Below are 57,671 nucleotides of genomic sequence, written 5' to 3'. Positions count from 1 at the left end.
AGGGAAGCTGAAGTTTTGCTCTCTGCTATTGATTACGATTTCTTTTGAAATCTTCTTACCACCAATATAAATATCAACTTTTAAAGTCAGTGTGAACGTTTGTACATCCGCGGCTTGAGTTTGTTTTATGTTTATTGTTGCATTGCCATCTTTGTAATCATATTTTACATCTAATATCGGGTGCCCACCTGCATAATACCATTGATTAAAATATTGAGACCAATCTTTACCCGTTACGTCTTCAAATGCCAAACGTAATTGTTGTGCCTCTCCATTTTTAAAAGCATTAGTTGTCAAATAACGATTTAGTGATTTATAAAATGCATCATCGCCCATCTGATTTTTTAATGCATACAGAATTACAGCACCTTTTGGATAGCTCACTTGATCAAAAACATCCATTTTATTGTTGTAATTAAAACGAACTAACATTGGACTTTCGCCATTTTCTGTTGTTCCCAAATAAGAATTTAAACTTTCATACCTGTTTCTATCTTCCGCATCCTTACCAGCATCGTGTCCTTTCCAAAGAATTGCGCCTAATGTTGCAAAAGATTCGTTAACAGTTATGTTAGACCAAGATTCTGTAGTTACATAATCGCCAAACCATTGATGAAATAATTCGTGGGCAATGGTACTTTCGCCACTTCCATCTAACAATTCTCTTTCTGTAGCCTGAATACTTTCTCCGTGTAAAGTTGCCGTTGTATTTTCCATAGCGCCAGAAACATAATCACGGGCAACTATTTGCGCATACTTATTCCAAGGATATGCTACTCCAGTAATTTGAGAAAAGTAGTCGAGCATTTTAGGAGTTTTACCAAAAATGGCTTTTGCATAGGGCGCATATTTTTGCTCCAAATAGTAACTAACTTCCTTGCCTCTCCAAAGCTCTTTGGTGATTTTGAAATCCCCAACAGCCATCATAAACAAGTATGGCGAATGAGGCAAATCCATTTTCCAAGTGTCTGTTCTTGTTCCGTTTGTATTTACTTTTTGCGAAACTAGTTTACCATTAGATAAAGTCACATATTTAGATAAAACCGTCATAGAAAGTTCTGATGTTGTTTTTTGGTTAGGTTTATCTATGGTTGGAAACCAAGCCGACGAAGATTCTGCTTCACCCTGAGTCCAAATTTGAATTGGTTTTTCTTTATCAGTACCATCTGGATTAATGAAATACAAACCTTTTTCATCAGTTATCGCAGCACTCCCACTTGCTTTTAATTCGTTTGGTTTAGAAACATAGTCGATGTAAACTGTGTATTTTTCATCCTTTACATATCTTTTATTCAGTTGGATATAGATTTTTTCTTGGTCATAAGTAAACTTTAATGGCGTATTACTTTTTGCGCCTACTAAGGCAACTGTCTTAAGGTCCATTCCTTTTGCATCAAGCGTTAAGGTATCTGTAGTGTAAAAGTGTGGTTTTAAAGTTATCCAAGCTTTTCCGTATAAATAACGCTTTGCGTAATCGAACTTAACATCCAGTTTGGTGTGAACCAAATCGTTAATTTTTGTTGCCGTAGCACGGTAAGTTGGATTTACTTTTGGTGCGGTTTCTTGTTGAGCATATGCCGTAGAAAGCCCACTCAAAATTGCCAGACCAATAAATCCAGCTATTAAATTTTTATTCATTGTTTATGTTTTTTGATGTTTGATAGGATCTAGAAATAAAGTTACAACATTGTAAGCAACAAAAACATCAACTACTTATAATTTGGCAAACCTGCTTAATTTTTTGTTGTTTTGTAACAATCGATTTTATTTAAAAATCAAACCATGGAAAATAATATAAATGCCGTCCTTAAACAATTAGGGATTGAAAACATCAACTCTGCTTATGCTACAGGCAGTAATTGGGGCAAAACAAATAGCGAAAAAATTATAGAAAGCCATTCGCCAGTTGATGGTAAGATAATAGCTTCTGTTCAAGTTGCTTCTGCTGCAGATTACGATTTTGTTATAGAAACAGCACAAAAAGCATTCTTAGAATGGAGAAAAGTTCCTGCTCCAAAACGTGGCGAAATGGTTCGTCAGTTTGGTGAAGCTTTACGTGCAAATAAAGAAGCCTTAGGCACTTTGGTTTCTTATGAAATGGGCAAAAGTTTACAAGAAGGCTTTGGCGAAGTTCAAGAAATGATAGATATCTGTGATTTTGCAGTTGGTTTATCTCGTCAATTATATGGCTTAACCATGCATAGCGAAAGACCAAACCATAGAATGTACGAGCAATGGCATCCGCTAGGAATTGTTGGAATAATCTCTGCATTTAATTTTCCTGTAGCGGTTTGGGCTTGGAACACAGCTTTAGCTTGGGTTTGTGGTAATGTTTGCATTTGGAAACCATCAGAAAAAACACCGCTTACAGCAATTGCTTGTCAGCATATTATTGATAAAGTCTTAATTGCAAATGAAGTTCCTGAAGGTGTTTGTAATTTAATTATTGGTGATAGAGCAATTGGTGAATTGTTAAGTAACGATACCAAAGTTCCTTTGGTTTCTGCAACAGGCTCTACCAGAATGGGTAAAGCCGTTGGTGCTGCAGTTGGTGCCAGATTAGGTAGAAGTTTATTAGAGTTAGGTGGAAACAATGCCATCATTATTTCAAAAGATGCTGATTTAGACATGTCTATTATTGGTGCTGTATTTGGCGCTGTTGGTACGGCTGGACAACGTTGTACTACAACCAGGAGATTAATTATCCACGAGAATGTTTACGATAATTTTGTGGCTAAATTAGTTAAAGCCTATGGGCAACTAAGAATTGGCGATCCTTTAGACCAGCATAATCACGTTGGACCATTAATTGATAAAGATGCCGTTGCCAGTTATTTAGATTCGATAGAAAAGTGTAAAGCCGAAGGTGGAAAGTTCTTAGTTGAAGGTGGCGTTTTAACTGGCGAAAAATATACTTCTGGTTGTTATGTGAAACCATGCATCGCAGAAGTTAAAAACGATTTTAAAATTGTTCAACACGAAACTTTTGCGCCTATTTTATATTTAATCAAATACAAGGAATTGGATGAGGCAATTTCAATACAAAATGGAGTTCCACAGGGATTATCATCCGCAATTATGACTTTAAACCTGAGAGAAGCTGAACAATTTTTATCTGCTGGAGGTTCTGACTGTGGCATTGCAAACGTAAACATAGGTACATCTGGCGCTGAAATTGGCGGTGCATTTGGCGGAGAAAAAGAAACAGGCGGTGGTAGGGAAAGTGGTTCTGACGCTTGGAAAGCTTATATGCGTAGACAAACGAATACTATTAACTATGCAAATACTTTGCCCCTGGCACAAGGAATTAAGTTTGATTTGTAACCCCTAAAGTTTTTTGTCATTCCGAGGTACGAGGAATCTATTTGAAAAATTGATATTATATATTCTTCGCTGGGCCCTGAATGACAAAGCCATAAAAAAAAGAGTGCGGATATAATGTCGGCACTCTTTTTTTAGATATATGATGGAGTTGTAATTTTTTACTAAAGCCACTTTAGAGCCTGCTCCGATTTCATATCGGAGGGTTTGGGGTTCTTATTTTGCTAAATTGATATCATCAATAAGCAAGTTCTCTAAAGTTTGTTTTACAGGTTTTGCCTTTGCAATAACTGTTGCTGTAGAATTTACACTTGAAGTTTCAGCTACAAAAGAACCCATATTTAATTTAGCTTGTGTGCTTAACACTGCGTAATGATCGGTTGTTGAACCAGCTAATTTTAAACTTGCGCTATCTTTTATCGAAGTATATAAACTGATTGTTGATGCATTGATATCCGCAGTTGCATTACCGCTTAATTTAACGGCTAAACTTAAGAAGTTGATTTTGCCATAAGTTTTTACTTGTGCATTATCCCCAGCTTCGATAGATGAAAGGTCACGCACATAAACTACCACAGATAACGTTTCTTTTTGAAAAGAACTGATGCGTAAAACACCATCTTGTTGCTGTACCAAAGCGTTTTTAGAATAGTAGCTATCGTAAACTTTTACGCTTTCAACTGGAGCCTGTACAAGGATAACTTCAACGTTTCCTTTTACCTCAATTTTACTGATATTTTTTACTTGGTTTAATACTGTAACGTTGTTGTTTTTTACATCTGTAGATGCGAATGCAGAACTGGTTAATACTACTAGTGCTAATGCTGCTGCGAATAATGTTTTGATAGAAGTTTTCATAACTTTAATATTTTATGTGATTGTTAATCTATTATTTATAATTTGTTTTTTCTGCAAGCCCTTGCTGGCAGGTTTCGTAAATAAGACTGCGATAAGGATAAAAGGTTGCAGCAGATATTAGCCTTTTAGACAATGAGCAAGTAACTCACGACGAACGGCTGTAATTTTTCGACGAACGGGGGAAGAAAATTTGTTCATTAGTCATTAGTTCATTGGTTTCGATAATTAATCCTCGTTGTTTCCACAATCTGTCTAATGAACAAATGATGTAATGAACCAATAAAAATCCAAAATAATTAGTCCATTCTTTTGATTAGAAATTGAAATACTGTAAGTTTAGAATTTTTTAGATGCTTATCTTTTCTTTCTTTTAGCCCTTGACCAATGTTACGCGTAAATAGTTCCGGCCCCTGCAAAATCGTATATTCCTTATGTAAGCATGAGTTTCTCGGTTATTTAATTGAGCCACATATTGTTCAACTCAATCCTCAGGGCGATTTTTCTTTAACCTACCAACGTTTATTTACGCATACTGCTAAAGAATTTGCTAAACATTTAACAGATGTTGATTTTAAACTCATCAAGATTTTAGATGAAACTGAACAAGACTACATCATTAAAAAGTATCACAAAAAAGCTATTCGACCTTTTGAATTCTTTAGTAAGTTTTACGATGAGAAATTTTACGATAGCGTTCGTCCAAAAATTGAAAAGAAACTAGCTGAAGTTTTAGAAATCCTGAAGGTAAAAGATGACCTATATTTAATGGATAAAGATGGTTGGCCTGCTGAGCGAAAAATAGAATTAGCAACTGAACCTGCAACTGTACTTTTTCATTTTAGAAGAAGTGAAATGGAGACGAGGTATTTTCCAACCATTAAATATCAGGGACTACGCATCGATTTCATGTTTAAAGATGCACAAGTAGTTTGCAATCAGCCTGCTTGGATGCTACTTAATGATGTACTTTACTTTTTTGAAGGTGATATTGAGGGAAAGAAATTTGTTCCATTTTTAAACAAGCGTTATATCGCCATACCAAAAGCTACAGAAGAAACCTATTTCGAAAAATTTGTAGCACCGCTGATAGAAAAACATCACGTGTATGCTGAAGGATTTGAGATTAAAACGGAGAAGCATGAAGCCACACCAGTCATCAAAGTTATTTATGTCGATGGTGGCGTTTCTCAAATCCAGCTTTATTTTAAATATGGGCAATATGCTTTTGCAATGGGAAACGAGAATAAAGTTACTGTTCGTTTAAGTAAAGATGAAGACAATTATACTTTTACCCGTATTAAAAGAAATAGCGATTGGGAAAAAGCAAAATTTACCTTTTTGCAAAGCTTAGGCTTAAAGAAAATTTCTGCACTCTTCCATCATCTTGAGTTACCTAATTTAAGTGAAAATGATAACCCATCTTATGCCATCATAACTTGGGTAAATGAACATATTGAAACTTTGCAAGCACAAGGTTTTGAGATTGAGCAAGCAAGTAGCGGCAAACGTTTTGTATTTGGTGCCAATAAAATTGATTTCGAAATTACAGCAGATAACGATTGGTTCGACATTAATGCGATTGTATATTTTGGTATTCATCCCATTCCATTTATCGCTTTAAAACAACATATCCTCCATAAAAAAAGAGAATTCATTTTGCCAGATGGCGATATTGCAATTATTCCAGAAAAATGGTTTACACAATATAGCAGCATCTTTAGTTTAGCGGATGGCACTAAAAACCTGAAGTTAAAAAAGCATCACATCGGGTTAATTAACGATTTAGCCGATGATAGTTTAGCTAATGTAACGCTTGATAGAAAACTGCAAAGGTTAAACGATTTTGAGGATATTGCTGATACGGCAATGCCCGTTAATTTTAAGGGAGATTTACGCCATTACCAAAAAGCCGGTTATAATTGGTTTAGCTTTTTACGTGAATATAACTTTGGTGGTTGTTTGGCTGATGATATGGGTTTGGGTAAAACCATACAGACTTTGGCAATGTTGCAGAAACTGAAAGAGGAAGATGAGCAAAATGCAACACACAGCACTTCGTTAATTATTATGCCTACTTCATTAATTTACAACTGGCTTAACGAGGCGAAAAAGTTTACACCTAAGCTGAAAATTCATGCTCACACTGGAACTTTCAGAAACAAGGACATTAGCCTTTTCGACAAATATGATTTGGTAATTACCACTTATGGAATTACTCGTGTAGATTCTGAAATCATCAGTAAATTCTATTTCAATTATATCATTCTTGATGAAAGTCAGAATATAAAAAATCCATCTTCTAAATCTTTCAAGGCTGTTAGAATGCTCAAATCAAGGCATAAATTGGTTTTGAGTGGTACACCTGTAGAAAACTCTGTTGGCGATTTATGGACGCAACTAACCTTTTTAAATCCAGGGTTATTGGGCACACAATCTTTCTTTAACGAAGAGTATGTGCAAGCCATAGAGAAACGCAAAGACGAAGAAAAAGCAAAAAAACTACAAGCCATTATCAAACCCTTTGTTTTACGCAGAACGAAAGAACAAGTTGCTGCAGAACTTCCTCCAAAAACAGAGCAAATTTATTATTGTGATATGAGTGAGGACCAAGCTGCAGAATATGAAAAGGTTAAGTCGGCTTACAGAAATGATTTGCTGAAAGATATGGAAACTGGAAGTTTGGCAAAAAAACAAGTTCAGTTATTGCAAGGTTTAACCGCTTTAAGACAGTTGGCAAATCACCCTGTGATGATAGATGAAAACTATACATCAGACTCTGGAAAATTTGAAAACGTGATGCACACTTTGGATAACGTTTTAAAAGGCGGTCACAAGGTTTTGATTTTCTCTCAATTTGTAAAACACTTAAGCATATTTAGAGACTGTTTTGAAAAGCAAGGTATTCCTTTCGCTTATCTAGATGGGGGAACAAAAAATCGAGGAGAAATTGTTGCAGAGTTTCAAGAAAACAAAGATTTAAAAGTATTCTTGATTTCGATAAAAGCTGGTGGAGTTGGTTTAAACTTAACCCAAGCAGATTACGTGTTTATTTTAGACCCTTGGTGGAATCCTGCAGTTGAACAACAAGCCATAGATAGAACCCATAGGATTGGTCAGGATAAAAAAGTTTTCATTTATAAATTCATTTCAAAGGACACTGTTGAAGAAAAGATTTTAGCCCTGCAAAGGCGTAAAAAATCATTGGCAAATTCATTGATTACAACCGAAGAAAGTTTCTTCAAATCATTAAGTAAAGACGATATTAGAGAATTATTGAATTAATATAATAATGTATGTCTCTCAAATTTAATCCGTTTTTGATATGCCTTTTGCTAATAGGCCTATCATCATTCTCACAAACCATCAACTATTCTGAGAAATTAGTGTTTGATGATGTTGCCTATATAACTTCTCCAATAAATGGCAAAAAAGTTATCTCCAAGTGGGCCGGGCCAATACGATATCAGATAAATAATTCCCCTTCAGAGTTTATAACTAAAGAAATAGATACAACTTTTAGTGAAATTAAGAAATTAACTTCTTTAGATATTAAGAAAGCAGTAAGTAATGAAGAAGCTAATTTGATTATTAATCTAGGAAAAGAAGATAAAGCTAAAAACATATCTACTCCAAGTGGAAGCGTTATGAAATATAATGGCAATTTCAACCATAAAACAAATGATAAATTAGAGATTATTAAAGTAGAAAACCTTTTTATTGTAGCTGATAGTGAAACTAAGGCAGATATTAAGTATTCTTTGAAGAGAATGATTCTTAAATCTTTTGGCTTCTTTAGAAAATCTGAAGAGGCACCTTATAGCCTATTTTATGCCCAAAGAAACAATGCAATTAAAATTGATAAGTTTGATGGACATATTATTTCTTTCTTTTACTCAAGTTTCGTAAAAGCAGGAATGGAGAAAGACCAGCTTGATAAGATGTTTGGCTTCTAAATTTGTTATCAAATGACCTTAAAACTAAAATCCATAATACTACTTCTTATCGCAATAGGCACTGATACTTATGCTCAAAAATTAACGTCTGAAGAAAAATTCATTTTTAATGAAGTAGCTTTTACTAGAAAGCAAGCTGGCGATTATGAATTGATACATAAATGGGTAGCGCCAATTAAGTACAAGGTTTATGGTAACGCAGATAACTACATTTTAAAGGAAATCGACAGCACTTTTAGTCAAGTAAAAAGATTAACCAACTTAGATATTTCAAAAACTACAAATGATGATGAAGTAAATTACATTATTGTAGTTGGCAAAAAAGAAGTAGACCAAGCTAGGTTATCTAAAGGATTTCAGAAATATTTGAATGGTTATGGTGCAACTTTATTTAGGTCTAACAACAAATCTGAAATTACTAAAGCAGAGACTTTATTATTAGATGATAACTACACCGATAAAGCTGCTGTAAAATCATCTGTTATTAAGAATATTGTTAAATCCCTGGGCTTTTTTCAAAAAACTAAAATTTTGACAACAAGCGTTTTTTACGAGAAGAACAATAGAATTACAAAGATTGATGCTTTTGATAGTCACATCATTTCTAAACTTTATTCGCCACTTATAAAACCTGGGATGGACAAGGACCAAGTAGCGGAGATTAATCCCTAGGAGTTTAGCATCCTTAAATATTCTTCCCTACTTATCATTCCTGCTCCTAAACTCATTAAGTGGTCGTTTGGTAATTGGCAATCTATCAATTCAAATCCCATCGTTTTTGTTAAGTGAATCAATGCTGTTTTTGAAGCATTACTTACCAAGCTAAACATACTTTCACCACAGAAAACCTTATTGATTTTAACGCCATACAGTCCTCCAACTAATTCATTGTTTTGCCAAACTTCTACACTGTGAGCTAAACCTTTTTCGTGGAGCTTAATGTAGGCTTGTTGCATTTCGTTGGTTATCCAAGTGCCATCTTGACCAACTCTTGGTATTTTAGCGCAATGTTCAATTACTCGTTCAAATGCCTTATTTTCTGTTACTTCAAAAACATTTGACTGTAATATTTTCCGCATACTTTTACTGATTTTAACGCTATCAGGAAAAATCACACATCGCTCATGTGGTGCATACCATAGAATGGGGTCATCTTCACTAAACCAAGGGAAAATACCACTTTGATAAGCTAACAACAATCTTTCGATGCTCAAGTCTCCACCAATGGCAAGTAAACCATCAGGCTCTGCCAATGCAGTATCAGGAAAAATGAGTTCATCATCTAGCAGTCTAAAAACCATGATGCAATTATAGTAAACAAAACAATAGCTAAACCCGAACGTTTAATAATTGTCCGATTAACAAATCTTATTGCCATGGAAAGAAAAGATAACTTCATCTCCGTTAAGCATTTATATAGCAGAGCAGCATTTGGAATCTCCTACCCTAATCTTGAAGCTTTAAGTAAAAAAAACATCAATAAAGTAGTCGACGAACTTTTTAAAAAATCTACAATAGTTGAAGATCTAAAAAGTGTTGATGAAAATGAGATGCGCCAACAAATGGCTTTACAAGTTCTGCTAGGTGGTAAAAAAGAGTTGACGCAGGAAGAGAAAGACCAACGGCAAGAGATCACAAGAATTCAGAACGAGCGAAGCAGAACGTTAAATATTGATTGGTTAATGCGGTTAATTAAAACATCAGCCCCGCTTAGAGAGAAAATGACCTTATTTTGGCATGGGCATTTCGCTTGCCGTTCTAACAACCCAATGTTTGCGCAACAACTTAATAACATTCAAAGGAAATATGCGCTTGGCAGTTTTAGAACGTTGTTGGTTGAGGTATCTAAATCTCCAGCGATGCTACAATACTTAAATAACCAACAAAATAGAAAAGGCAGGCCAAACGAGAATTTTGCCCGTGAGTTGATGGAACTTTTTACTTTGGGAATTGGCAATTATACTGAGCAAGACATAAAGGAATCCGCCCGCTCCTTTACAGGATGGACTTATGATAAGGATGGAAAATTTCAATTAAGACCAACTTATCATGATGAAGGCAACAAAACATTTTTTGGCAAAACAGGGAATTTCGATGGAGAATCCATTATCGATATCATATTAGAAAATCCGAAAACAGCAACATTCATCTCTCGTAAATTATATATTTTCTTCGTTAACGAAACAGCTAATGAAGCTCACGTAAAAGAGTTGGCTAATCACTTTCAGGCTCAGAATTATGATATATCAGCTGTGCTTAAAAAAATGTTTACTGCTGATTGGTTTTATGCAGCACCAAATGTGGGCACAAAGATTAAATCGCCTGCCGAATTCTTAGTGAATTTAAGTAGGGAATTTTATGTGACTTATAACAAGCCACAAGTTCTTATTCAGTTGCAAAGTAGTTTGGGTCAGTATTTATTTAATCCACCAAATGTTGCTGGTTGGCCGGGAGGGAAAAGTTGGATAGATAGTTCTTCGTTAATGTTAAGGATGAAAATTCCATCCCTAGTTTTAAACGATGGACAGATAGATTTTAGTGGTAAAGCCGACCCAGAAGATGAAGCTGTAATTGCCTTGAACAAACCAGCAAATGCCAAACCTAAGCCAAAATCTTACGTTGATGCGCAAAGTGATTGGCCTAAGTTTTTAACTGGATTGCCGAAAGACATTAAACCATTAGACTTAGCGAAGTTTTTATTGCAGCCAAACTTAAACCAGAAAATTGTAGATATGGTGGCTAACAATCAAGGTTTAAAAAGCACAGCGATTGAAGTAACGAGTTTGCCAGAATATCAGCTCTGCTAAACCGTTATTTGTTTTGCATTTCTCGTTTAAACAACGATAAACGAACAACGAAAGACCATTTTTCACTAAAAAGAAAGAAGATGAAAAGAAGAGATTTTTTGAGAAATTCTGCCTTTACAGCCGCCGGGACTTTTTTTGTGCCTGCATTTATGAAACCTTTTGAGGCTTTGGCATTGGATGAATTAAGTCAGTATAAAAACTTAGTGGTTATACAGCTTTCGGGTGGTAATGATGGTTTAAATACCGTTGTGCCTTTTGGAAACGATTTATATTATCAGAAAAGAAAAAACATCGCCATAAAACCAGAAGAAGTAATTAAATTGAACGATATGCAAGGTCTCAACCCAAATTTGGCGGCATTGCGTGAAATTTACGACCAAGGTTGGATGACTTTGATTAACGATGTTGGTTACCCAAACCCAGACCGCTCCCACTTTCGGTCAATGGATATTTGGCAAACAGGAAGTGATAGCAATCAGTATTTGTCTACCGGATGGATTGGAAGATATTTAGATTCGAATTGTGAGACCTGTAAATTTCCTTACACCGCCATTGAGGTTGATGACAGTTTGTCTTTAGCTTTAAAAGGTGGTACTAAAAAAGGAATTGCTTTAAAAGACCCGAACACTTTATTTAGAAATACTAACGAAGCTTTTTTTAAACAAATGATAAATAGTAGCAAAGACCATTTAGATGAAAACAATTTAGGCTATTTATATAAAACGATGATTGAAACATCATCTTCTGCTAATTATATTCAGCAGACTTCTAAAATTTATGAGAGCAAGGCAACTTATCCAAATACTGGCTTTTCTAACCAACTAAAAACAGTTTCTAAATTTATTTCATCAGGTTTAAAAACTAAGGTCTATTATGTTTCGCTTAGCGGATTTGATACGCACGTAAACCAAGTACAACAACAAGGCAATTTACTAAAGCAATATGCAGAAGGTATTTCAGCGTTTTTAAATGACCTTAAAGCGCACAATAAATTAGAAGACACCTTGGTAATAACTTTTAGTGAATTTGGACGGAGAGTTGAGCAAAATGCAAGTAATGGAACAGACCACGGAACGGCAAATAATATGTTCTTATTTGGTGGAAAGTTGAAAAAACAAGGGATTATTAATAATGCTCCTGATTTAGCGAATTTAGAAAATGGCGACCTTAAATATCAGGTTGATTTTAGGGAAGTTTATGGGACTATTTTAGATAAATGGTTGGATGTAAATAACCAACAGATTTTAAATAAGAAGTTTCAAACTATGGACTTTATTTAAGGTTTGTCATTCTGACCAATGCAAAGAATCTATTTAGTAGATTACTCCAAAGTCGGAATGACAAAACTTTATTTTTACTTCTTCTTAAGTATGTAAATCTTTATGGCATTACTTTCTTCATACTTTTGAGTGTAGGCTTGAAAAAGCTCATAACCATAGCTTTTCAGTTTGTTAATACAATCTATTAAAGAATTAAACTCTAAGTCTTTTCCATCATCATCTTTGATAACGGCATCTTTTCTAAAGTCTACAACTTTCTGCCCATACTCTAGCTTAATCAAAATTTTCTCACTTAGGTAACGCTTGAATTCGGAAACTTCAATGTATTCCGAACGAATTTCACTTAATCTAACTCCGTTTACGGTTTGAGCCTTGGCTTCAGAAAAAGCAAGGCATACGGCAATAGCCGAAAAAACAATTAATTTTTTCATTCCTTTAGGTTTTTTGTGTGTACAGCAAATTACGCATTTCCTGTAATTATTAAAACCTAAAATTCTATTTTTATGTAACAATTAAGCAATTTGCCTATCTCAAAACCATGAGTTTTATTGGCAATATTATTTGGGTAATTTTTGGAGGAATATTTATTTTCTTCCAGTATATTTTTGGCGGATTGGTTTTATGCTTAACTATTGTGGGCATTCCATTCGGCATTCAATGCTTTAAATTTGCCATAGTAGGTTTAGCTCCTTTTGGAGTTAAGATAACCGATACGTCATCGAACATAGGATGTCTATCAACCATTATGAATATCATTTGGTTAGTTTTTGGAGGAATTTGGATAGTACTAACTCATCTTATTTTTGGCTTGTTATTTTGCATTACCATTGTGGGAATTCCCTTTGGATTGCAACATTTTAAGCTGATGAATTTAGCTTTCTCTCCTTTTGGGAAATCGATTAGTTAGCGAGGTTCAGAAAAGGTCATTATTCTTATTCCTTTCGCATATAAAAACAATTTTCCACTAAAAATCTTAGCAGAATCAATTTTCTGTAACTCTTTCAGAAACTTACTTTCATACTCACTTAATTCTTCGCAATACATTTTGGTTGAAAAGATTTGATAAAATTTAATCGACAATGGTGTAATATCTACAGATCCTCCATACGAATTACAAAAAGCTTTTCCGCTTATTTTATTATTAGCCTCAAATTTCAAACTTGCTGCCTTTTCAGGTAAAATTTTATTACCAGTCCAAGTCCTCAGAATCCAACGATTTTTTGTGAAAGCATTCACATCGAACCTTGTTAAACAAGACTGAAAAGATAAAAGAATAATAATTCCAAAAAATAGATTTTTCATATCGTACTCCACAAATAGCGCTAGATTATTAATGTTCTGTTTCTGATATACTCTCTTAAGAACTATTTAGCCTTTGTAAAAATCATTACTACTTTTCCATCAATAAGCAACTGCAATTTACCGCCAACAATTTTATAGGAGTTTACAGCTCTCAATCCATCGAGATAAAATTTTTCTGCCTGTCCAACTTCTTCACAAAACATCATGGTACCGAAAATTTGCTCAAATTTGATATTGTTTCCATTGATTACAGCATTACCACCAAAACCATTGCAAAAAGATTTTCCACTTATTTTATTCTCAGTATCAAAACTTAATGAACCTTCTTTTCCAATTGGTAAAGTTTGACCAGGCCATTCACTTAATAACCACTTCGTATTTTTAATAGAGTTAGCTGTCATTTTTTCTGAACAAGACTGCAATGCTAATGCTACAAACAATATCAATATTAACTTTTTCATAATTTTATATTTAAGTAATTAATCCAATTTTTTTTGAATGAGCTATTGCCTCATCACTGTGTGTAAATAAACAAGTTTTTATTTGATGTTGTTCTATTTTTGCCAATAAATTTTCTGTTTCTACTTGCCTTGATTTCCTGACATTTCTAATATATACTGCCACAACATTTTTAGGATGCTTTTCTGCGATGGCTTGATAAATGGCAGGATCTTGTTGAGAGTTATCGCCAAAAAAAACAAACTTCTGATTCGGAAAAGCATCTATGATTCTCATTACCCTTAACAATTTTCCATGATGTCCCGTTTTTCCAGTTTTAAACAAGCTCTTCCATCTTTTTAACTGATTTAACAAAAAAGCACCTTCAGGCAGTTCATTAAACCTGAAATGTTCTACCAAATAATCGTACAAATTCCATTCGCTACTTGATACATAAAAGAATGGATTGGGTTGTGAAATAACTGTATGCGCATTTGCCAATAATTGATAGTGTTTTCTAACTGACGCAAAGGTTTTTCTGGTTCTAGGATTTTTGATAAAAAGCTGTCGCAATCTCCTGTAAATTTTAGCCGAATGGGAAACCATTATCGTATCATCAATATCAGAAATAAAAGCATATTGTGTAATGTGTGGTACAAATATTTTTCCTTCTCCTGTAGAAGTTACTTCATCAGCCTCATTTAAGGCCTCTACTTTTACATCATGCCACCCAGCTGATACATTATTTTCTGCTTTCCATTCAAACTTGAAGAACCCATCATACTCAGTCTTTTGATATACAGTTTGGTCATAAAATAGCAACCTCACTTTAGTAAAAGCTGAAGGTTTTACTACGAAAAGCTTAAAAAGATGAATAATATTTACAAAAAGATTATCACTGAAATTTTGAGTTGTTTTTGCCTTGAATTTAAACACATGACCATAAACAACTAAGTTATGCGTGTGGCCATAGCCGTGATATACTTTTACACTTGTAGCATTATCCATGATATAATTAAAACAGAGTTATGCATCAGTTGTTTGTGAAGTACATATAAATTAATCGGCTGTGAAAGCGAAAACTCAAAAAATACTCTTTATTGTTAACCCAGGTTCTGGAAACAAGGAGGTAGACTATAAGAAAGAAATTAAGGCATTTTTTAAATCGAAAGAAGAAGAATTAGCCATTTATGAATTACCTGAAAACTGTTCTCTCGCTAAAATAAAATCAGCAATTGAAAAAGCTTATGCAGATAGAGTTATTGCCGTTGGTGGCGATGGAACTTTAAAACTAGTTGCCGAATGTTTGTTGAAAACCAAAACACCAATCGGGATTATCCCTGCTGGTTCTGCAAACGGAATGGCTAAAGAATTGGGCATCCCGCTAGAATTAAATGAAGCTTTAGAGTTGGCAGTTAATGGGAAGCCTAAGCAAATCCACGCTGTGTTGATTAATGGCGAATTATGCATTCATTTGGCAGATATCGGCTTTAATGCCTATATCGTTAAAAAATTCGATGAATTGCCAACACGAGGAATGTGGACATATGCCAAAGCTGCATGGCATGCGTTCTGGTATCACCGTAAAATGGATGTGGAGTTTAAGATTGATAAAAAAACAATTAGGCAAAAAGCAGCTATGGTTGTTGTTGCCAATGCAAAAAAGTATGGTACAGGCTTTGAAATTAATCCAGAGGGAGAACTGGACGATGAACTTTTTGAGGTAATAATTGTAAAAAAATATGCCGTATTAGAAATCATTAAAATATGGCTAAGCAAACTGCCTTGGGATCCTAAAAAGATTGAAAGTTTTCAAACTTCCCATTTAAAAATCACAACCAAACACAAGGTGCATTTTCAAGTGGATGGAGAATATTTAGGAAAAGTAGATACTGTTGAAGCTAAAATTATTCCGAAGGCGATAAATGTAATTGTTGGCCCTTCAGCTTAATTTGCGCCCTAATTGTTAAATACAGTCTGATAAATTCTACCATAAAACAAACTTTTAAAAGCGCTGGGAACCATCTATCATCATAATTTTCAAAGGCTTCTGGAAGCAGTGTTATAAATCCAACAGAGAAAATCCAAAGGTATAATCTAAATGGAAATTGGATGTAATATAAAATGAAGCCAAATTTTTTGGTTAATAATAATCCAGCAGCACCAAGAACAATTAGCAAAAACATAGGGAACATTAAGGTAGCTTCTACCTTGTCAGATTGTTTGGTAATCTCATTAAAACGAGGTGCAATTTCCCATAACTGCATACCCAAAAAAACAAGAGATACTAAATCTAAAAGAGCAAAAGAACGTAAGAGAAAGCGCATATTATTTACAGTATTTATCAAGCCAATCGTTGGCTTTATCAGAACCCATGTATTTCACAAAGTTAAAATCTTCACACGCTCCTTTGGTATCTCCTTGTTTATATTTTTTTAATGCAGTTTCAATTTTATCATCTAAATATTCGTCATCTACACCAATCTCTTCCTTTAATTTCAAAATCTTCACTTCATCTTCAGGTTTAGCCACTCCTTTTTCTTTATTGCGGTAGAAGTTCATAATGGCAACCTTTATCTCTTCTTGGTCCTTGTAACTTTTAATAGCCAACGCAATATCTGCTTTTGATTTTCTTTCGCAATAATAGCCATCTAATGCAAAATTTACTGGTACTACAATTAAGGTTGTTGTATCATAAGTAGATGGAACTTCCCATTTTCCACTGCTCATTTTAATTAACCTTAACGCTTCTTCGTCTAAATCGGCACCAATTCCATTGGTTATCTCGGTAAAATAAACATCGCCTTTCGCATTAACCTTAAAGCCAATTTTTACAGTTCCTTGTATACAATTGTGAAGCGAATAAGCTGGGTAAATTGTATTGTTTTTTATAAAAGCAGGCAATCCTCCTTTCACTTCAGGGCGTTGCGCCTTAACAGAAAAGGAAATTAAGATCAGTAACGCTGCTAAAATCCTGTACATAATTAAATTTACGCATTTTAAGGCAAAGCCGATGTAAAAGTGTGTTTTAAAATTAATGCTGGGTCTGGACAATTTTCTAAATAAATACTTCTCTTAGAAAATTGGCAAACACCAGGATAATCTCCAATTTTACCTTCCATATCAAACATCAATTGGAAATGCAGATGTGGCGGCCAATAACCGTTCTCTTCTTTAACGCCAAAGCTTGCAAATTGTTTCCCAGCGGGGATGAATTGTCCTTCCGTTAAACCTATTAATGATGCTAAACTCAAGTGGCCATAAAGTGCATATAAAATCAAATCATCAAATTGATATTTTAGAATAATGGTTGCACCGTAATCTCCAAAGTTATCGTTGAACTTAAAACTATGTACGGTTGCATCGTAGAAATTGTAAACAGGCGTTTCTGCCCGACCCCAGATATCAGTACCTAAATGTAAACGACGAGGTTCTTCTACTGTATCAAAATGTATACTTCTACTGTAAATGGTTCGATGTTCGCCATAACCACCAATACCGTATTTCGCAGCATTTTTAGTTAGCTTTTCATTTACCCAATTAGAAAATAAATCTGTATTAGCTAAAATTTCTGTCGTTAATTCAGTATTGCTCGCTGTAAAATCTAAGGCCAATAATTTATCGGTTGACAGATTAAAATCTACAACTTTACTGAGGCTGTTATTAGCTAAGAAGTTTTGAAGTTTTTGGAGTGGACTCATTCTGAAACATATTAGTTTTTGTTTGTCATTCCGACTTTGGAGAATCTGTTCCGTTAGATCCTTCGCTTCGCTCTGGATGACAAAGACTTATTAAGCATTAAAAACATAAACATAATTATAGATAAAATGCGATAATGCACCGAAATTCACGAAAACGTGCCATAGCTCGTGACTATGAAAAAATCGATTCATCTGTTTATCTTTTGCGTAATAATAAGTTCCACCAACGTAAAACAAACCGCCTAAAAGTAACCAAGCAATAGCGGCCATTGGTAAGGTTTCCAACATCTTTTTTAGAAATGGAATAACCAAACAACCCATCGCAATGTACAAGCCTGTAGAAATCATTTGGTTTTTAAGTCGGTTAAATATTTTAAGCAAACAACCAATTAAGGCGATTAACCAAACCAATCCGAATAATAACCAACGTAACCAGCCGTCAAAAATAAGTAATGCAGTTGGTGTAAAAGATCCTGCAATCATTAAATAAATGCAGCAATGGTCAAATTTTTGCCAAAACCTTATGCCATATTCTGTTTTAGGAACTGAATGATAAGTTGCACTAACACTAAACAAAATCAGAATCCCAATCCCGTAAATGTAGGCTGCTGAATATTCGAAATAAGTACTCGCTTTTAGCAACAAAAGATACAAAGCCGGAATAGCCAACAAAGCAGGAACAAGGTGTGTGATAAAATTTCCTGGTTCTCGAATGTAGCTATTTTTGCTCATTAGTGTCTTCATCTGAATCTTCTCGCATTGGCCTTTCTCTAGCTATCTTATCGAATATTTTATCCATGTGCTCAACATATTCATTCGTATCATCTACAAAAAATGTAAGTGTAGGAATAACCCTCGCTTGATGGCGAATACGTGAACCTAATTTATACCTAATCTCACTAGAGTGTGAGTTTACAGTAGCTAATGATAAACTTGTATTATTAGTGTTTAAAAAACTTAAATATACTTTAGCCACAGCCAAATCTGGCGATACACGAACTTTTGTAATCGTAACCAATGTATTAGGCAAATAAGCAGCCCCTTCGCGTTGAAAAATAGCAGCAAGCTCTTCCTGTAATAACCCTGCAAACTTCTGTTGTCTTTTACTTTCCATAATTATTGTATTGTCATCCTTACTTGTGCCGATTTTGTATCGGTAGCTTGTCGAAGGACAGTTCAAGCTTTTTTTATCTTTTTACTTGGTTCAAAACGAATTGCCAAGTTGGATATTTTGATTTACTATTAATATTTGTCTGATAAAGCGCCAACATTTTATCATCGAAAAAATCTGCCAAGGCAATACTCGTTCTCGCTTCAGTTGGTTTAAAAAGTGTTCCAGCAATATAACCTTTTTCGCCATTGGCTGCTCTCTTCTTGTCAAAAGACGATTTTGAATTAACCCATTCTGCGTGAGTTTTTTCCCCCGTAAAAAAAGGAACCAGCCAATCTACCGAGCCTTTTAACGAACTTCCTTCTGCAGATTTATAACTGTAAGGGTTATCTCCAAATTTCCCATCACGTTTTAAAATTGTTGCTGCAACCATTAAAGGGTCTACATCATAAATATGATAGTGCAAAGCATCTCTTTCATGGAAATCATAACTACTTCCATCGGAATTTAGGTTTTTAGCAATTTGTTTTTTATAAGTTTCAATTACCCAAAGCTTCAGTTTCTCATCCTTAATTGCCCAAGCTACTTCTGCAACTTCTTTTAGGCGATGCGAGTTCCAGTTATTCATATAAGTTAAACTTTTACCACTTGCTGCTTTATCAAAAGATCTAATTTGCTGTGAACCAACTTTCATTAGCCAAGCAATTGTAGCTAAACTAACATCAGTAGATAAATCACTTTTTACTAAATCATAAGCAAAAATAATCCTGTCTAAGTTTGTATCGTTAATTGGGTTTCCTTGCGGCTGATTTCTTGTTGCCCAACCCAATAAAAACTCACTTGTTTTATTTAAGTATTTTTTATCTCCAGTAATCTTGAAAGCAAAAGCCAAGGCATAAACCTTTTGCATATCCTCTATAGATTTCCAAGTTTTCGTTTTGCGTGGGTCGCCTTGCAAAATACCTTCAGTTAAAAGTGTATCTGCCGGATTTGGAGTTGCCAACAGCGCTTCATCAGCGTCTTTTAATAAACTTTCCCAATGCTTTTTAGCATCAATATCTTTTTTAACAATGCTTTTTAATTTCTTCAGCTCCGCTGCATTTAAACTTACAACCTGAGCATTTGCAGAAACAAATAGAAAACAAAATATACCTAACAAGAAAAGCCTTTTCATTACAACAGGGATTTGGTTATTCGCTAATATAACAACTTATCATATGGATACCTCGAAGTATGCAAAGCTTTTATTTTATCGTAAAGCAATTGTTTAAACTCTTCAATATTTTCCTTTTTAGTTGCCGAAATAAAAATAGCAGGCGCATTGTTATGTGCCATCCAGCTTTTTTTGAAATCTCCCAAAGTTAATGGCGCAATTTCTTCCTCTAAATTAAATTCATCAACTTCTGGCGTAACATAAGCATCAATTTTGTTGAAAATCATAATTGTATCCTTATCTCTTGCACCTAAATCGTTCAAAGTTTCGTTAACCGTGTGTATTTGGTCTTCGAAATTTGGATGCGAAACATCCACCACGTGCACCAAAATATCTGCTTCCCTAACTTCATCCAAAGTAGATTTAAAACATTCTACCAAATGGTGAGGTAATTTTCTGATAAATCCAACTGTATCCGACAGTAAAAAAGGAACATTTTCTATCACTACTTTACGAACAGTTGTATCTAAGGTTGCGAACAATTTATTCTCTGCAAACACATCAGATTTAGACAGCATATTCATAATGGTAGATTTACCAACATTGGTATAGCCTACTAATGCTACACGAATTAGCTGTGTTCTATTTTTACGTTGTGTCTCATTCTGGCGATCAATTAGCTTTAACCTTTCCTTTAATAAAGAGATTTTTTCTAAAATCATCCTTCTATCACTCTCAATCTGGGTTTCACCCGGACCACGCATACCAATACCCCCTTTTTGACGCTCCAAGTGAGTCCATAAACGGGTTAATCGGGGTAATAAATATTGTAATTGTGCCAGTTCTACTTGTGTTTTTGCTTGTGCTGTTTGTGCCCTGCCCGCAAAAATATCTAAGATTAAATTACTTCTATCTAAGATTTTTACTTGCAATTCACGCTCAATATTCCGCAGTTGCGATGGTGATAATTCATCATCAAAAACCACCATATCAATTTCTTCAGCTTTTACATAAGCCTGTATTTCTTCCAATTTACCAGTCCCTACAAATGTTGCCCTATCAGGTTTCAACATTTTCTGCGTGAAGTTTTTTTCTACAGCACCGCCAGCCGTATCAACTAAAAAAGCCAACTCGTCTAAATATTCTTTTGTTTGTTCAGGCTTTTCGCCAGGTGTTATTACGCCAACAAGAACAGCTCGTTCTTGCTTAATGGCGGTATCATAAGTTTTTTGCTTTCCCATGTATAATACAAAGATACGAAATCTATTATCGAATGTTTTTGTGCTTACAAAACCTTACGTTGAGATTAATGTTTGCCCAAATACTAAAAAATGCCTAAAAGATTTATTTGAAAAGGAAGGTCTAATTTCGATTGGTTAATTCAGCCCCGCTGTTCGTTTTACTCGCTACGCTCGTGTTCACTACCATCAGGTTTAGAGAAATAAGGTTTGTTCAACTATTGAGGGTTGCAAAGTTTATTAAAAAAACAAACCATATAAACATAGGCTTCATAGAAGCATTACTTATGTTTACTATGTGCCTATGTGGTAAAAAAGACTAAAGTTGTGCTACAAATTCCTTAATCGCCTGCCCAGGATTATCAGTTTTCATAAAGTTTTCTCCAATTAAGAACCCATTAAACCCTGCAGCTTTTAGTTCTTTAATTATTTGCGGATTATCAATTGCACTTTCAGAGATTTTCAAAAATTCATTGGGTATTTTATTCACCAAATCAAATGAAGTTTGGATGTTTACCGTGAAATCTCCTAAGTTTCTGTTGTTAACACCAATGGCATCTAAATGCGGACAAATAGATTTCTCTAGTTCTTCTAAATTATGAACTTCCAACAAAACATTTAGACCTAAACTTTGAGCCAATTTGCCAAAATCTATAATTTGTGGTGGAGTTAAAATAGACGCTATTAATAAAATGATATCTGCTCCCCAAGCTTTCGCTTCTAAGATTTGGTATTCATCTATCATAAAATCCTTACGCAAAATAGGAATTTGATTTACTGCCCTAGCTTGATATAAATCTTCGGCTTTTCCACCAAAAAAGTCTTTATCTGTTAGTACTGAAAGTGCAGAAGCTCCAGCTAAATTGTAAGCTTGAGTTACTTCGGCAACATCGGCTGTGCCATTAATTAATCCTTTAGATGGCGAACGTCTTTTAAATTCAGAAATAATTCCAGTCCGTTTTTCATCCAATAAAAAGTCTTTAAAAACTAATGGATTTCTATTAAAATTCGGATTAGCCTCTAACTCTGCAATCGAAACTTTTTGTTTCGCAGCAGCAACTTCTTCCAGTTTTCGAGTAACTATTTTACCTAAAACCCCTAAATCCCCTATAGGGGACTTTTCCGTTTCAGTTTTCATATCTTTTTGCATAGTATATTTACTTTGGGTTTTCAACTCCCCCTTTAGGGGGCTGGGGGGTTAACCAATTTTTCATCATTTGTTTGCCATCCGGCGTAAGCACACTTTCTGGGTGAAACTGTACGCCGCAAACATCAAATTCTTTATGCCTTAAAGCCATGATTTGTCCATCGCCATCAATTGCGGTTACGGTTAAACTTGCTGGTAAATCTGCTGGGTTAACCACCCAAGAATGATACCGGCCAACTTCAATCGGTTCTATACAACCTTTAAAAGTTAAATCATCTTTATCTAAAACGGTAATTGGTGTGGCAATGCCATGCATCGGTCTGCCTAGGTTTAACAAACTCCCGCCAAAAACTTCGGCAATTGCCTGCTGACCTAAACAAACTCCCATTATACTTTTGGTTGGAGCATAGGTTTTAATAACATCTAACAATAATCCCGCTTCTTCGGGTATGCCTGGCCCAGGTGAAAGCAAAATTTTATCGTATGCTGCCACATCTTCCAGTGCAAATTTATCATTTCTCCAAACTACAGCCTCATAGCCTAATTCATTAATTAAATGGACTAAATTATAGGTAAAACTGTCGTAGTTATCGATTACTAAAATTGGCTTTACCCCTAAATCCCCTAAAGGGGACTTTGAATCTCTATCTTTATTACTCTGACTCATATTTTTATTTTGGTTTTTCAATTCCCCCTTCAGGGGGTTAGGGGGTTATCTCCTCTGCCATTGCAATTGCTTTACGCAATGCCGCTATCTTATTATTCACTTCGTTTAATTCATTTTCTGCAATAGAATCGGCTACAATTCCTGCCCCTGCCCTATAATGCAAATGGTTATTTTTACTCATGAAAGTTCTAATCATAATCGCATGATTAAAATCATCATTGAAACCCATGTAACCAATCGCTCCTGCATAAAAATTACGACCTAATTTTTCATACTGATCTATCAATTGCATAGCTTTATATTTTGGTGCGCCACTTAATGTTCCTGCAGGATAAGTATCGGCAACTACCTTAAAAGCACTCACGCCATCTTGTAAATTTCCACTCACTTTAGAGACCAAGTGAATTAAATGCGAATAGTATTGAACTTCTTTAAACGATTTCACTTCTACTCCGCTACAATGCCTACTTAAATCATTCCTTGCTAAATCTACCAACATCACATGTTCAGCACTTTCTTTAGGATCTGCTTCTAATTTTTTAGCCAATGCCACATCTTCTTCGTCATTCCCTGTACGTTTAAATGTACCTGCAATTGGGAAAATGTTAGCTATGTTATTGTTGATGGTAATTTGCGCTTCGGGTGATGAACCAAACAATTTGAAATTGCCATAATCGAAATAAAATAGATATGGAGACGGGTTAATGGAGCGCAAGCAACGATACACATTAAATTCATCGCCCAAAAACGCCTGGTTAAAAGCTCTCGATGGAACAATCTGAAAAACATCACCGCGATAAATATGTTTCTTCAACTGCTCCACCATATCCATAAAACCTTCGCTAGTTAAATTAGATTGTTCTTCACCATTGGTTTTAAAACTATATTCTGGGAAATTTTTATTTTGAATGATGTATTCGATTTTTGCTAAATCTTCATTCTCATCTTCGTTAAATGAGTTTTTAACTAAAGTTACTTCATTCTTAAAATGGTCTATCGCGATGATATATCTGTAAACGTGATATTGCATCGTAGGTATTTTTTCATCATCTGGCGTAGCTGAAGTAAATTTAATATCTTCAAAATGCTGAACAGCGTTCCAAGTAAAATAACCAAATAACCCAGTAGAAATATGCTTTTCCTTTGTTTGATTAACCGGTTTAAATTGTGCTTTGAAAGCAGCAATTTCTTCGGTTAATAAAAATTCCGTTTTACTTTCTTTTGTTCCATCAGGAAAATACGTGTTCAATACGCCATCTTGCAAAATAATTCCTGCAACTGGTTCAGCACAAACATAACTGGTGGCATTTTCACGACTATGGTAATCAGAACTTTCTAATAAAATGGTATTCGGAAAAACATCACGAAGGCGCAAATAAATACTTACTGGCGTTGTGGTATCTGCTAGTCTCTTTTTGCTATGTGATTGTATATTGTATGTTTTCATTCTTTTTTACTTTACGTCATTTCGACCTTGGGAGAAATCTGCTTTTTTAGATATCACGTCGTTCTTCCTTAGATATGACGAATTTAATTATAACAAAAAACCCGGCGTGTGGTTACGTCGGGTTTTGAAATGTGGTTTAAGTTTAGGTTTAGGTTGATAAACTATAAGGTGCACAAAGCTACGACGAAACTCTCTTCAGAATTACCACGCCATTGCCAAGTGTTTGTTTTATTGCTAATCATTGTGTGACAAAAATATACAAAAAGTTAAGAAATCAAAATATTTTGAATTTTTTATTTGAATGCTAAGAAACTCCAAAAAATGTTTTCGAAGAATCAGCTTTAGTCATCATGTAAATTGCTACAATAATAAACACCAAAGCTAAACCAAAGAAAATGGCAATGTTTTTATGTTTTGCAACCGCATCAGTTACTTTTTTAGACTTAGCATTACCAACTGTGATTAAGATAATAGCTAAAATCATGATGCTGATATGTTCCATTTTCCAGTAACGGCCAATTGCTTCTGAAGAAGGAAGTTTGGTTAATGGGCTTAAAAAATATAGCACTAACCCAAATAATAATTGAATGTGTGCACTAACTAAAGTGAAAACATTAAGCTTTCTATTTCCTTCTGTGTAAGTTTTTTTACCAAACCATCCAGCTAAAGCTTGGATAACAGCAACAACAAGCAAGATAAAAACAATGTATCTCCAACCTGAGTGTGCGCTTTTTAAAATACCGTATAAACTCATATCCTTTTTTATTTCAAAATTACCACTTTTTGTCATTCAGAACGCAGTGAAGAATCTATTTAGAAATTTTCTTGATTGTTCTCGTGCTCCGCAAGCAATTTACAAACTTTCTTAACATAAAGATAATCCAAAAATACACTTTAAGGTATAGTGTTTACAATTTCTTAACCACATAGTGGAAATCACTTAATTTTTGAATTAGAGTTTTGTGAAAAATTAATTAACAAATCATCATGAAGAGAAAATTACTCTTATTATCTTTTTTAATGCTTGGTTTGCTGTGGAATGTCAAAACTTTCGCACAAACAACACAAGCATCCATTTCAGGTGTAATTACAGACGAACAGAAAAAACCAATACCCGGTGCTTCTGTGGTTGTTAAAAATGAATCTACTGGTTTTACAACCAAAACTAGCACAAATGCTAAAGGTGATTACACTTTTAAAGAACTTCCATTAGGTGGCCCTTACACTATTAAAGTTTCTTACGTGGGCTTAGGGGAGCAAACATTAGCCGGTTATATGCTTAACCAAGGCGATTTAGTTAAAGCAAACATCGCTATGCAAAATACTGCTCAAACCTTACAAGCTGTACAAATTAATGGCAATGGATTAAAAAACAAGGTGCAACAGTTTGGCGCATCTACAGAAATTTCGGCAAAAGCAATTACGCAATTGCCTGTAAACGGTCGTAACTTTTCTTCGCTAATGGATTTATCTCCATTGAGTCGTGGAGGTGGTATTTCTGGCCAATTAGGTTCATCAACTAATTACACCATTGATGGTATGAATGCTAAAAACCCTACATCTGCTGGAAGTACAACAAGTAGAAGTGGTGCTCCATACTCTATCTCAATTGAAGCAGTTAGAGAGTTCAAAGTTGTTACCAATCAATATGATGTAACTTTTGGTCGTGCTGGTGGTGGTACCATTAGCGCAGTTACTAAATCAGGTACTAACCAAATTAGTGGTAGTGCGTTTTCTTATGGTCGTGCAGATTGGTTGGCAAGTCCGTATGATATTAGAGGTGTAAAACGTGATAATGACTTCTCAACTTATCAATATGGATTTACTTTAGGCGGTCCAATTATTAAAGATAAGTTACATTATTTTGTGGCTTGGGACCATCAAAGAGATGCTCGTCCGTTAATTATTGCAGACATCAATGGCCCTGCAGATGAAGCTAGATTTAATATCACTAATGCAACATTAAACAGCTTTCAAGCAGTTGCACAAAGTAAATATGGCGTAGCAAACTCAGATCAATTTGGTTCATTTGCTAAAAAGCGTGGCTCTGATGCAGCTTTTGCACGTTTAGATTGGCAGATTAACGATAAAAATTTATTAACTATTCGCGATAACTATACAAATGATAGAAATCCTTTAGGCTTAGCTGACAATACTGCTATCAACTTTTTTGAAAGTTATGGTAATGATAAAAACGTAGACAACAGTTTATTGGCAACCTTACGTACAACTGTTAATAGTAAAATAACCAACGAATTAAAAGTTCAACATTTATATACTTACCAAGCAAGTACACAAAACGACCAGTTAGGATTTGCTATTCCAAGAGCAATTGTAGGTAACTTAACTTCAGTTTTATCTGACGGAACCACAAAGTCTACTTCAGTTCAAATTGGCGGTCATCGTTTCGGACAAGAAGGTTTTACTAACAATGTTTTCCAATTAGTAGATAACTTTTATTACAATACCGATAAATTCAAATTTACTTTTGGAGCTGATTTAATGTACACTGACGCTACTTCATTATATGGCAGTGAAGTAAACGGACGTTTTGAATATACAAACAGTGGAAGCGGTGCAACAGCTCAAACTTCTCTTCAAAACTTCACTAATTTAATTCCTAACCGCTTTTACCGTGAAGTACCATTGGTTGCAGACCCAACCGTAACTGCTGGCATTTGGAACGCGGCCATATATGGTCAAGTTCAAACCAAATTAGGTTTAGGTCTTGATTTTACAGGTGGTTTACGTTTAGATTACAGCAAATATCCAACATCTCCTTTAAATCAAACTTTGTTTGATGCATTGAACGTTAGAACAGACCACGAGCTTTCTCAATTATTATTACAACCTCGTATCCAGTTAAACTGGGATATCAATGAAAAACATACTGATTATGTTCGCTTTGGAGCAGGTATCTTTGGTTCTGATGTAAATAACTATGTAACCATTAACAACCTTACTTTTGATGGTAAACATTTAGCAACAGTTGATGTTTTTGGAGTTGATGTACCAACGCCAAATTTCCCTGGCTATAGAGATGGTTCAGTTTCAACACCTTCGTTAACTGCTTTCCAAGTGCCTACCATTAATACTTATGCAGAAGATGCCCAAGTACCAGTAGTTTACAAAGCCAATTTATCATACACTAAATTACTAACTGATAAGTTGAAGATTGGAATAACGGGTTATGCAACCTTAGGTCGTCATAATTACATGTATGTAGATAGAAATATGGTTGCCAATCCATTCTTTAGTTTAACCAATGAGGATAACAGGGGTGTATTTGTACCATCAATTCCAGCAAGTGGTGCGGCAGATTGGAAAACTGGACGTTTAAACACTCAATTTGGTAGAGTATTAGAATTAAATAGCAAAGGAAAAGTAAATCAATTTGCTGCTGTAATTGATGCAACTTGGCAGTACTTTAAAGATGGTGAAATTACAGCAAGTTACACTTTAAATGATACTAGGGATAATACATCATTTAATGGTAACGTAGCCAATTCAGCAACTTTATCACTTGCCGTAAAAGATGACCCAAGGGATTTGAGCAATATGACTTATTCAGACAATCATTTCCGTAATAAAGTGGTGATTTATGGTACATTACCAACATTCTACGGTATAAAAATTGGTGTCCGTTATTCGGGTATTGGTGGAACTCGTTATAGCTTGCTCTCTGGTGCAAACAACAATGGAGACTTTGTGGCAACAAATGATTTGGCCTATATTTTTGATAGAAATAACCCTAGTACACCTGCTAATGTTAAAGCAGGCTTGCAAACTTTATTAGACAACCCATTGGCAAGTCAGAGCTTAAAAGACTATATCTTAAAATATGAAGGGAAAATAGCAGAGAGAAATGGTGGGGTTAATGATTTCTTTGGTCTAGTAGATTTAAGAATTAGCAAAAAAATTAAACTTTATAAAACTCATAATATTGAAATTTCTGGAGATATTTTCAATCTAGGTAACTTATTGAACAAGAAATGGGGTGTAACTGAAACGTTAGGTTCACAAGCACTTTATGCATTAGGCATACCAGAAGTAAAAAATAGCGCTGGTGTAGTTACTTCTCCAGCCGTACCAAATTACAATACCACAACTAAAGCATTTACCTATCGTGTAAACAATTCTGGTGTTGTAAACCCTTCTGGTAATCCATATCAGTTCCAATTAGGTTTCCGTTACGGATTTTAAGAACTATAACCTGCTAAAAAAAGCTATCCACTTAAAAATGGGTAGCTTTTTTAGTTTAATTGTTTTTTTTTTCTAAAAATCTTTATACTCAGCTCCACTAAGTATAATAATGCAATTGAAAATTTTATAAATTCTCTGCATTTTTCTAATAAAGGCCATTAACAATACCCCTTTCATTTTAATGAAGCCAATTATTGAATTTTTTGCCCCAAAAATTGTAAAATATAGGATAGAATTTATTTAAATCTTTATTTATCAATAGATTTAAGGACTTAACAAACTAAACATTATGAAGAAAATTTTACTAGCGCTAGCGTTGGTGTTTTCTACTGCATTTTTGTTTGCTCAGCAAACTTATCCCGTAAATGGCTCTTATGACATTAGACAGGGATTGTATGCTTTTACAAATGCAAACATTGTAGTTAACGCCAACCAAACTATTAGCAACGGCGTGTTGCTAATCAAAGACAAAATTATTCAATCTGTGGGAACAGGAACGGCTATCCCAAAAGGTTATGTAGTAATTGATTTAAAAGGAAAATATATTTATCCTTCTTTAATTGATGCTTTTACTTCTTACGGAATTCCAGAGGCACAACGTGCCGCCGCCGCAGGTGGTTTTGGAGGTTTTGGAGGAAGACAATCTATTTTTACCTCGACAAAAAAAGGTGCTTACAGCTGGAACGAGAGTATTCGTCCAGAAACTGAAGTAAGAAGCATCTTTACAATCGACGCTAAAAAGGCAGACGATTTACGTAAAGCTGGTTTTGGTAGCGTAAACGCAATTAACCGTGATGGTATTGCTCGTGGAACTTCTGCTGCCGTTACTTTAATTGATGGCAAAGAGAATGATGCGATGCTTAACGACCAAACCGCAGCAAACTATTCGTTTAACAGAGGTACTTCTAGCAATGATTATCCTTCTTCATTAATGGGTTCTATCGCATTGTTACGCCAAACTTATTTAGATGCCGCTTGGTATAAAAACCAAAAAGAAGAATACAATATCTCTTTAGAACAGTTTAACAAACAACAAGCTTTACCTCAAATTTTTGAGGCTGATGGTTGGGCAAATATCTTACGAGTTGATAAAATTGCAAAAGAGTTTGGCAAAACCTTCATCATCAAATCAACAGGAGACGAATACCAAAGAATTGATGCCGTTAAAGCAACTGGCGCAACTTTAATCATCCCTATTAACTTCCCTAAAGCGTTTGATGTAGAAGACCCTACTGAAGCTAGAAATTTAAGCTTAGCTCAATTAAAAGGCTGGGAATTAGCACCAACAAACCCTGGTGTTTTAGAAAAAGCTGGAGTTAAGTTCGCTTTAACAACCACTGGCTTAGATGCACCAAGTGCATTTTGGGCAAGTGTTCAACAAGCCATCACCGCTGGTTTAACAGAAAAACAAGCTTTAATGTCGGTTACAGAAATACCCGCAGCAATGCTAGGTATTAGTGATAAAGTTGGTTCAATTGAAAAAGGTAAATTGGCCAATTTCTTAATTACTTCTGATAACATTTTTAAAGCTGGAAACATCATTTATGAAAATTGGGTGCAAGGTAAACGCTTTGTAGTTAGCAAAATGGATGTTACCGACTTACGTGGTACTTATAATTTAAATATTGACGGAATTGGTTCTACTGTATTAAGAGTAACTGGCACCGCTGCTGCACCAATGGCCGCAATTGAGCGTTTAGGTGCAGACAGTGTTAAAACTAATGCAACTTTTACCCGTAGCGGAGATTGGGTAACCATTACTTTCAATTTAAAGAAAAATCCAGTTGGCGATGTTCGTTTAAGCGGCTTTTTAACTAGTGCAAGTCCTGTTGCTTTTAGTGGCGATGTAATTGTAAATTCAATTGCTGCCGGTCATTGGAGTGGAACTTTTAAAGAAGCGGCTAGAGAAATGCCAAAACGCGACGAACCTGTTAAAGCCCCTGCAACATTAGGCTCGTTAATTTTCCCTTTCATCGCTTTTGGAACGGATAAGTTACCAGCTCAAGAATCAGTTTTACTCAAAAATGCAACGGTTTGGACCAACGAAAAAGAAGGCATTTTACAAAATGCAGATGTACTTTTAGAAGGTGGAAAAATTAAGGCAGTTGGTAAAAATTTATCGGCTGGTTCTGCTAAAGTAATTGATGCGACTGGCAAACACATCACTGCTGGTATAATTGACGAACACTCACATATTGCCGGAAGTGGTGGTATAAATGAAGGTGCACAATCAGTATCTTCAGAGGTTCGTATAGGAGATATCTTAACGTCAGAAGATGTGAATATATATCGCCAGCTGGCTGGTGGTGTTACTACCTCTCAAATCTTACATGGTTCAGCAAACCCTATTGGGGGCCAATCACAACTGATTAAATTACGTTGGGGTAAATTGCCAGAAGAGTTAAAATTTGCAGGTGCTGATGGATTTATCAAATTTGCATTGGGAGAGAATGTTAAACAAAGTTCTTCTCAAAATAACCAACGATTCCCTGCTACACGTATGGGTGTTGAGCAAACATTTGTTGATGCATTTAGTCGTGCAAAAGACTACGAAAAAGCTTTATCGGTTAAAGGTAATAACGTTCGTAGAGATTTAGAATTAGATGCTTTAGTAGAGATCTTAAATAACAAACGTTTCATCACTTGTCACTCTTACGTACAAAGTGAAATTAATATGTTGATTCACGTTGCTGATAGTTTAGGTTTTAAAATCAACACTTTCACTCACATTTTAGAAGGTTATAAAGTTGCTGATAAAATGAAAGCTCACGGTATTGCTGCTTCAACATTCTCAGATTGGTGGGCTTACAAAATGGAGGTTCAAGAAGCTATCCCATATAATGGAAAAATTATGCACAATGTTGGTATTACCACTGCATTTAACTCTGATGATGCTGAAATGGCTCGTCACTTAAATCAAGAAGCTGGTAAATCGGTATTATACGGTGGTGTGCCAGAAGAAGAAGCATTGAAATTAGTTACTTTAAATCCTGCCAAAATGTTGCACATAGACAACAAAGTTGGAAGTTTAAAAGTTGGTAAAGATGCTGATGTTGTAATCTGGTCTGCCAATCCACTTTCTATTTACGCTAGAGCCGAAAAAACTTATGTTGATGGCATTGCTTATTGGGATATGGACCGTGATGCACAAGTTCAAGTTGCTCAAAAAGCAGAAAAAGCTCGCATCATCCAAAAATTATTAGAAAGCAAAAATGCTGGTGCTCGCACACAACGTCCAATGGGCGAAAGAACACCAAGACTTTATCACTGTGAATCTCAGGAAGATTATTGGGCAGAATTAAATCAAATGGAAGGAGAACACAATCATGAATAAGTATTTAAGTACAGCCATCGCTTTGTTTGCATCGGTAAGTTTAACTTATGGCCAAGCAAATATCTCTCCTGCTAAACCTCAATCTCAAAAAACCGTTGTAATGGGTGCAATCATCCACACTGGAGATGGAAAAGTGATTGATAATGGCTATTTAATTTTCGATAAGGGTAAAATTATTGGTATTGGAGATGCTACAGTAGTTAAGTTAGCTTTAACAGATGCCAAGATAATTACTGCAAATGGAAAACACATTTATCCCGGCTTTATCTCGCCAATAACTAATTTAGGTTTATTAGAAATAGAATCTGTTAAAGCTACAAAAGACGATTCGGAGCTTGGAGAAAACAATGCTCACATTCGTGCCCTAATTGCTTATAATACAGATTCGAAAGTGCCTGCAACATTACGCAGCAACGGTATCTTAATGGCTCAAATTACACCTGCTGGCGGCACCATTTCTGGAAGCTCATCTGTAGTGCAGCTTGATGCTTGGAACTGGGAAGATGCGGCTATTAAAAAGGATGATGCAATGCACATGACTTGGCCAGTTGCCCCAAGAGGCAGAGGTTTTGGTGGTGGCGGCGGTGGTAGATTTGGCGCAGCAGCTGGTCCAGCTGTAGACCCTAACGAACGTATCAATGCCGTAATTGCAGAATTAAACAAGTTTTTTACTGAAGCTAAGTTATATACCGAAACTACGCCAACGGTTACGAATACTCGTTTAGCGGCGATGAAAGGCTTGTTTAATGGTTCACAGAAACTGTTTATCACAGCAGATGGTCAGAAAGAGATTGTTGGCGCTGTTAATTTTGCAAAGAAATTTGGCATTACCCCAGTAATTGTTGGTGGAGATGATGCTTATTTGTTAACCGATTTCTTAAAAAGCAACAATGTAACGGTTATAGTTAAACAGCCCCACGCTTTACCAAACAATGCTGATGATGATGTAAACATGCCATACAAAAACGTTGCTGTGTTAAGTAAAGCAGGTGTAAATGTTGTAATCAGTATCGATGGTTTTTGGCAACAACGAAACTTACCTTTTATGGCAGGAACAGCTTCTGCTTGGGGAATGAGTAAAGAAGATGCACTTAAAACCATTACCCTAAATGCTGCAGTAGCATTAGGTGTAGATAAAACAGTTGGTAGTTTAGCTATTGGCAAAGATGCTACTTTCATTATCTCGGCAGGTGATGCATTAGATATGGTGACAAATAAAGTTGAACAAGCATTTATCCAAGGAAGAGATATTAACCTAGATAACTTGCACAAGCAACTAGATAAAAAATTCAGCGATAAATACGGAATAAAATAGCCGGTTCAGTTGGTAAAAATCTAAGCCACAGATTCGCAGATTTAGTTTATAATCTGCGAATTTGTGGCTTCTTTATGTATTAAATTCGATAACTATTTTCTATCATGGTAACTCCAGGTTTAACAATAACCGAATAGATTTGCCATTCGCCCCTATTCCTTATTAGTGAAAATGGCGTGTCGCAGTGTAACTCTTGTACAATATAAGTCCATAGTAAGTCCATATATAGTCCATAATAAGTCCATATATTTATTGAATAACTTGGACTTTATACAGATTTTATATACATTTATAGTGAAGGGTTGTCGAAGGAGTGTTTCGATGCGGTTATATCCTTCTTAAAACGTAGTGATTATGGCTAGAATTACAGGAAAATTCATCAGCGGGATCGTGGGCCCGGTAATCTTCAAGAAGGTTAGAAACAAGCAGGTTGTTGTTTCCAAGCACAAGGGTGAGCTGATCAAGATGACGGCTGCCACGTTTAATGCAGCATACGTTTTCGGCTACGCCAGCACATTGTCCAGTTACATCAGGTATGGTGCAGAAGACCTGATTGCCTATTATGATGGGGGCATGGTCTCCAGGCTTACTGGCGAGTGCAATGGCATCCTCCAAAAGGCAACCGTGAACGCTGGAGAGACCTTCAGTTTTGACCAGGACTATTTCAGTAGGCTCAATGGCTTTGAGTTCAATACGGCATCCCCCGTTAAGAGATATCTCTTTGCACAGCCAGAGGTCATAACAACAGCCGAAGACCTTCTGATATCGCTTCCAGAGATGCTTGTGCCCAGGGACCTGATATTCGCACCCAATGCCAAGTACTGTACCGTAGCCTTTAAAGTTACGCTTTTCGACTTAAAAAGCAAGGAATACCTGAATCAGGAAGTACAGTCCTTTGAGGTTGAGCTTCAGAAAGATCCCATTACCCTTCCGCCACAGCAACTCAGGTTCAAGGGTGCCCCTGGCGCACTTTATTTGGTGTCCCTGGGACTTTTCTATGCCGAAAGGACCTTTGCGGGCAAGGCCGTGCTCAACAACCAGGACCTTCACCCGGCGGCCATCCTAAGGGCTGGGTTTTGCCCGGGCGAACCCACTGACAGGGGCAGCCGTTGGCAAAAGATGATCTTCAAGGACAGGAAAAAGAGAAAGACCACGGGACAAAACAAGGATGATGCCCGTAAGGGCTTATTTGGTGGGGCTAAGTAATTATTTGCCTAGTCTACAAATTTGCAACTGATCTAAGTCTCTAAAATTGGCGAAATCTGAAATAAAAAAAAGAGTAACCCTATCCAAGGCCACTCTCCTTAACTAACTTATTATTTATAAAACTGGCTGTTGGGGAAGGAGTCGAACCTTCAAGGGGTAGTTAGCTGCAATTCAAAATTAATTTGTGGTCAACCCATAAATTGCGTTTGTCCCATGATCCCCACCACCGAGACAAGGAGGTGTGTCTGCCAATTTCACCACCCAACATTGTTTAGTCCGAAGTTTTTAGTCAGGAAGTCCGAAGTTAAACTCCAAACTCTAAACTCTAAACTTAAGATTGCTGTAGGGGAAGGAGTCGAACCTTCATAGAGTGGTTGTACCGTTACCGGATTTCCCATCTTCTCTACCACCGAGACAAGGAGGTGTGTCTGCCAATTTCACCACCCTACAGAGTATAAGCAAATGTTTAAAAGAACTATCTTGTTGTAATTGCTTGATACAAACATAAGACAATTTTCAAATACGTTGCAAATATTTTAAACATTTAATTTTATTTTTATGAATATTGTAATATATTCGCAATATCAATAAAATTTTAGAAAATTATGCTCAAAAAAGAAACGCAAAATTTAGAAATTGACAACCTCGATATTCAAATTCTAACACAATTGATGCAAGATGCTACCAAGCCTTATACAGAAATTGCAAAAGAGCTTATCATTTCTGGCGGAACTGTACACGTAAGGATGAAAAAATTAGCTGATATGGGCATTATTAAAGGCTCACACCTAATAATAGACCCAAAAAAAGCAGGCTATGACATTACCGCCTTTTTGGGAATTTATTTAGAGAAAGGATCTTTATATAAAGATGCGGTTGAGCAATTAAGCAAAATAAAGGAAGTGGTAGAATTACATTACACCACAGGTTCTTACAGTATGTTTGCTAAAATTACATGTAGAGATACTGATCATTTGCGCCATGTATTAAATGAAGAAATACAAGCGGTTAAAGGTATACAGCGTACTGAAACATTAATTTCTTTAGAGGAAAGTATAAAGAGGCAGATTGAATTACTGTAACTTCAAAATAAAAACTTTAAGTTTAAGGCAAAAATAAAAAATTTTATTTACTTTTAAGCATCTAGTGATTTCATAACACAATCTTCCCCAGACAGATGTCAAAAACCATTAATCCACAGTATACTAATAGAAAATCGATATTATTGATTGATGATGAAGTTACCGTGCTTAAGCTTTTAGAATTTATCTTAAAAGAAAATTATACATTAGAAATTAAAAATAATGGGCTAGAAGCCATCAGCTGGATGGACGATGGAAATATGCCTGATCTTATTATATCAGATCTTGAAATGCCTTACGTAAATGGACTTGACTTTGTACGGAGTATTAAAACTAGTGGTTATTACAGGGAAATCCCTATTATTTTACTAACGGGCAATTACTCAACTGAGGATCTCAAAACTAAACTTCCTTACAGTTATGATTTACTAGTGCAAAAGCCTTTTAATCCAGGAAAACTTAAAGAGAGTATTAAATCATTTTTTGAATAATGGAAAACACAGACACTTCAGTATTTAGTGCCAATCAATCTAGATTTAACATTATTTATTATGCAAATGAATATGAAAATGATATCACTGAAACTTTTGGATCAAACGGTGGAAATTTAAGAAAGACAAATAGCTATGTTGAAATATTCGAGGTTGTAAATAAGTTAACCGTTTATGAACTCGATGTAAGCATTTTACTAGAGGTAACGCCAAGCGCTACCAATGATGCTTTTAATTTGGTAGAGCAACTCAAGCAAAACTGGTTAAGTAGAAATATTGTTATTATTTTTCTGCTCACCGAAAAAGAGACCCTCACTACAAAAAAGGCTTTCGAAGCTCGGGTAAGCGATTGTTACAGCCCTGATTTTGTCTTTAGTGATGTTAAATTAAGACTGCAGTTTTTATATACGTATAAAATACTCCATTCAAAATTAAAGAACTTACCTAGCGAACCTTTAGAACAATATAAAATCCCTCTATCAAAGCGGATATTTGATCTTACCTTATCAATAACAGCATTGGTCTTTTTAAGCCCCCTATTTTTAATCGTAGCAATTTTAATAAAATTAGATTCAAAAGGCTCTGTATTTTACTCAAGCAAAAGAGTAGGCTCAGGCTATCAGATATTCGATTTTTACAAATTCAGATCCATGAGAGCAAATGCAGATAAAGAGATTGAAAATCTTAAAAAGGATAATCAATATGGAGATTCTGCCTTCTTTAAAATACAAAATGACCCAAGAGTAACTAAGCTTGGTAGTTTTCTTAGAAACTCCAGCCTAGATGAACTGCCTCAACTTTTTAATGTACTTCTAGGTAACATGTCTATTGTTGGCAATAGGCCTTTACCTCTTTATGAGGCAGAACAACTAACCACTGACGAGTGGTCTACTCGATTTTTAGGCCCTGCGGGCATTACAGGCTTATGGCAAATCACTAAACGAGGAAAAAAAGACATGTCTGATAGGGAAAGAAAAAAGTTTGATAATTTTTACACCAAAAACTTTACCATTTGGTTAGATTTAAAGATTATTTTTATGACTATCCCTGCACTTTTTCAAAAAGAAAAAGTTTAATACCAAAACAAATGATGAGAGCTGCTATATTTTCTGTGGTCTTTTTTCTTTCCTTAAATATCGCAAATGCCCAGGAAAGTTTTATTGGCAACATTAATTATCCTTTATTGCAAAAGTATGTTGATTTGGCAAAGCAGAACTACCCTAAAAGGAAGATGTATAAGGCGAGTGAGTTAAGTGCAAAAGCAAAAGTTGGAGTAGCTAGAGCCACCTATCTTGATGCATTTACAGCCGCCTATAATTATAGACCTGATAACAGTTCGGCAGCAATTAATACTTCTAATCCTTATACGCTAAACGGAATTCAACTTGGGATATATTTTAACCTAGGTATATTGTTTCGCACACCTGCATTTGTTAGGCAAGCAAAGGAAGAACACAATGAAAAAATTTATCAAGCTAAAGAATATGATATCCTTTTAGAATCAGAAGTAAAACAAACCTATTATGAGTACTTACGTCAATCATCAGATCTTAAGGTAAAGGCACAAGCATATACAGATAACAAAGCCTCAAGTGATGGGCTTAAATATAAATTTGAAAAAGGTGAAGTTACATTAGATGACTACACCAAAGCTAAAGCTATAACTTCTTACGCTAATTCAGAGAGATTGCTTGCGGAACTTAATTTGCTAAAAGCGAAAGATTCTTTGGAAGCATTAGTTGGTGAAAAGTTAGAGAATGTGAAATAAGCATTATGAATATTAAAGAATTTTTAAATCTAATTTCCAAGTATAGGTGGCTTATTATCGCTATTCCTATAATTACGCTTATTGTAACCTTTTTCTTTGTTAAAAACCTTCCAAAAGAATACAAATCGCAAGCAAAACTATCGACAGGCCTATTAGATCCATCTAGGCAGGTTGCCCCTGATGTACCTTCTTATTCAGGACCAGATCTTCTAATCAAAATTAATCAACAGTTTACGAATATAATGGACATCATGACAATGCCCAAAAACATGAGTATTCTTTCTTATCGCTTAATATTACATGATCTTAAAAACCCAAAAAAGCCATTTAAGCCGCTAAGCAATGATTTAAAGGCCTTAAGCGAAACTCAAAGACTAGAAGCGATTAAAGCATTTGAAGAGCGACTGGAAAAAAAACAGGTATTAACTCCTTTTGATAATTATAAGGTTAAATTCTATAATCTTGTTAAGTCGATGAGTTATGATGCACCAGCACTGAGTAAAAAATTAGGCATTAGTCACGAGCAAAACAGCGACTTTATTACTGTAGAATTTACTTCAGAAAACACTCTTCTTTCTGTTTTTGTGGTTAACACACTTTCGCACGATTTTATCAACAACTATAGCTTAGATTTAATTAGCAATAAAAATTCGTCAATACTTGTATTGGATTCTCTTTTGCAAAAAAAAGAAGCTATAATGAATGCAAGGATTAAGGAATTAAAAGATTATAGAATTCAAAATGGGATACTAAATCTTGATAAACAGTCGCAAATCGTTTACCAGCAAATCATAGATATTGAGAATAGAAAAAATCTGGCGCTAGTTGAAAAAGAGGCTTTATTGGCTGCATTAAAAAATGTAAACTACAATTTAAACAGTAGGTATAAAGAAAGGTATTTAGGTGCCGATGTGTCTGTAGATAATCAATCTATTATTAGTTTAAAGAACAAAGTTCAAGCAGCGGAAAATACATATCTTGATGGAGGCTATAACCAAACAGACAAAAAGAAAGTAGATTCTTTGCGACAACTACTTAACGATCAATTGGCAAGAGCAAATGATAATTATGTAAGCGACCCCATGGTTGCAAAACAAACTTTAATCCAACGCCGTATTGCCATTAGCATTGATTTGGACAAAACAGGTGCAGGCATCGAAGATATGAACAGGGAATTAGCAAAACTCAATGCAAAGTTTAATTCGATGGTTCCTTTTGATGCAGGCGTACAAAATCTTGAACGTAATGCAGATGTGGCGACTAAAGAATATCTCGAAATTTTAAATCGTTATAACCAAACTAACCTTGATAAAAATATAGGATTACGTTTACAATTAGCAGAAGAAGGGGTTCCAAGCACTCCAGAGGGTTCAAAAAAAGCCTTATATATGGCGCTAAGCGGAATTGCAAGTTTTGCAATCTGTTTTTGTGTGTTGTTTGTTATTCATGCTTTAGATAATTCCATTAACAATCAGAAACAATTAAAAGCGCTAACCAATCAAAAAATTATAGGTGAATTAAACTACATCAAGCCTAAGGATAGAGACATTGATTTAATTTGGAAAAACGTATACAACCAAAAAGATCATCTCTTATATAAGAATCTATTACGCTCCCTACGTTTTGATATTAATAAGTTACTTGCTACAGAAAATTTAAAAATTGTGGGAGTAACAAGGCTAGATCCAGAAAAATTTGGCTTATTTTCAGTAGTGAGCTTAGCGTATGCTTTCGCATCATTAGAAAAGAAAATTTTATTAATTGGAGATGAAGAATTAGCAGCTGAAGCTGAAAAGTTGAATATTACAACAAACCAAAGATTTAAGGATATATTAAATGGCTCAATTATTCAAAAAAGAGATCATATTACTTTTCTAAGCAGGGAACTGGAAGGCCAGTCATTACTTGAAAATAAGGATAAGGCAAGTATTGCTCAAACTTTCGATGCATTTAAAAGCGAATTCGATTTAATCATTATACAGCTAGATGCAATAAACAAAATATCAGATGTAAACGAGTGGATCTTGTTCACAGATAAATACATGGCAACTTTTATGGCTGGTAATTCCATCAGCGATAAGGACAAAGATCAGGTGAAATCTTTAAACGACGATGCTAAGTTTGCTGGCTGGCTAATAAATGGTGTTAAACAATAATAAGCAAACAACATGCTTAAAAAGTTAAACACATATATTATCGATAATAAAAAAGAAGTAATATTCTTTTTGATATCGATGAGCCTTTCTATTCTAGTAGCCAGTTCTACTTATAAGTTTGGTTTCTTAGGGCCTATGGCTGTGATTGCAGCCGCTGGATTTGGTACATTTTTAGTGGCTTTGTTTAATAACCCTAGATTAGCCTTTTGGATATACTTTGGCTACTGTTTTATTTTAGGCTTTTTAGTGAAGTCTTTTTTAAATATCCCAGTAGGTCTTGCCATGGATGCCATACTACTGCTTACTTGGTGTAGCATTTTAGTAAACATGAACAAATTCAATTGGCATAATTTACGAAATGAGCATGTTTGGTTCTCGGTAATTTGGTTTGCCATTAGTTTCGTACAAATACTTAATCCTAGCGGAGCTAGTTTAACGGGCTGGTTTAACGAGCTCAGATTTACCGCTTTAAGTTGGCTACTTATAGCACCATTGGTATTTCTGATGTTTAATAAAATGGTCGATTTGAATCGCTTTATTACATTTATCTTGTTTTTCTCATGTGTTGCAACCTTATATGGCATGAAACAACTATACATTGGTGTTTCTAGTGGCGAGCAACAATGGTTAAATTCGGGTAATGACGTTACTCATATTTTAGATGGCAAGCTCCGTGTATTCTCTATGTATTCAGACGCCGGTCAGTTTGGAGCTTCACAGGCAATAATTGCTGTAATTGCATTAACCTTAGCCCTTGGCCCCTTCAGTCTGGTTAAAAAAATGATTTTTGGGTTAATTGCCTTATTTCTTCTTTATGGAATGGCAATATCTGGAACAAGGGGTGCGTTGTTTGCATTGGCGTCTGGTATAGCATATGCGCTTTTCCTAAGCAAAAACTTTAAGGTACTAATTGTGGGGATAGCCTTTGCCTTTGCTGGATTTGCAGTATTAAAATATACCACCTTTGGAGATGAAATTTTCCAAATTCGCCGTTTCCGCAGTGCCTTAGATCCCAAAGATGCTTCGCTAAATGTTAGACTAGACAATCAAAAAAAGTTAGCCTACATATTAAAAGATTTACCATTTGGTGCTGGACTAGGGATGAGTGGAATGAATGGAATTACATACAATGCCGATAAACCGATTGCCAATATACAACCAGACAGTTATTGGGTTAAAGTTTGGGTGATGTATGGCATAGTTGGTGTAATGATTTGGATGGGCTTTACTTGTTATATTATAGGTAAATGCAGTGGAATAGTTTGGAAACTTAAAGACCCCAAGCTCCGAGTAAAAGCGATTGCACTAACATCAGGAACGGTAGGCTGTTTTATTTGCAGCTATGGAAATGAAGTGATGAATGCCATGCCATCCTCAGCAATTATGTTTATGTCATGGTCATTTGTATTTATTGCACCGTGGTTAGATAATCAGTCAAAACAAATTAAAGCCGATGGAAATAATTTATAGCATCATAAACATCTTGTTCTGGATTTTGGGTATTTATCTACTCCTCAATTGCCTTTATTTGGCATTCTTCGCAATCGCTGGATTGTTTTCGCTTCCTAAATCACAGAAGACTGCAACTAACTATAAAAAAATAGCAGTTCTCTTTCCAACCTATCAAGAAAATGTGGTAATTATTGAAAGTGTAAAATCAGCATTAAAGCATCAATACAATGGTTTATTTGAAGTTATTGTTATTGCCGATGGTTTGTTGCCTGAAACCAATGCTGTTTTAAGAAGTATGGGCGCAAGCCTAATAGAAGTATTCTTTGAAAAAAGTACCAAAGGGAAAGCTTTACAGTTTGCAATGAGCCAACTTAAAGATAACGCTTTCGATATCGCAATGATTTTGGATGTTGATAATGTAATGAGCGACGATTGTTTACATTACATAAATAGTTCATTTGAGCAAGGAAATAAAATAGTTCAAACACACAGAACCGCAAAAAACATAGATAGTAACTTTGCTTTTCTAGATGCTTGTAACGAAGAGGTTAACAATCATATTTATCGCAAAGGCCAGGCTGTTGTTGGCTTGTCTGCTGCATTAATTGGCTCGGGTATGGCTTTTGATTATACATATCTACTTAGTTTATTGAATAATATAGGGGAAACTGTTGGAGAAGATAAACAGCTAGATTTTATGATTGCTAATGACAAAGTTAACATAGCCTATTTAAATGATGTATATGTGTATGATGAAAAGGTAGAAAATGCAGCAGTATTTACCAAACAGAGAACAAGGTGGATTGCATCTCAAATAGAGTTTTTGAAAAAGTATGCTTTTGAAGGCTTTGCTCAGTTATTTAAAGGAAATATTGAGTTTTTCAATAAAAGTTTACAAACCTTTTTAGTACCACGAATCCTTTTATTGGGCTTGTTATTCTTAATGGTAATTCAATCTTTCTTTAACCCATTTGGTCCTTTCAAAGCATTTTGGGCAGCTCTATTTATCAGCCTTTGCTTAACACTATTAATTTCAGTACCAAGAAGGTTTTATTCCGACAGACGACTTTATGTAGCCCTATTACAAATACCTAGGGCAATGCTTGGAATGGTCATAGCACTATTTAGCATTGGCAAGGCCAAAAAATCTTTTATGGTAACGCCACATAGCAATAAATCCATTGAAAAAAATAAGAACTAATTATGCCACTAGAATTACTTGCCATTTCAGCTTTAATTTTCGGTATCCTTGGTTTTATCAAGGGCTTAAATGCGCATAACAAAAAGATTAAGTTATAGTTAAATGCAATGTTAAAAAACAGAGACATAATTATTGTAGGCCAACAACCATGGGATACATCAATTGGCAGCAATTGCAAAGATTTAGCAGTTGAATTCAGTAAAAACAATCGAGTTTTATATGTAAATGCACCGTTGGATCGTAGAACTGCTTATCAACAGCGCCATGATAATGGAATTAAAAAACGGAAACGGATTATTGACGGACAAGAAGATGGACTGCAGGAAATAGCTCCCAATTTTTGGGTCTATTATCCAGATGTAATTGTAGAATCTATTAATTGGATTAAATTCACTTCTATATTTAGAGTAATCAATAAAATCAACAATAAAAGGTTTGCCAAAAGCATTAAAGCAGCAATTGATAAACTAGATTTTAAAAACTTTATTCTTTTTAATGATAATGATGTTTTTAAAAGTTACCACCTAAAAGAACTTTTAAGTCCCAGCATTAGCATTTACTATTCTAGAGATTACATCATTGCTACACCATACTGGGCTCGTCATGGCAAAACTATTGAGCCCGAGTTAATAGAAAAGAGCGATTTGTGTGTAGCCAATTCTGTCTATTTGGCTAACTATTGTAAACAGTATAATCCAAATTCATTTTATGTGGGGCAGGGCTGTGATTTCGAAATGTTTAAGAATGATGATAGCATTAAAGTTCCAGAAGATTTACACAATATTCAAAAGCCAATATTGGGTTATGTTGGTGCATTGCTAAGTATCCGCCTTGACGAAAATATTTTAATTCATCTTGCAGAAACAAAACCAAATTGGAATATAGTTCTAGTTGGGCCAGAAGATGAGGACTTCAAAAGGAGCAGACTTCATCAATTAAAAAACGTACACTTCCTGGGTGCTAAAAAACCAGAAACCTTACCAGCATACATTAAGGGTTTTGATATTTGTTTGAACCCACAAGGTGTTAACCCTTTAACGATTGGTAACTACCCACGTAAAATAGATGAATATTTAGCAATGGGTAAGCCGACTTTAGCAACAAAAACTGAAGCTATTAGCATTTTTAAAGATTACATTTACATTGCAGAAACAAAAGAAGATTATGTACAGTTAGCAGAAAAAGCTTTAGCTGAAAACAATATAGATTTAGCTAACGACCGTATCACATTTGCGAACACACATACTTGGGAGAAAAATGCAGAAGAAATTTATAAAGCAATAGATCATGTCGCAGAGCATATCGAACTGGATAAAATCTAAGCCTGGTTTCAAAAAACTAGCTCATTGGATGCTTATTCCATCTAATGAATATCGCCCAAGATTATGGGTTAAGTGGTTTGTAAATCCTTTTATTCATAAAAAAGGGCGAGGTAGTATTATTCGAAATCGGACCCGTATTGATGTGATCCCATTTAATGGTTTTAGCTTAGGTGACCATGCTACCATAGAAGATTTTTGCACCATAAACAATGGTGTAGGAGATATAACAATTGGCAATAATACCATCATTGGTGTTAGCAATGTGATTATTGGGCCTGTAAATATTGGAAACAATGTAATGATTGCACAAAATGTGGTTATATCTGGCTTAAACCACAATTTTGAAGACGTGAGCCTACCGCCATTGTTACAACATTTCAATGCTAAGTTAATTGTAATTTGTGATGATGTTTGGATTGGCGCTAATGTTGTGATCACAGCTGGAGTTACCATAGGCAAGCATTCAATAGTAGGTGCTGGTAGCGTAGTTACTAAAGATGTCCAACCTTTTTGCGTGTATGTAGGAAATCCAGCCAAGATGGTTAAAAAGTATAATTTTGAAATAAAAGTATGGGAATCTGTATAAATTATTTTTGATAACAAATGGCTTTAACTTCAATCATCACCGTTAATTTTCATCAAACTGAGGTAACCATAGCCTTGCTAAAATCAATCAGCAAGTCTTATACAGCCAAGAATGTTGAAGTTCTTATTGTGGATAATGGAGCCGATAAAAATCAAGAGCTTATTTTCCATCCCCATTTTAATAATATCAAGTACATCCAGTCGAAAGAAAATTTAGGGTTTGCTGGGGGCAATAATTTAGGCTTAAAACAAGCAAAAGGAGATTATATTTTCTTGTTAAATAATGACACAGAAATCCCCGCTGGTTGTATAGAAGCAATGATTGCTGAAATGGAAGCAAATGACAAAATTGGACTTTTATCACCCCTTTTGCTTTATTACGATCAAAAAGATCTGATCCAATATGCTGGCTATACCTCTATGAATTATGTAACTGCTAGAAATGAAAATATAGGCAGTTTTGAAAAAAACACTGGACAATACGACAATCAAACCTACGAAACTGGCTTCTGCCACGGTGCAGCAATGATGTGCCGTAAAACAGATTTATTAAAAGCGGGCCTAATGGACGAATCCTATTTCTTATATTATGAAGAGCTAGATTGGTGCGAGAAATTTAAAAGCATAGGTAAGCAAATTTGGTTTACTGGGAACACCTATGTATATCACAAGGAATCTATTAGTGTTGGAAAAGAAAGTGCCATAAAAACGTACTTTATGACTCGCAATCGGATGTTGTTCATCAGAAAAAATACAAGCTGGCTTAACACTATACTTTTTGTTCTTTATTATACTTTTTTAGCTATGCCAAAGACAATACTGGCATTGTTGGTTGGTAAGAATTCACATCTAGCAAAATGGGCTTTTAAAGGATTACTTTGGAATTATACGCATACAAAAAGCAGCAAAATACTTGGATTTAAAATAAAGTAGCTTTTATCTCAACCGTTTCCAAACAGTTGCAAAGGCATACTTTGTAAAATGGTATACCGACTCGATAAAGCCTAACTTCTCACTTTCTCTTAGAATTTTCCAAGTATAGCCAATTACCTTTAATTTATTAGATGAGACAGATCCTTTTCTAATTCGGTAATAAATCAATTCTTCTTTAATTCCGTACCCAATAATATTCTTCTTCATTAAATCGAGCCAAAATACCCAATCTTCATGCCCTACATTTTTTAGAACAATACCATCAAGGGCACTTTTCAGCACCATTGAACTTGAGAAAATAATCACATTGTGACCAAGTAACTGTTTATAATTTACTGTAGTTGGAGGTATTATGGTTATTGATATAATCTCGCCTGCTTCATCTATTCTCTTATAAGCTCCAAAAGTGAGGACAAGCGATTTTTCTTCCATTATGGAAACTTGTAATGATAACTTGTCTTTTAACCAAATATCATCACTATCCAAAAAAGCAATATACTTTCCTTTTGCCGCTGCTAAACCAACATTTCTTGCATTAGAAACCCTCCCGTTTTCTTTGAGAGAAATCAACTGAATTTTGTGGTTTTCCTTTATAAGTTCTTCTACCAACTCTCGGGAATTATCGGAAGAATTATCATCAACAATGATCATTTCCCAATTTTCATAGGTTTGTGATATGACAGAATTGATGGTTTCTACAATGAAATCTGCAGAATTGTAACAAGGCGTAATGATAGATACAAGTGGTTTCAAGCTAACTTTTGTTTAGTCTCTTCAAATTATTTAAGTATTACCAAAATAAGAATAAATAATCAGTATTGATGATTTAAATAAACCCAAATAAAACAATAACTTTAGCATTATCATTACTCCCTATTGATAAGTATGGATAGAAGACGTTTTATAGTAAATTTAGTTTCCAATTTCTTTAGCGCACTCTCTGGAGTTGGAATTTCTTTCTTTTTAACGCCCTATATTGTGGCACATCTAGGCAAAGAAGCCTATGGTTTCTTCCCGCTATCCAATAACTTTTTGATGTATGCCGGAATCATCACAACAGCGCTAAACTCAATGTCGAGCCGATACATTACCATAAGTTTGGAAAAGAATGATATTAAAGAGGTTAATGTATATTTTAACTCGGTGCTATTTGGTAATTTGATTATTTCACTAGGCTTTATTATTATAAGTGGCATTTTTTGCTTTTTCATAAATAGCATCCTCGATATTCCCGTAAATCTTTTTCACGATGTGCAGCTGTTATTTATTTTTATTTTTATCAGCCTTATCATCAGTGTGTCCTCAGCAGTATTTTCTGTAACCGCATTTGCCGTTAATCGATTTGATAAACTCGCCTACATCAATATTATTTCTAATGCATTAAAACTGGGTATAATTGTTATTTTGTTCTATTTTTTTACACCAAAAATCTATTTCTTAGGGTTGTCTACAGCCGTTATTTCGATATATACTTTTATTGCGAATTATAGGCTTACCAAAAAACTGTTGCCAGAAATACATATTGATTGGTCTTTTTTCTCCAAAGGTGCGCTTACCCTTATTATAGGGTCTGGCATTTGGAATTCGATAATGGCAATGTCTAATGTAATTAATACCCAACTAGATTTACTTATTGCCAATCATTTCTTTGGTGCTTCTGGAATGGGATTTTTATCGCTAACCAAATTTATTCCGAATGCAATCTATATCTTATTAGGTATTATCGTACCTATATTTCTGCCAGAAATGCTAAAAGCATATGCACAAAATGACATGGTCAAATTGAAGAAAAATCTAGATCTTTCATTTAAAGCTATTTTTGTTGTAGTCTTAGTCCCCTTGTCAGTTTTTTTTGTGTATGGTGAAGATTTTTTTAGGTTGTGGCTTCCAACGCAGGATGCAGTTGCACTCCATATCCTTTCTGTTATTACACTGGTTCCATTTATTGTTCACGGCACGGTCGAAACAGTATATCACATTTTCGTGATCACCAACAAGCTTAAAATAGCCTCTTTTTGGGGGATATTTATCTCCATCTTTAACTTTGTGCTTGTTATCTTATTGTGCCTATACAGCTCACTTGGTGTATATTCAATTCCAGTTGCTGCATTAATAAGCGGGGTATTTAGCCATCTCACATTTACACCTCTGTATGCTGCTCATTGTTTACAGGAAAGTAGGTGGTATTTCTTCATCAAAATTATAAAGGGACTTGGTGGTTTTCTATTATTAATTGCAATTACATATGGCTGGAGAGAATGGAACTTAATTGCCGTTGAATCATGGTTAACCTTCCTGATCAATAGCTTTATAATTGGTGTTGTTTTACTAATCGTAACTGCATTCATTAAGTTTGACAGGGCAACATTGATTGATTCCTATAAAAAATTGACTAAAAAGAAAGTTTATGATACCTAAAATCATCCATTATTGTTGGTTTGGCAGAGGCACTATGCCCGAGCTGGCACTAAAGTGCCTACAGTCCTGGAGAAAATACCTTCCAGAATATGAAATAATGGAATGGAACGAAGACAACTTTGATGTGAATATGTTTCAGTTTACCGCTGAAGCTTATAAGGAGCGTAAGTTTGCATTCGTATCCGATGCTTGCCGTTTGTACGCACTCAAAAAAATGGGTGGGATTTACATGGATACTGATGTGGAGTTTTTAAGACCTTTTGACAATGAAATTTTAAGCAACAAAGCTTTTACCGGATTTGAAGATAACCTCCTATTCTCATCGGCAATAATGGGTAGTGAAAAAGATGGGAAATGGATAAATGAACTGTTACCACATTACCATAATCGTAGCTTCTATTTACCAGATGGCAGTTTCGATGTAAACCCAAATACGGAGATCATTACTGATTTCATGAAAAATAAGAAGGGTGTACCCATCAACAATACATTCCAAAAACTTGAAGATTATTGTACCATTTATCCTAGCGATTATTTCTGTCCAAAAAGTTGGAAAACCTTAAAAATTAAAACGACCGCTAATACTTATTGTATACATCATTTTGCAGGGTCATGGGTTGGTAATGCCGAGCATAGTTTCCTTGGCAAGATGGCTAATTTCTTTTTAGGTAAAAGAGGTGCAAATTATTGGGCTGCAAAGTATAGGAAGATTTGAAAACTAATAATAAATCTATTCAATAACTGAAAAAACAAATAACTGATGATCCCCAAGGTTATTCATTACTGCTGGTTTGGACGAGGAGAAATGCCCGACTTAACTTTAAAATGTATCGCTTCATGGAAAAAATACCTTCCTGAATACGAAATTATCCTTTGGAATGAGGATAATTTTGATGTAAATAGTTACCAATATGCTGAAGAAGCTTATAAAGAAAACAAATTTGCATTTGTTGCTGATGTTTGCCGCCTCTATGTGCTCAAAAATAAGGGCGGTATTTATATGGATACCGATATAGAATTTATTAAACCTTTAGATGATGAAATGCTAAATGATGTGGCTTTTACTGGTTTTGAAGATAGATTAGTGTCTGCTGGAATAATGGGGAGTGTAAAAAATGGAGAATGGATTAATGACTTATTAAATTATTACAATGGCATAAGCTTTTATCTGGCTGATGGCGGATTAAATATCAATCCTATCACGGAAACAATTACTGCCATTATGAAAGAAAAAAAGAGCTTGGTAAACGACAATACTTTGCAAAAAATACCTAATTATTGCACCATCTATCCAAGTGATTATTTCTATCCTAAAAGTTGGATGACCCTAAAAACGACAATTACTGCGAATACTTATTGCATACACCATTTTGCTGCATCATGGCTTCATAATGAATATAGCTTTCTGGGCAAAGCAGCCAATTTATTACTTGGCAAAAGAATTGCCAATTCTTTATCTAAAAAATACCGAGAAATTATAGCTAAGAAGTAATTAATTTCTTTTGTGTTCCTGGTATCGAATTATGAATTATTTAATCAACTCATCTATAAAAGATTTGATGATACTTTCTCGTTGCTCATAATTACCCTCAATAGATATGTAATTAATATTCCTTTTTAATAATTCTTGCTCAAACAAGGTATACATTTCTTCTCTCCTATCACCTAAATCTCTTAAATTATCTGCCACCCAAGCTACATCTGTATTCAATAAAAAATATTGGTCATAGCTAATTAATTTTTCGAATTCTAACAATTCTGAAAGTTGATAACCCAAATAATGTTTAGCATAAATCTGGGTAGTAATTACATCTGTATCGCAAAATAAAAGCTTGTTAGCTGTTTTTGTTTTCTCAATTACCCTTTGAGTTTGTGCAACTGCAATTCTTAAAAAATCATCTTCAGTTAAATCATTATTTACTATTAACTCCCTGGCAACTTCTGGAACAAATTCAGTATTATAAAGCTTTGCCATTTTTTCTGCCATTGTAGATTTACCAGTACTTTCTGGCCCATATAAACAGATTTTTTTAACAAAGTAAGGCCTTACAACTGCTGGAATAAAATCCCAATATTTAAATGGGTTATTTCTTATTAGCGTAGCAGAAACCGGAAAAACATTTCTTTCCTGATTAAAAATTAAACACTCAGCACCTAGATTCTCAGCAAAAGGAACTCCATAATCTTCAGAGCTTATTACCACATCAACAGGTGGATAAACCTTTTTCATCTTGTTAGCCCAAATCTTTGTCCGTTCGGGCAAAGCCAGTTCCTCTACGTCAAAATCATCTAAAATGAGTTCAACTTTGATCCTTGGTTCATCTTTAAAGATTTCCCTTATCCAATTATAGCGCAACTTCGAATCAATGGTATCATTAAATGTATAACTCATAGACACAATTAATTCGTCACAATATGATTTTGCATATTTTATCAGCGCAATATGTCCATTATGTATGGGCATAAACTTGCCAATCACAAGTCCTCTTGTAAATGTGTTTAATTGTATCAATTACTTAAACATTCCTTTCAGCTTCGCTAGTTTTTCTTGTAAATCGCCATCTGCTTCCTTTTTTGATTGTTGTTGAGGTTTTTGAGTAAAGCTTTTTATTGCTTGCTCTTTAATCTTTGTCTCCTCAACTTTCGGCCTTTCCAACTTCCTGTCTCTCGGACTCTCTTCGGTCTTCATCGATAATGAAATTCTTTTCCTTGCTACATCAACATCGACGACTGTTACCTCTACAACTTGGCTAACTTTTACTATATCATTCGGATTGGCTACATAACGATTGGCTAATTGACTAGTATGAACCAAACCATCTTGATGAACGCCTATATCTACAAAAGCTCCAAAATTGGTAATATTGGTTACAATGCCAGATAATTTCATTCCTTTTCTTAAATCATCCATTGAGTTTACACCTTCAGCAAAGCTGAACGCCTCAAATTGCTCACGTGGATCGCGACCAGGTTTGGCCAATTCTTTTACAATATCTGTTAAGGTTGGCAAGCCAACTTCCGCACTCACATAACGTTGCAAGTTAATTTGTTTTTGCAGGTTAACATCCTTAATTAAGTCATCAACCGTACAACCTAAATCCTTCGCCATTTGGTTAACTAGCGCATATCGCTCAGGGTGAACTCCGCTTCTATCTAACACTTGTTTTGCATCGCGGATACGCAAAAAACCCGCAGCTTGCTCAAAGGCTTTATCGCCTAAACGAGGAACTTTTTTTAGGCTTTCTCTATTCTTGAATGCGCCATTTGTATTGCGATAATTTACGATGTTCTGTGCCAAGGTGTCTCCCAAACCAGAAACATAAGCCAATACTTGTTTGGATGCAGTATTTAACTCTACACCAACTGCATTTACGCAACTCATTACAGTATCATCTAAACTTTGCTGCAACTTATTTTGGTCAACATCATGTTGATATTGCCCAACGCCAATAGATTTTGGGTCAATTTTTACCAGTTCTGCTAGTGGGTCCATTAACCTACGACCAATAGAAACCGCACCACGAACAGTAATATCTTGTGTTGGAAACTCTTCTCTTGCCAAGGACGATGCCGAATATATTGATGCACCACTTTCATTAACCATAACCACTACAACATCATGAATTTTTAAGCCCCGAACAAAGGTTTCTGTTTCTCTTCCTGCGGTACCATTACCAATGGCGATGGCTTCAACTTCGTGTTTTTCGCAAAGCTGAGTTAATTGCCAAGCTGCATCTTTTAAGTTGCCTTGTCCAGTATGAGGATAAATTGTAGTGTTAACGAGTAATTGACCTTGCTTATCTAAGCAAACAACTTTACAGCCTGTTCTAAAACCTGGGTCAATGGCCAATACATTTTTTTGTCCCATTGGCGCAGCTAACAATAACTGCCGAGCATTTTCGGCAAAAACTTTAATGGCTTCTTCATCCGCTTTCTGTTTAATGGTGGCTCTCAATTCTGTTTCCATCGCAGGGCGAAGCAATCTTTTGTAACCATCTGTTATTGCCGATTGAACTTGATCGGCACAAGCATTTCTAGCTGTAATGAATTGGTTTTCTAATAACTCTATTGCCGGCTCATCTGGAGGGAGTACATTTAATTTTAAAAACCCTTCTTGTTCGCCCCGCAACATTGCTAATACACGATGTGAAGGAGCTGACTTAGCACTTTCTTCCCATTCGAAATAGTCTTTATATTTAATTCCAGCTTCCTCTTTTCCTTTAACCAAAACCGTTTTATAGGTTGCCTTTCGCACAAAATGATTACGCATTTTAGTTCTGGCTTCGGTATTTTCACTGATTAGTTCTGCTATAATATCTCTTGCTCCTGCTAGTGCTTCTTCTTGATTGGCAACTCCTTTTTTATCATTGATATAAACCGTAGCTTCTTGCTCTGGGTCTATCCTACTTTGAGATAGAATACGTAATGCTAAGGGCTCTAATCCTTTTTCTTTAGCTACCGAAGCTCTGGTTTTACGTTTAGGTTTATAAGGCAAATAAATGTCTTCTAAAGCTGTAATGGTTTTCGCATCATTAATTTGTTTCGCTAAGGTTGGTGTTAATTTTTCAAGCTCTGTAAGTGATTTTAAGATGGCCTCACGACGTTTGTCAAGTTCACGTAGTTGTTGTGCTAAGTCTCTAATTGCGGCAACCTGTACCTCATCTAAACTTCCAGTTGCTTCTTTACGATAACGAGAAATAAAAGGTACTGTTGCACCTTCATCTAATAAGGCTAACGTTGCACTAACTTGTTTAATAGAGATGTTTAATGCGTTTGCAATGCTTTGAAAATGTGTATCCATATTTTTTTTAGAGGGAGCTAATTTAAGAAGATGATTTCACAGATTTAGGGGATTTCACAGATTAATTAGGTTCTTGTCTTCGTTTGTAAGGAGGATAACCGAGCAGCACATTTGTAATGTGTAGAATAGCCATACAATCTCTAAGCTAATTCATCCGCATTTGTAACGCGGATGATGTGGGAGTTAACAAATGCGAGCGATGTCAAGTTCCTAGATATTAATTTTATTTAAGCAAGCAATTCAATAAATTGCATCATATGAAACAAATATTTTCTCAAGTTTTATTCTTATTATTTCTAGCAGTTCCTGCAATGTCACAAGAAGCAATAGAAAATGATTTAGTTGGCAGCTGGAAAGTGAATGATGTTCAGCTGCTATCCATAGGAACCTCAAACGAATTAATCACTGCGGCTAAAGTACTTAGTAAATCCTTTTTAAAAGCGCAATTTGAATTTAAAGTAGATAAACACTTTTCATTTGATTGTGACGATGCGGATATGAGAATTAAAAATGGTCATTGGAAATATAATCCAAAAACAAAATCTATTATCATTCAGGAATGGAGAGACAGAAATATGGGCAAACCAATACTAATGGAAATGTTCATTAAGCGAGATGGTAATAAATTTACTTTTTTACTATCTGAAACTCCTCTTGTATTACTTGTCGAAAAGAGCAACAAATTTCAAAATAAGTGACATATTTTTGAGATTTACAATGGAAAAGTTTATAGGCGTAATAACCTTTGTTCCCTAAACCCGATTGTAATGGAAAGCGGGACTACCAACACCGAAAAGACGCTAATTTTCCTTTACCAAATCTCTTTTCAGCTATAAAGCATTAACTGTAATAAAACTTCAACACGAATAAAACTACAGAAATTATTAAAACAACAATAAGCGGCATCCAAACATTTCGCGATTTAAATGAGTTGAAATCTTTAAAATGATGTTCCCAAAAGGGCTTAATTAGTAGAAGACTTCCAATAAAATTTGGTAAAACAAAGGTCAACAAAAAATTGTCTGTGTACTTATGAGCTAATTTAAAAGCTATAACATTCCATACAATACAGAATAGAAGTACAGAAGTTACATGCTTTTTTTGCCCAGTTTCAATTAAATTTTGAGAATAAATTATTCCTCCAAAAAATGTTGATAGTAAAATAGAAAATATAACGATGGTTAACTTATTATATAATCTAGGTTCTTCATCGAAAGTTTTTTCGGGCATATCAAGTAATTTAAATCGAAGATAACGAATGCTTTTTTATCTACTTTGTAATAATGTTTATAAAAGCATCGTCCAAAGCACCTTTACTCAATTCTACTTTGGCAACTCTACTTTCATTGGCTAAAAAGTTATCTCTTATGGTTAGCAGTTCGCCATTTACTTTAATCATTTGCTGATAAGCCGTTGGCACTTTATAACGCTCAAAAAATTGAGCTAGGGTTATAAATTTAGCTCCAGGTTTTGTAGACATATTAAGTGATGTTGGCTTCTTAGGCATCGCCCCCTGTGTCATATCGGCTGGTGAAATCCCAGCTACATCAACCGAAGCATAGTTATCAGGATCTATCAATTTTGCGACAAGGATATCGGCCTCTTTCTCGTCGATAAAAAATTTGGTTTTTGGAGTAGTTTTGGTCGTTGCTTGTTTATTTGCTGGTTTTTGAGCAAAAGTTGGGGAAGAAATAAAAAGGGCAAGAATGAGATAGATGTAATTTTTCATGGTTTGGTTTTTTAGTGCGCCAAAGGTATATAATATGCGAAAGCTTACTATTCAGCTATCTTACTTTTTTTGAAAACAAGCCCAAATAATAATAGCCAATCGTAATTATCCCTAACGAAAAAGGAATGACCGCATAATATCTAAGACTATCATCTGTAGAATAAAACTCAGACAACATCCAATAGGCATTTGCTGTAATCCAAAACACCACTGCAACATTATGGAGCAATTCACTTTTTATAGCCCGGGTTTGCCAGGTAATTAAAAGCGCTGCTCCTAGGGTCGGGATAATCATGATCAAACCCAAAGGTTTCCAGAGCATCACCCAACATAAATCTTTGACGAGCCAAAACACAATGTGCAAGTTTTCCGTTTTACGGTAGCGGGAAGGGATACAATACAATTCTTCTTTATCAGACATATGTTTGAGCGGGATATTTAAGATTTGACATTTATACCTATCAGTTCATTCGTTTTTATCACTCTAATTTTAAACCTGGTAGCCGTCATATCAGCCCACATCCAATTGTAATGCTTAATGGCAATACTGGCTGATAAAAATGGCCTGTCGGCGGTAGTATGAGCATCCTCAATTATGGTTAAGCTATACTCCTTATTAAGTCCAGACTTTACTGTTGCGTCAACACAGAAATCTGTTGCGCATCCGGTTATAAATAGCTCATTTATATTATACTTTGCAAGAATTGTTTGTAATGATGTATTATAAAACGCATCATTTGCAGGTTTCGAAACCATCAAATCGGCTTTTCCTGTGGTCAATTCAGGTAGTATCCTCCAATCTTCTGTGTTTGGAAGGAAACAATTTTCCGCACTTCCATCATGCTGAATAAAAATAACTTTATCATTATTCTTTCTAAAAAAGCTTGATAAATTATTTATTCTCTCGATGATGCCGAAAGTATCATGTCGTAAAGTATAAGGCTTAAAGCTGCCTATTTGCATATCTATAATTAACAATGCCTTCATAGTTAAGCTAAGATAATATATTACATAAAAAATCCCCTAAGAAATAAACCTTAGGGGATTTGTATAGAAAACCTATAAGGTTTTTGAAACCTTATAGGTTGATTGCAATTTATTTGTTAACGTACATTACTTCTTTAACGGCTTTAACAACTTTTTCTGCGTTTGGTAAACTAGCAGCAATTAAAGTTGGAGCGTATGGAAGTGGAACATCTGCACAAGTAACACGTAAGATTGGTGCATCTAAATGATCGAATGCATTTTTCTGAACGTTAAAAGTAATTTCAGAAGAAATTGAAGCCAATGGCCATGCTTCTTCCACAATTACCAAACGGTTAGTTTTCTTAACAGAGTTGATAACCGTTGCATAATCAATAGGGCGAACAGTTAATAAATCGATAACTTCTGCGTTGATTCCTTCTTTTGCTAATTCTTCGGCAGCTGGATTAACAACACGAGTTAACATTTTACCGAAAGTTACGATGGTTACATCTGTACCTTCTTTAACAACTTGTGCTTTGCCGATTTCTAAAGTGTATTCTCCTTCAGGAACTTCACCTTTATCGCCATACATTACCTCAGACTCCATGAAAATAACTGGATCTGGATCGTTGATAGCTGCTTTCAATAAACCTTTTGCGTTATATGGAGTTGATGGAATTACAACTTTTAATCCTGGACAGTTCGCATACCAGTTCTCGAAATTTTGAGAGTGCTGCGCACCTAATTGACCAGCGTTACCTGTTGGGCCACGGAAAACGATTGGGCAAGAGAATTGACCACCGCTCATTGATAAAATTTTCGCAGCTCCGTTGATAATTTGATCAATCGCAACCAATGAAAAATTGAAAGTCATGAATTCTACAATTGGAATTAGACCGTTCATTGCTGCACCAGCGCTAATACCTGCAAAACCAAGCTCGGCAATTGGCGTGTCGATAACGCGTTTGTCGCCAAACTCGTCTAACATACCCTGACTAACCTTGTATGCACCATTGTATTGCGCAACTTCTTCGCCCATTAAATAAATGTTCTCGTTTTTACGCATTTCTTCGCTTAATGCTTCGCGTAGTGCTTCTCTAAATTGGATCTCTCTCATTGTTTATTCAAAAATTACCAAGCGCAAATATAACTATTACATCGTAATTTTAAAGTTTGTTTTGATTACGCTCACTAAATATTTTGTGACACAGAATTATGTTCTTTATTAGTCTAAATTCGTATTCTTTTATTCCTCTTCAGGCGAGATATCCTCTCCAAAATGTATGATATTTCCGTTATTATCCAATATAGAAAATTGTCGCATTTCCCAAGGCATATCTTTTAATTGTCCATTGGGATGAATTACACCTTGTGATTCATACTCAGCATATAGTTTAACTACCTCTGTTACATTCATATAACAACCTGTATTTTTAGGAAATTCTGGATTATCGGTTGTCCAGAAATGGATGTTAATTTCATCTCTACTAAAAATTAGGTAGCCATCCCAATCTGAATGAAAGGTAAAACCAAGTTTCTCAGTATAAAACTTAACTGTTTCTGCCGTGTTTAAGGATGCTAGAATTGGTATTGCTGCTTTTAACATAATAGTATCAGGATCTGAGTATCAAGTATCAAGACAATTTACTACCCGTTAATTAGAGAATAAATCTCACTGTCTAAAAACTTGCCTTGAAAATAAAAATCTTCCTTAAAATGGGCTTCCTTAACAAAGCCGTGTTTTATTAAAATTTGTCGGGAAGCATCATTTCCCGGGTCGATATTCGCTTGAATTGAATGCAATTTCATATCATTAAATCCAAAATCAATGGTTTTAATTAAAGCTTCGGATATAATTCCTTTTCTCCAGTAATCTGGATGAAGCATATAGCCTATTTCAGCCCTATAATTTGCCAAATTTGTTCTCCAATAACCTATGGAGCCAATCATTTGATTTGGGTTTTCTTTTAATGCAATTACCCAAGCCAAATGTCGACCTTGTTTACAGCCTTCATTAAAGCTTGAGATAAAGTCTTCTACCTCTGCAACTGTTTTTTGTCTTTCTCTATGGATAAATTTCATCACATCATCGTTATTTCGCAAGGCGAATAAAGTTTCAGCATCAGAAATGGCGTGAGAGCGAAGAATTAACCTTTCGGTTTCTAGGGTTGGGAAGGAAGGGAAATTGAGTTGAAGCATATAAAGTATATAGTAGTTAGTATAAAGTATTTAGACAGTTTCGCGATCCATCTTACCTTTTCCCTGCCTGACCGGCAGTGTATTACT

At 35.1% G+C, this 57,671-nt stretch carries 54 protein-coding genes and 2 tRNA genes (1 of these 56 running past the window's edge); 26 read left to right on the top strand and 30 right to left on the bottom strand.

Annotated elements, in window-relative coordinates; translation table 11 throughout:
• Positions 1–1,638, bottom strand: the 5' portion of a protein-coding gene (locus EZ428_RS04245; RefSeq protein WP_131551857.1) for a M1 family metallopeptidase. It extends 870 nt beyond the left edge of the window; only the first 1,638 of its 2,508 coding nucleotides appear in the window; it begins with the start codon at positions 1,636–1,638; the stop codon falls past the left edge of the window.
• 144 nt (positions 1,639–1,782) lie between these two features.
• Here EZ428_RS04245 and amaB point away from each other — a divergent pair, with 144 nt between their 5' ends.
• On the top strand, positions 1,783–3,324 hold the full coding sequence (gene amaB, locus EZ428_RS04240) for an L-piperidine-6-carboxylate dehydrogenase (protein WP_131551856.1): 1,542 nt from the start codon (positions 1,783–1,785) through the stop codon (positions 3,322–3,324).
• Positions 3,325–3,537: 213 nt separating this feature from the next.
• Here amaB and EZ428_RS04235 read toward each other — a convergent pair whose 3' ends face one another.
• Entirely contained in the window at positions 3,538–4,179 is a 642-nt protein-coding gene (locus EZ428_RS04235) for a GIN domain-containing protein (protein ID WP_131551855.1), read from the bottom strand.
• Between the two features lie 384 nt (positions 4,180–4,563).
• On the opposite strand from EZ428_RS04235, the gene EZ428_RS04230 reads away from it, so the two are divergent.
• From EZ428_RS04230 to EZ428_RS04220, 3 genes are read left to right on the top strand one after another with little or no spacing between them, the layout of a single operon-like run.
• The gene (locus tag EZ428_RS04230; RefSeq protein WP_131551854.1) at positions 4,564–7,461 is read left to right on the top strand and encodes a DEAD/DEAH box helicase; all 2,898 of its coding nucleotides are present in this window, start codon (positions 4,564–4,566) and stop codon (positions 7,459–7,461) included.
• Positions 7,462–7,472: 11 nt separating this feature from the next.
• Positions 7,473–8,132: a DUF2927 domain-containing protein gene (locus tag EZ428_RS04225; protein WP_131551853.1), complete on the top strand. Its 660-nt coding sequence runs from the start codon at positions 7,473–7,475 to the stop codon at positions 8,130–8,132.
• Between the two features lie 12 nt (positions 8,133–8,144).
• On the top strand, positions 8,145–8,804 hold the full coding sequence (locus tag EZ428_RS04220; protein ID WP_131551852.1) for a DUF2927 domain-containing protein: 660 nt from the start codon (positions 8,145–8,147) through the stop codon (positions 8,802–8,804).
• Here the strand turns inward: EZ428_RS04220 and aat are convergent.
• A complete protein-coding gene (gene aat / locus EZ428_RS04215) occupies positions 8,801–9,433 on the bottom strand; it encodes a leucyl/phenylalanyl-tRNA--protein transferase (RefSeq protein WP_131551851.1) in 633 nt (210 codons plus the stop codon). The genes EZ428_RS04220 and aat overlap by 4 nt on opposite strands.
• A 75-nt stretch (positions 9,434–9,508) precedes the next feature.
• Between aat and EZ428_RS04210 the strand changes: the two genes are divergently transcribed.
• Both EZ428_RS04210 and EZ428_RS04205 read left to right on the top strand, forming a co-directional pair.
• The gene (locus EZ428_RS04210; protein ID WP_225870990.1) at positions 9,509–10,939 is read left to right on the top strand and encodes a DUF1800 domain-containing protein; all 1,431 of its coding nucleotides are present in this window, start codon (positions 9,509–9,511) and stop codon (positions 10,937–10,939) included.
• An 80-nt stretch (positions 10,940–11,019) separates the two neighbouring features.
• Positions 11,020–12,219 carry a DUF1501 domain-containing protein gene (locus tag EZ428_RS04205; RefSeq protein WP_131551849.1) on the top strand — a complete coding sequence of 400 codons (1,200 nt, stop codon included), beginning with the start codon at positions 11,020–11,022 and terminating at the stop codon, positions 12,217–12,219.
• Between the two features lie 74 nt (positions 12,220–12,293).
• Here the strand turns inward: EZ428_RS04205 and EZ428_RS04200 are convergent, their stop codons facing one another.
• Positions 12,294–12,650 carry a hypothetical protein gene (locus tag EZ428_RS04200; RefSeq protein ID WP_131551848.1) on the bottom strand — a complete coding sequence of 119 codons (357 nt, stop codon included), beginning with the start codon at positions 12,648–12,650 and terminating at the stop codon, positions 12,294–12,296.
• 107 nt (positions 12,651–12,757) lie between these two features.
• Between EZ428_RS04200 and EZ428_RS04195 the strand changes: the two genes are divergently transcribed.
• Entirely contained in the window at positions 12,758–13,126 is a 369-nt protein-coding gene (locus EZ428_RS04195; protein ID WP_131551847.1) for a YccF domain-containing protein, read from the top strand.
• Here the strand turns inward: EZ428_RS04195 and EZ428_RS04190 are convergent.
• From EZ428_RS04190 to EZ428_RS04180, 3 genes are all read right to left on the bottom strand, one after another.
• Positions 13,123–13,521, bottom strand: coding sequence for an META domain-containing protein (locus EZ428_RS04190; protein WP_131551846.1), 399 nt, complete (start codon positions 13,519–13,521; stop codon positions 13,123–13,125). The two genes, EZ428_RS04195 and EZ428_RS04190, sit on opposite strands and share 4 nt — an antisense overlap.
• A 62-nt stretch (positions 13,522–13,583) precedes the next feature.
• The gene (locus EZ428_RS04185; protein WP_131551845.1) at positions 13,584–13,982 is read right to left on the bottom strand and encodes an META domain-containing protein; all 399 of its coding nucleotides are present in this window, start codon (positions 13,980–13,982) and stop codon (positions 13,584–13,586) included.
• Between the two features lie 10 nt (positions 13,983–13,992).
• Positions 13,993–14,967, bottom strand: a complete 975-nt coding sequence (locus tag EZ428_RS04180; protein ID WP_131551844.1) for an App1 family protein — start codon at positions 14,965–14,967, stop codon at positions 13,993–13,995.
• Positions 14,968–15,028: 61 nt separating this feature from the next.
• Between EZ428_RS04180 and EZ428_RS04175 the strand changes: the two genes are divergently transcribed.
• The gene (locus EZ428_RS04175; RefSeq protein WP_131551843.1) at positions 15,029–15,910 is read left to right on the top strand and encodes a diacylglycerol/lipid kinase family protein; all 882 of its coding nucleotides are present in this window, start codon (positions 15,029–15,031) and stop codon (positions 15,908–15,910) included.
• On the opposite strand, the gene EZ428_RS04170 is transcribed toward EZ428_RS04175, so the two are convergent.
• From EZ428_RS04170 to EZ428_RS04120, 11 genes are all read right to left on the bottom strand, one after another.
• Positions 15,867–16,286 (bottom strand): hypothetical protein, encoded by a 420-nt coding sequence (locus tag EZ428_RS04170; protein WP_131551842.1) that lies wholly within the window; start codon positions 16,284–16,286, stop codon positions 15,867–15,869. The two genes, EZ428_RS04175 and EZ428_RS04170, sit on opposite strands and share 44 nt — an antisense overlap.
• Position 16,287: 1 nt before the next feature.
• Positions 16,288–16,941: a TonB family protein gene (locus EZ428_RS04165; protein WP_131551841.1), complete on the bottom strand. Its 654-nt coding sequence runs from the start codon at positions 16,939–16,941 to the stop codon at positions 16,288–16,290.
• 17 nt (positions 16,942–16,958) lie between these two features.
• Entirely contained in the window at positions 16,959–17,660 is a 702-nt protein-coding gene (locus EZ428_RS04160; RefSeq protein ID WP_131551840.1) for a peptidoglycan DD-metalloendopeptidase family protein, read from the bottom strand.
• Between the two features lie 90 nt (positions 17,661–17,750).
• The gene (gene trhA / locus EZ428_RS04155) at positions 17,751–18,392 is read right to left on the bottom strand and encodes a PAQR family membrane homeostasis protein TrhA (RefSeq protein ID WP_165501701.1); all 642 of its coding nucleotides are present in this window, start codon (positions 18,390–18,392) and stop codon (positions 17,751–17,753) included.
• Positions 18,379–18,774 (bottom strand): 30S ribosome-binding factor RbfA, encoded by a 396-nt coding sequence (rbfA, locus tag EZ428_RS04150; RefSeq protein ID WP_205945597.1) that lies wholly within the window; start codon positions 18,772–18,774, stop codon positions 18,379–18,381. Before rbfA ends, trhA begins: the two co-directional genes overlap by 14 nt.
• A gap of 73 nt (positions 18,775–18,847) precedes the next feature.
• On the bottom strand, positions 18,848–19,945 hold the full coding sequence (locus EZ428_RS04145) for an alginate lyase family protein (protein ID WP_131551838.1): 1,098 nt from the start codon (positions 19,943–19,945) through the stop codon (positions 18,848–18,850).
• Positions 19,946–19,968: 23 nt separating this feature from the next.
• Entirely contained in the window at positions 19,969–21,165 is a 1,197-nt protein-coding gene (hflX, locus tag EZ428_RS04140) for a GTPase HflX (RefSeq protein WP_131551837.1), read from the bottom strand.
• 316 nt (positions 21,166–21,481) lie between these two features.
• Positions 21,482–22,300, bottom strand: a complete 819-nt coding sequence (gene trpC / locus EZ428_RS04135; RefSeq protein WP_131551836.1) for an indole-3-glycerol phosphate synthase TrpC — start codon at positions 22,298–22,300, stop codon at positions 21,482–21,484.
• 19 nt (positions 22,301–22,319) lie between these two features.
• Complete coding sequence (locus EZ428_RS04130) at positions 22,320–22,976, bottom strand: anthranilate synthase component II (protein ID WP_131551835.1); 657 nt, start codon at positions 22,974–22,976, stop codon at positions 22,320–22,322.
• Between the two features lie 37 nt (positions 22,977–23,013).
• Positions 23,014–24,423, bottom strand: coding sequence for an anthranilate synthase component I family protein (locus EZ428_RS04125; protein ID WP_131551834.1), 1,410 nt, complete (start codon positions 24,421–24,423; stop codon positions 23,014–23,016).
• Positions 24,424–24,727: 304 nt separating this feature from the next.
• Positions 24,728–25,213, bottom strand: coding sequence for a cytochrome B (locus EZ428_RS04120; protein WP_225870989.1), 486 nt, complete (start codon positions 25,211–25,213; stop codon positions 24,728–24,730).
• Between the two features lie 197 nt (positions 25,214–25,410).
• On the opposite strand from EZ428_RS04120, the gene EZ428_RS04115 reads away from it, so the two are divergent.
• The 4 genes from EZ428_RS04115 (at position 25,411) to EZ428_RS04100 (ending at position 34,481) form a co-directional block, all read left to right on the top strand.
• Positions 25,411–28,626: a TonB-dependent receptor gene (locus EZ428_RS04115; RefSeq protein ID WP_131551833.1), complete on the top strand. Its 3,216-nt coding sequence runs from the start codon at positions 25,411–25,413 to the stop codon at positions 28,624–28,626.
• Positions 28,627–28,915: 289 nt separating this feature from the next.
• Positions 28,916–31,960, top strand: a complete 3,045-nt coding sequence (locus EZ428_RS04110; RefSeq protein WP_131551832.1) for an amidohydrolase family protein — start codon at positions 28,916–28,918, stop codon at positions 31,958–31,960.
• Positions 31,953–33,275, top strand: a complete 1,323-nt coding sequence (locus EZ428_RS04105; protein ID WP_131551831.1) for an amidohydrolase family protein — start codon at positions 31,953–31,955, stop codon at positions 33,273–33,275. The genes EZ428_RS04110 and EZ428_RS04105 overlap by 8 nt, the downstream gene beginning before the upstream one ends.
• A 354-nt stretch (positions 33,276–33,629) precedes the next feature.
• Positions 33,630–34,481, top strand: a complete 852-nt coding sequence (locus EZ428_RS04100) for a hypothetical protein (protein ID WP_131551830.1) — start codon at positions 33,630–33,632, stop codon at positions 34,479–34,481.
• 123 nt (positions 34,482–34,604) lie between these two features.
• On the opposite strand, the gene EZ428_RS23930 is transcribed toward EZ428_RS04100, so the two are convergent.
• Positions 34,605–34,748, bottom strand: a tRNA-Asp gene (locus EZ428_RS23930).
• Between the two features lie 73 nt (positions 34,749–34,821).
• Positions 34,822–34,931 (bottom strand) — tRNA-Asp (locus EZ428_RS23925).
• Positions 34,932–35,086: 155 nt separating this feature from the next.
• Between EZ428_RS23925 and EZ428_RS04095 the strand changes: the two genes are divergently transcribed.
• The 10 genes from EZ428_RS04095 (at position 35,087) to EZ428_RS04050 (ending at position 45,471) form a co-directional block, all read left to right on the top strand.
• Positions 35,087–35,563: an Lrp/AsnC ligand binding domain-containing protein gene (locus EZ428_RS04095; protein ID WP_131551829.1), complete on the top strand. Its 477-nt coding sequence runs from the start codon at positions 35,087–35,089 to the stop codon at positions 35,561–35,563.
• Between the two features lie 95 nt (positions 35,564–35,658).
• Positions 35,659–36,054 (top strand): response regulator, encoded by a 396-nt coding sequence (locus tag EZ428_RS04090; protein ID WP_131551828.1) that lies wholly within the window; start codon positions 35,659–35,661, stop codon positions 36,052–36,054.
• Positions 36,054–37,130, top strand: a complete 1,077-nt coding sequence (locus EZ428_RS04085; protein WP_131551827.1) for a sugar transferase — start codon at positions 36,054–36,056, stop codon at positions 37,128–37,130. The genes EZ428_RS04090 and EZ428_RS04085 overlap by 1 nt, the downstream gene beginning before the upstream one ends.
• Before the next feature lie 11 nt (positions 37,131–37,141).
• Positions 37,142–37,822, top strand: a complete 681-nt coding sequence (locus tag EZ428_RS04080) for a TolC family protein (protein WP_131551826.1) — start codon at positions 37,142–37,144, stop codon at positions 37,820–37,822.
• Between the two features lie 5 nt (positions 37,823–37,827).
• Positions 37,828–39,978 carry a GumC domain-containing protein gene (locus EZ428_RS04075; RefSeq protein ID WP_131551825.1) on the top strand — a complete coding sequence of 717 codons (2,151 nt, stop codon included), beginning with the start codon at positions 37,828–37,830 and terminating at the stop codon, positions 39,976–39,978.
• Positions 39,979–39,990: 12 nt separating this feature from the next.
• Positions 39,991–41,448 (top strand): O-antigen ligase family protein, encoded by a 1,458-nt coding sequence (locus EZ428_RS04070; protein WP_131551824.1) that lies wholly within the window; start codon positions 39,991–39,993, stop codon positions 41,446–41,448.
• Positions 41,432–42,631: a glycosyltransferase gene (locus EZ428_RS04065; RefSeq protein WP_131551823.1), complete on the top strand. Its 1,200-nt coding sequence runs from the start codon at positions 41,432–41,434 to the stop codon at positions 42,629–42,631. Before EZ428_RS04070 ends, EZ428_RS04065 begins: the two co-directional genes overlap by 17 nt.
• Positions 42,632–42,738: 107 nt before the next feature.
• A complete protein-coding gene (locus tag EZ428_RS04060; protein ID WP_131551822.1) occupies positions 42,739–43,953 on the top strand; it encodes a glycosyltransferase in 1,215 nt (404 codons plus the stop codon).
• Positions 43,919–44,539 (top strand): acyltransferase, encoded by a 621-nt coding sequence (locus EZ428_RS04055; RefSeq protein ID WP_131551821.1) that lies wholly within the window; start codon positions 43,919–43,921, stop codon positions 44,537–44,539. The genes EZ428_RS04060 and EZ428_RS04055 overlap by 35 nt, the downstream gene beginning before the upstream one ends.
• A gap of 17 nt (positions 44,540–44,556) precedes the next feature.
• Positions 44,557–45,471 (top strand): glycosyltransferase family 2 protein, encoded by a 915-nt coding sequence (locus tag EZ428_RS04050; RefSeq protein WP_131551820.1) that lies wholly within the window; start codon positions 44,557–44,559, stop codon positions 45,469–45,471.
• Positions 45,472–45,474: 3 nt separating this feature from the next.
• On the opposite strand, the gene EZ428_RS04045 is transcribed toward EZ428_RS04050, so the two are convergent.
• The gene (locus tag EZ428_RS04045) at positions 45,475–46,224 is read right to left on the bottom strand and encodes a glycosyltransferase family 2 protein (protein WP_131551819.1); all 750 of its coding nucleotides are present in this window, start codon (positions 46,222–46,224) and stop codon (positions 45,475–45,477) included.
• A gap of 132 nt (positions 46,225–46,356) precedes the next feature.
• Between EZ428_RS04045 and EZ428_RS04040 the strand changes: the two genes are divergently transcribed.
• Genes EZ428_RS04040 through EZ428_RS04030 form a run of 3 tightly spaced genes read left to right on the top strand, consistent with a single transcriptional unit; the run spans position 46,357 to position 49,381 of the window.
• Complete coding sequence (locus tag EZ428_RS04040) at positions 46,357–47,889, top strand: lipopolysaccharide biosynthesis protein (protein WP_131551818.1); 1,533 nt, start codon at positions 46,357–46,359, stop codon at positions 47,887–47,889.
• On the top strand, positions 47,879–48,604 hold the full coding sequence (locus EZ428_RS04035; protein WP_131551817.1) for a glycosyltransferase family 32 protein: 726 nt from the start codon (positions 47,879–47,881) through the stop codon (positions 48,602–48,604). The genes EZ428_RS04040 and EZ428_RS04035 overlap by 11 nt, the downstream gene beginning before the upstream one ends.
• Before the next feature lie 45 nt (positions 48,605–48,649).
• On the top strand, positions 48,650–49,381 hold the full coding sequence (locus EZ428_RS04030) for a glycosyltransferase family 32 protein (RefSeq protein ID WP_131551816.1): 732 nt from the start codon (positions 48,650–48,652) through the stop codon (positions 49,379–49,381).
• A 36-nt stretch (positions 49,382–49,417) separates the two neighbouring features.
• On the opposite strand, the gene EZ428_RS04025 is transcribed toward EZ428_RS04030, so the two are convergent.
• Both EZ428_RS04025 and EZ428_RS04020 read right to left on the bottom strand, forming a co-directional pair.
• Positions 49,418–50,368, bottom strand: coding sequence for an AAA family ATPase (locus EZ428_RS04025; RefSeq protein WP_225871014.1), 951 nt, complete (start codon positions 50,366–50,368; stop codon positions 49,418–49,420).
• A 33-nt stretch (positions 50,369–50,401) separates the two neighbouring features.
• Positions 50,402–52,690, bottom strand: coding sequence for a Tex family protein (locus tag EZ428_RS04020; protein ID WP_131551815.1), 2,289 nt, complete (start codon positions 52,688–52,690; stop codon positions 50,402–50,404).
• A gap of 257 nt (positions 52,691–52,947) precedes the next feature.
• Between EZ428_RS04020 and EZ428_RS04015 the strand changes: the two genes are divergently transcribed.
• Entirely contained in the window at positions 52,948–53,388 is a 441-nt protein-coding gene (locus tag EZ428_RS04015; protein WP_131551814.1) for a hypothetical protein, read from the top strand.
• Positions 53,389–53,530: 142 nt separating this feature from the next.
• On the opposite strand, the gene EZ428_RS04010 is transcribed toward EZ428_RS04015, so the two are convergent.
• The 7 genes from EZ428_RS04010 to EZ428_RS03980 form a co-directional block, all read right to left on the bottom strand.
• A complete protein-coding gene (locus EZ428_RS04010; protein ID WP_131551813.1) occupies positions 53,531–53,920 on the bottom strand; it encodes a hypothetical protein in 390 nt (129 codons plus the stop codon).
• Between the two features lie 40 nt (positions 53,921–53,960).
• Entirely contained in the window at positions 53,961–54,419 is a 459-nt protein-coding gene (locus EZ428_RS04005; protein ID WP_131551812.1) for a hypothetical protein, read from the bottom strand.
• Between the two features lie 55 nt (positions 54,420–54,474).
• The gene (locus tag EZ428_RS04000) at positions 54,475–54,840 is read right to left on the bottom strand and encodes a hypothetical protein (RefSeq protein ID WP_131551811.1); all 366 of its coding nucleotides are present in this window, start codon (positions 54,838–54,840) and stop codon (positions 54,475–54,477) included.
• Between the two features lie 17 nt (positions 54,841–54,857).
• On the bottom strand, positions 54,858–55,406 hold the full coding sequence (locus EZ428_RS03995; RefSeq protein WP_131551810.1) for a cysteine hydrolase family protein: 549 nt from the start codon (positions 55,404–55,406) through the stop codon (positions 54,858–54,860).
• Between the two features lie 109 nt (positions 55,407–55,515).
• Positions 55,516–56,502 carry a pyruvate dehydrogenase complex E1 component subunit beta gene (locus EZ428_RS03990; RefSeq protein ID WP_131551809.1) on the bottom strand — a complete coding sequence of 329 codons (987 nt, stop codon included), beginning with the start codon at positions 56,500–56,502 and terminating at the stop codon, positions 55,516–55,518.
• A 129-nt stretch (positions 56,503–56,631) separates the two neighbouring features.
• Positions 56,632–56,991, bottom strand: a complete 360-nt coding sequence (locus EZ428_RS03985; RefSeq protein ID WP_131551808.1) for a bleomycin resistance protein — start codon at positions 56,989–56,991, stop codon at positions 56,632–56,634.
• A 41-nt stretch (positions 56,992–57,032) separates the two neighbouring features.
• The gene (locus EZ428_RS03980) at positions 57,033–57,584 is read right to left on the bottom strand and encodes a GNAT family N-acetyltransferase (protein ID WP_131551807.1); all 552 of its coding nucleotides are present in this window, start codon (positions 57,582–57,584) and stop codon (positions 57,033–57,035) included.
• Between the last annotated feature and the right edge of the window lie 87 nt (positions 57,585–57,671).

It is taken from the genome of Pedobacter frigiditerrae, assembly GCF_004331645.1.
GTDB classification, from domain to species: domain Bacteria; phylum Bacteroidota; class Bacteroidia; order Sphingobacteriales; family Sphingobacteriaceae; genus Pedobacter; species Pedobacter frigiditerrae.
The sequence above is the reverse complement of the archived record's forward strand: the minus strand, read 5'-3'. Positions and strand labels throughout refer to the sequence as shown.

Bases quoted from the DNA above. Each gene is read 5' to 3' on its own strand.
- EZ428_RS03985 (WP_131551808.1), bottom strand. From the start codon at position 56,991: ATGTTAAAAGCAGCAATACCAATTCTAGCATCCTTAAACACGGCAGAA.
- EZ428_RS04220 (WP_131551852.1), top strand. From the start codon at position 8,145: ATGACCTTAAAACTAAAATCCATAATACTACTTCTTATCGCAATAGGC.
- EZ428_RS04115 (WP_131551833.1), top strand. From the start codon at position 25,411: ATGAAGAGAAAATTACTCTTATTATCTTTTTTAATGCTTGGTTTGCTG.
- EZ428_RS04170 (WP_131551842.1), bottom strand. From the start codon at position 16,286: ATGCGCTTTCTCTTACGTTCTTTTGCTCTTTTAGATTTAGTATCTCTT.
- EZ428_RS03990 (WP_131551809.1), bottom strand. From the start codon at position 56,502: ATGAGAGAGATCCAATTTAGAGAAGCACTACGCGAAGCATTAAGCGAA.
- EZ428_RS04060 (WP_131551822.1), top strand. From the start codon at position 42,739: ATGTTAAAAAACAGAGACATAATTATTGTAGGCCAACAACCATGGGAT.
- trpC (WP_131551836.1), bottom strand. From the start codon at position 22,300: ATGAAAACTGAAACGGAAAAGTCCCCTATAGGGGATTTAGGGGTTTTA.
- EZ428_RS04040 (WP_131551818.1), top strand. From the start codon at position 46,357: ATGGATAGAAGACGTTTTATAGTAAATTTAGTTTCCAATTTCTTTAGC.
- EZ428_RS04005 (WP_131551812.1), bottom strand. From the start codon at position 54,419: ATGAAAAATTACATCTATCTCATTCTTGCCCTTTTTATTTCTTCCCCA.
- EZ428_RS04120 (WP_225870989.1), bottom strand. From the start codon at position 25,213: ATGACAAAAAGTGGTAATTTTGAAATAAAAAAGGATATGAGTTTATAC.
- EZ428_RS04010 (WP_131551813.1), bottom strand. From the start codon at position 53,920: ATGCCCGAAAAAACTTTCGATGAAGAACCTAGATTATATAATAAGTTA.
- EZ428_RS04030 (WP_131551816.1), top strand. From the start codon at position 48,650: ATGATCCCCAAGGTTATTCATTACTGCTGGTTTGGACGAGGAGAAATG.
- EZ428_RS04035 (WP_131551817.1), top strand. From the start codon at position 47,879: ATGATACCTAAAATCATCCATTATTGTTGGTTTGGCAGAGGCACTATG.
- EZ428_RS04230 (WP_131551854.1), top strand. From the start codon at position 4,564: ATGTTACGCGTAAATAGTTCCGGCCCCTGCAAAATCGTATATTCCTTA.
- aat (WP_131551851.1), bottom strand. From the start codon at position 9,433: ATGGTTTTTAGACTGCTAGATGATGAACTCATTTTTCCTGATACTGCA.
- EZ428_RS04180 (WP_131551844.1), bottom strand. From the start codon at position 14,967: ATGGATAATGCTACAAGTGTAAAAGTATATCACGGCTATGGCCACACG.
- EZ428_RS04165 (WP_131551841.1), bottom strand. From the start codon at position 16,941: ATGTACAGGATTTTAGCAGCGTTACTGATCTTAATTTCCTTTTCTGTT.
- EZ428_RS04050 (WP_131551820.1), top strand. From the start codon at position 44,557: ATGGCTTTAACTTCAATCATCACCGTTAATTTTCATCAAACTGAGGTA.
- EZ428_RS04055 (WP_131551821.1), top strand. From the start codon at position 43,919: ATGTCGCAGAGCATATCGAACTGGATAAAATCTAAGCCTGGTTTCAAA.
- EZ428_RS04145 (WP_131551838.1), bottom strand. From the start codon at position 19,945: ATGAAAAGGCTTTTCTTGTTAGGTATATTTTGTTTTCTATTTGTTTCT.
- EZ428_RS04085 (WP_131551827.1), top strand. From the start codon at position 36,054: ATGGAAAACACAGACACTTCAGTATTTAGTGCCAATCAATCTAGATTT.
- EZ428_RS04130 (WP_131551835.1), bottom strand. From the start codon at position 22,976: ATGAGTCAGAGTAATAAAGATAGAGATTCAAAGTCCCCTTTAGGGGAT.
- EZ428_RS04125 (WP_131551834.1), bottom strand. From the start codon at position 24,423: ATGAAAACATACAATATACAATCACATAGCAAAAAGAGACTAGCAGAT.
- EZ428_RS04000 (WP_131551811.1), bottom strand. From the start codon at position 54,840: ATGTCTGATAAAGAAGAATTGTATTGTATCCCTTCCCGCTACCGTAAA.
- EZ428_RS04235 (WP_131551855.1), bottom strand. From the start codon at position 4,179: ATGAAAACTTCTATCAAAACATTATTCGCAGCAGCATTAGCACTAGTA.
- EZ428_RS04070 (WP_131551824.1), top strand. From the start codon at position 39,991: ATGCTTAAAAAGTTAAACACATATATTATCGATAATAAAAAAGAAGTA.
- rbfA (WP_205945597.1), bottom strand. From the start codon at position 18,774: ATGGAAAGTAAAAGACAACAGAAGTTTGCAGGGTTATTACAGGAAGAG.
- EZ428_RS04065 (WP_131551823.1), top strand. From the start codon at position 41,432: ATGGAAATAATTTATAGCATCATAAACATCTTGTTCTGGATTTTGGGT.
- EZ428_RS04095 (WP_131551829.1), top strand. From the start codon at position 35,087: ATGCTCAAAAAAGAAACGCAAAATTTAGAAATTGACAACCTCGATATT.
- trhA (WP_165501701.1), bottom strand. From the start codon at position 18,392: ATGAGCAAAAATAGCTACATTCGAGAACCAGGAAATTTTATCACACAC.
- EZ428_RS04105 (WP_131551831.1), top strand. From the start codon at position 31,953: ATGAATAAGTATTTAAGTACAGCCATCGCTTTGTTTGCATCGGTAAGT.
- EZ428_RS04090 (WP_131551828.1), top strand. From the start codon at position 35,659: ATGTCAAAAACCATTAATCCACAGTATACTAATAGAAAATCGATATTA.
- EZ428_RS04210 (WP_225870990.1), top strand. From the start codon at position 9,509: ATGGAAAGAAAAGATAACTTCATCTCCGTTAAGCATTTATATAGCAGA.
- EZ428_RS03980 (WP_131551807.1), bottom strand. From the start codon at position 57,584: ATGCTTCAACTCAATTTCCCTTCCTTCCCAACCCTAGAAACCGAAAGG.
- EZ428_RS04185 (WP_131551845.1), bottom strand. From the start codon at position 13,982: ATGAAAAAGTTAATATTGATATTGTTTGTAGCATTAGCATTGCAGTCT.
- EZ428_RS04110 (WP_131551832.1), top strand. From the start codon at position 28,916: ATGAAGAAAATTTTACTAGCGCTAGCGTTGGTGTTTTCTACTGCATTT.
- EZ428_RS04205 (WP_131551849.1), top strand. From the start codon at position 11,020: ATGAAAAGAAGAGATTTTTTGAGAAATTCTGCCTTTACAGCCGCCGGG.
- EZ428_RS04075 (WP_131551825.1), top strand. From the start codon at position 37,828: ATGAATATTAAAGAATTTTTAAATCTAATTTCCAAGTATAGGTGGCTT.
- EZ428_RS04200 (WP_131551848.1), bottom strand. From the start codon at position 12,650: ATGAAAAAATTAATTGTTTTTTCGGCTATTGCCGTATGCCTTGCTTTT.
- EZ428_RS04190 (WP_131551846.1), bottom strand. From the start codon at position 13,521: ATGAAAAATCTATTTTTTGGAATTATTATTCTTTTATCTTTTCAGTCT.
- EZ428_RS04020 (WP_131551815.1), bottom strand. From the start codon at position 52,690: ATGGATACACATTTTCAAAGCATTGCAAACGCATTAAACATCTCTATT.
- EZ428_RS04160 (WP_131551840.1), bottom strand. From the start codon at position 17,660: ATGAGTCCACTCCAAAAACTTCAAAACTTCTTAGCTAATAACAGCCTC.
- EZ428_RS04100 (WP_131551830.1), top strand. From the start codon at position 33,630: ATGGCTAGAATTACAGGAAAATTCATCAGCGGGATCGTGGGCCCGGTA.
- hflX (WP_131551837.1), bottom strand. From the start codon at position 21,165: ATGGGAAAGCAAAAAACTTATGATACCGCCATTAAGCAAGAACGAGCT.
- EZ428_RS04015 (WP_131551814.1), top strand. From the start codon at position 52,948: ATGAAACAAATATTTTCTCAAGTTTTATTCTTATTATTTCTAGCAGTT.
- EZ428_RS04225 (WP_131551853.1), top strand. From the start codon at position 7,473: ATGTCTCTCAAATTTAATCCGTTTTTGATATGCCTTTTGCTAATAGGC.
- EZ428_RS04080 (WP_131551826.1), top strand. From the start codon at position 37,142: ATGATGAGAGCTGCTATATTTTCTGTGGTCTTTTTTCTTTCCTTAAAT.
- EZ428_RS04195 (WP_131551847.1), top strand. From the start codon at position 12,758: ATGAGTTTTATTGGCAATATTATTTGGGTAATTTTTGGAGGAATATTT.
- amaB (WP_131551856.1), top strand. From the start codon at position 1,783: ATGGAAAATAATATAAATGCCGTCCTTAAACAATTAGGGATTGAAAAC.
- EZ428_RS03995 (WP_131551810.1), bottom strand. From the start codon at position 55,406: ATGAAGGCATTGTTAATTATAGATATGCAAATAGGCAGCTTTAAGCCT.